Annotated in this window: 53 protein-coding genes and 2 pseudogenes (2 of these 55 cut by a window edge); 6 read left to right on the forward strand and 49 right to left on the reverse strand. The window is 39.5% G+C overall.

Going from position 1 to position 57,671, the window contains the following annotated elements:
* The 24 genes and pseudogenes from G8761_RS27880 to G8761_RS17170 form a co-directional block, all read right to left on the reverse strand.
* Positions 1–1,750, reverse strand: a pseudogene (locus tag G8761_RS27880) (S9 family peptidase); it reaches 176 nt to the left of the window's first position.
* A gap of 87 nt (positions 1,751–1,837) precedes the next feature.
* Positions 1,838–2,743, reverse strand: a complete 906-nt coding sequence (locus G8761_RS17065) for a nuclease-related domain-containing protein (protein WP_166028833.1) — start codon at positions 2,741–2,743, stop codon at positions 1,838–1,840.
* A 202-nt stretch (positions 2,744–2,945) separates the two neighbouring features.
* Positions 2,946–3,572 carry a mechanosensitive ion channel domain-containing protein gene (locus G8761_RS17070; protein ID WP_207789260.1) on the reverse strand — a complete coding sequence of 209 codons (627 nt, stop codon included), beginning with the start codon at positions 3,570–3,572 and terminating at the stop codon, positions 2,946–2,948.
* A gap of 260 nt (positions 3,573–3,832) precedes the next feature.
* On the reverse strand, positions 3,833–5,545 hold the full coding sequence (locus tag G8761_RS17075; protein ID WP_166028837.1) for a glycerol-3-phosphate dehydrogenase/oxidase: 1,713 nt from the start codon (positions 5,543–5,545) through the stop codon (positions 3,833–3,835).
* Between the two features lie 166 nt (positions 5,546–5,711).
* The gene (glpK, locus tag G8761_RS17080) at positions 5,712–7,202 is read right to left on the reverse strand and encodes a glycerol kinase GlpK (RefSeq protein ID WP_166028839.1); all 1,491 of its coding nucleotides are present in this window, start codon (positions 7,200–7,202) and stop codon (positions 5,712–5,714) included.
* A 15-nt stretch (positions 7,203–7,217) separates the two neighbouring features.
* Positions 7,218–7,778, reverse strand: a complete 561-nt coding sequence (locus tag G8761_RS17085) for a glycerol-3-phosphate responsive antiterminator (protein ID WP_166028841.1) — start codon at positions 7,776–7,778, stop codon at positions 7,218–7,220.
* A gap of 66 nt (positions 7,779–7,844) precedes the next feature.
* Positions 7,845–8,681, reverse strand: coding sequence for a sugar phosphate isomerase/epimerase family protein (locus G8761_RS17090; protein WP_166028843.1), 837 nt, complete (start codon positions 8,679–8,681; stop codon positions 7,845–7,847).
* Between the two features lie 77 nt (positions 8,682–8,758).
* On the reverse strand, positions 8,759–9,535 hold the full coding sequence (gene kduD, locus G8761_RS17095) for a 2-dehydro-3-deoxy-D-gluconate 5-dehydrogenase KduD (RefSeq protein WP_338000984.1): 777 nt from the start codon (positions 9,533–9,535) through the stop codon (positions 8,759–8,761).
* Between the two features lie 39 nt (positions 9,536–9,574).
* Positions 9,575–10,405: a 5-dehydro-4-deoxy-D-glucuronate isomerase gene (gene kduI / locus G8761_RS17100; protein ID WP_166028947.1), complete on the reverse strand. Its 831-nt coding sequence runs from the start codon at positions 10,403–10,405 to the stop codon at positions 9,575–9,577.
* Positions 10,406–10,441: 36 nt separating this feature from the next.
* On the reverse strand, positions 10,442–11,455 hold the full coding sequence (locus G8761_RS17105; RefSeq protein WP_166028848.1) for a sugar kinase: 1,014 nt from the start codon (positions 11,453–11,455) through the stop codon (positions 10,442–10,444).
* Positions 11,452–12,102, reverse strand: coding sequence for a bifunctional 4-hydroxy-2-oxoglutarate aldolase/2-dehydro-3-deoxy-phosphogluconate aldolase (locus tag G8761_RS17110; RefSeq protein ID WP_166028850.1), 651 nt, complete (start codon positions 12,100–12,102; stop codon positions 11,452–11,454). The genes G8761_RS17105 and G8761_RS17110 overlap by 4 nt, the downstream gene beginning before the upstream one ends.
* Positions 12,099–14,525 (reverse strand): glycoside hydrolase family 31 protein, encoded by a 2,427-nt coding sequence (locus G8761_RS17115; RefSeq protein ID WP_166028852.1) that lies wholly within the window; start codon positions 14,523–14,525, stop codon positions 12,099–12,101. The genes G8761_RS17110 and G8761_RS17115 overlap by 4 nt, the downstream gene beginning before the upstream one ends.
* A 74-nt stretch (positions 14,526–14,599) precedes the next feature.
* Positions 14,600–15,418, reverse strand: a complete 819-nt coding sequence (locus tag G8761_RS17120; protein WP_243450062.1) for a carbohydrate ABC transporter permease — start codon at positions 15,416–15,418, stop codon at positions 14,600–14,602.
* Positions 15,415–16,314, reverse strand: a complete 900-nt coding sequence (locus G8761_RS17125) for a carbohydrate ABC transporter permease (RefSeq protein WP_166028949.1) — start codon at positions 16,312–16,314, stop codon at positions 15,415–15,417. Before G8761_RS17125 ends, G8761_RS17120 begins: the two co-directional genes overlap by 4 nt.
* Before the next feature lie 105 nt (positions 16,315–16,419).
* Positions 16,420–17,706: an ABC transporter substrate-binding protein gene (locus G8761_RS17130; RefSeq protein WP_166028856.1), complete on the reverse strand. Its 1,287-nt coding sequence runs from the start codon at positions 17,704–17,706 to the stop codon at positions 16,420–16,422.
* A 27-nt stretch (positions 17,707–17,733) separates the two neighbouring features.
* On the reverse strand, positions 17,734–18,822 hold the full coding sequence (bglB, locus tag G8761_RS17135) for a beta-galactosidase BglB (protein WP_166028858.1): 1,089 nt from the start codon (positions 18,820–18,822) through the stop codon (positions 17,734–17,736).
* Positions 18,801–21,302: a hypothetical protein gene (locus tag G8761_RS17140; RefSeq protein ID WP_166028860.1), complete on the reverse strand. Its 2,502-nt coding sequence runs from the start codon at positions 21,300–21,302 to the stop codon at positions 18,801–18,803. The genes bglB and G8761_RS17140 overlap by 22 nt, the downstream gene beginning before the upstream one ends.
* Positions 21,303–21,484: 182 nt before the next feature.
* The gene (locus tag G8761_RS17145) at positions 21,485–23,047 is read right to left on the reverse strand and encodes a response regulator (protein ID WP_166028862.1); all 1,563 of its coding nucleotides are present in this window, start codon (positions 23,045–23,047) and stop codon (positions 21,485–21,487) included.
* Positions 23,040–24,806, reverse strand: a complete 1,767-nt coding sequence (locus tag G8761_RS17150; RefSeq protein WP_166028864.1) for a cache domain-containing sensor histidine kinase — start codon at positions 24,804–24,806, stop codon at positions 23,040–23,042. The genes G8761_RS17145 and G8761_RS17150 overlap by 8 nt, the downstream gene beginning before the upstream one ends.
* 5 nt (positions 24,807–24,811) lie before the next feature.
* Positions 24,812–25,441 (reverse strand): YesL family protein, encoded by a 630-nt coding sequence (locus G8761_RS17155; protein WP_166028866.1) that lies wholly within the window; start codon positions 25,439–25,441, stop codon positions 24,812–24,814.
* 476 nt (positions 25,442–25,917) lie between these two features.
* Positions 25,918–27,280, reverse strand: a pseudogene (locus tag G8761_RS28120) (efflux RND transporter permease subunit).
* Complete coding sequence (locus G8761_RS27330; protein WP_243450063.1) at positions 27,253–27,513, reverse strand: efflux RND transporter permease subunit; 261 nt, start codon at positions 27,511–27,513, stop codon at positions 27,253–27,255. Before G8761_RS27330 ends, G8761_RS28120 begins: the two are co-directional and overlap by 28 nt.
* Positions 27,514–27,879: 366 nt before the next feature.
* On the reverse strand, positions 27,880–31,011 hold the full coding sequence (locus G8761_RS17165; protein WP_166028867.1) for an AAA family ATPase: 3,132 nt from the start codon (positions 31,009–31,011) through the stop codon (positions 27,880–27,882).
* Entirely contained in the window at positions 31,008–32,153 is a 1,146-nt protein-coding gene (locus G8761_RS17170) for an exonuclease SbcCD subunit D (protein WP_166028869.1), read from the reverse strand. The genes G8761_RS17165 and G8761_RS17170 overlap by 4 nt, the downstream gene beginning before the upstream one ends.
* A gap of 349 nt (positions 32,154–32,502) precedes the next feature.
* On the opposite strand from G8761_RS17170, the gene G8761_RS17175 reads away from it, so the two are divergent.
* Positions 32,503–33,840: an arsenic transporter gene (locus G8761_RS17175; RefSeq protein WP_338000986.1), complete on the forward strand. Its 1,338-nt coding sequence runs from the start codon at positions 32,503–32,505 to the stop codon at positions 33,838–33,840.
* A 93-nt stretch (positions 33,841–33,933) separates the two neighbouring features.
* Here the strand turns inward: G8761_RS17175 and G8761_RS17180 are convergent, their stop codons facing one another.
* The 9 genes from G8761_RS17180 to G8761_RS17220 all read right to left on the reverse strand — a co-directional run bounded on the left by G8761_RS17180 (position 33,934) and on the right by G8761_RS17220 (position 39,546).
* Positions 33,934–34,602: a DUF2642 domain-containing protein gene (locus G8761_RS17180; protein WP_166028873.1), complete on the reverse strand. Its 669-nt coding sequence runs from the start codon at positions 34,600–34,602 to the stop codon at positions 33,934–33,936.
* 122 nt (positions 34,603–34,724) lie between these two features.
* Entirely contained in the window at positions 34,725–35,990 is a 1,266-nt protein-coding gene (locus G8761_RS17185) for a spore coat protein (protein WP_166028875.1), read from the reverse strand.
* 122 nt (positions 35,991–36,112) lie between these two features.
* Positions 36,113–37,204, reverse strand: a complete 1,092-nt coding sequence (locus tag G8761_RS17190) for a CotH kinase family protein (RefSeq protein ID WP_166028877.1) — start codon at positions 37,202–37,204, stop codon at positions 36,113–36,115.
* A gap of 312 nt (positions 37,205–37,516) precedes the next feature.
* The gene (locus tag G8761_RS17195; protein ID WP_166028879.1) at positions 37,517–37,780 is read right to left on the reverse strand and encodes a hypothetical protein; all 264 of its coding nucleotides are present in this window, start codon (positions 37,778–37,780) and stop codon (positions 37,517–37,519) included.
* A 12-nt stretch (positions 37,781–37,792) separates the two neighbouring features.
* Positions 37,793–37,978, reverse strand: a complete 186-nt coding sequence (locus G8761_RS17200; protein WP_166028753.1) for a hypothetical protein — start codon at positions 37,976–37,978, stop codon at positions 37,793–37,795.
* 311 nt (positions 37,979–38,289) lie between these two features.
* A complete protein-coding gene (locus G8761_RS17205; RefSeq protein WP_027323943.1) occupies positions 38,290–38,490 on the reverse strand; it encodes a cold-shock protein in 201 nt (66 codons plus the stop codon).
* Between the two features lie 210 nt (positions 38,491–38,700).
* The gene (locus G8761_RS27335) at positions 38,701–38,844 is read right to left on the reverse strand and encodes a YvrJ family protein (protein ID WP_027323944.1); all 144 of its coding nucleotides are present in this window, start codon (positions 38,842–38,844) and stop codon (positions 38,701–38,703) included.
* 230 nt (positions 38,845–39,074) lie between these two features.
* Positions 39,075–39,293: a DUF2922 domain-containing protein gene (locus G8761_RS17215; protein WP_166028881.1), complete on the reverse strand. Its 219-nt coding sequence runs from the start codon at positions 39,291–39,293 to the stop codon at positions 39,075–39,077.
* Positions 39,294–39,327: 34 nt separating this feature from the next.
* Complete coding sequence (locus G8761_RS17220) at positions 39,328–39,546, reverse strand: DUF1659 domain-containing protein (RefSeq protein ID WP_166028883.1); 219 nt, start codon at positions 39,544–39,546, stop codon at positions 39,328–39,330.
* Between the two features lie 155 nt (positions 39,547–39,701).
* On the opposite strand from G8761_RS17220, the gene G8761_RS17225 reads away from it, so the two are divergent.
* A complete protein-coding gene (locus G8761_RS17225) occupies positions 39,702–40,067 on the forward strand; it encodes a DUF805 domain-containing protein (RefSeq protein WP_166028885.1) in 366 nt (121 codons plus the stop codon).
* Positions 40,068–40,276: 209 nt separating this feature from the next.
* On the opposite strand, the gene G8761_RS17230 is transcribed toward G8761_RS17225, so the two are convergent.
* The 3 genes from G8761_RS17230 to G8761_RS17240 form a co-directional block, all read right to left on the reverse strand.
* A complete protein-coding gene (locus G8761_RS17230) occupies positions 40,277–41,242 on the reverse strand; it encodes a quinone oxidoreductase family protein (protein WP_166028887.1) in 966 nt (321 codons plus the stop codon).
* Positions 41,243–41,317: 75 nt separating this feature from the next.
* Positions 41,318–41,998 (reverse strand): serine/threonine protein kinase, encoded by a 681-nt coding sequence (locus G8761_RS17235; protein WP_166028889.1) that lies wholly within the window; start codon positions 41,996–41,998, stop codon positions 41,318–41,320.
* Positions 41,999–42,055: 57 nt separating this feature from the next.
* Positions 42,056–42,433 (reverse strand): MerR family transcriptional regulator, encoded by a 378-nt coding sequence (locus tag G8761_RS17240; RefSeq protein WP_166028891.1) that lies wholly within the window; start codon positions 42,431–42,433, stop codon positions 42,056–42,058.
* A 106-nt stretch (positions 42,434–42,539) separates the two neighbouring features.
* Between G8761_RS17240 and G8761_RS17245 the strand changes: the two genes are divergently transcribed.
* Together G8761_RS17245 and G8761_RS17250 are read left to right on the forward strand one after the other, a co-directional pair.
* Positions 42,540–42,914, forward strand: coding sequence for a carboxymuconolactone decarboxylase family protein (locus G8761_RS17245; protein WP_166028893.1), 375 nt, complete (start codon positions 42,540–42,542; stop codon positions 42,912–42,914).
* Complete coding sequence (locus G8761_RS17250) at positions 42,914–43,624, forward strand: metal-dependent hydrolase (protein ID WP_243450064.1); 711 nt, start codon at positions 42,914–42,916, stop codon at positions 43,622–43,624. Before G8761_RS17245 ends, G8761_RS17250 begins: the two co-directional genes overlap by 1 nt.
* Before the next feature lie 16 nt (positions 43,625–43,640).
* Here the strand turns inward: G8761_RS17250 and G8761_RS17255 are convergent, their stop codons facing one another.
* From G8761_RS17255 to G8761_RS17265, 3 genes are all read right to left on the reverse strand, one after another.
* Entirely contained in the window at positions 43,641–44,093 is a 453-nt protein-coding gene (locus G8761_RS17255) for a hypothetical protein (protein ID WP_166028897.1), read from the reverse strand.
* Positions 44,094–44,236: 143 nt separating this feature from the next.
* Positions 44,237–45,586: an ABC transporter permease gene (locus tag G8761_RS17260; protein WP_166028899.1), complete on the reverse strand. Its 1,350-nt coding sequence runs from the start codon at positions 45,584–45,586 to the stop codon at positions 44,237–44,239.
* Positions 45,583–46,272 (reverse strand): ABC transporter ATP-binding protein, encoded by a 690-nt coding sequence (locus G8761_RS17265; protein ID WP_166028901.1) that lies wholly within the window; start codon positions 46,270–46,272, stop codon positions 45,583–45,585. The genes G8761_RS17260 and G8761_RS17265 overlap by 4 nt, the downstream gene beginning before the upstream one ends.
* Before the next feature lie 188 nt (positions 46,273–46,460).
* On the opposite strand from G8761_RS17265, the gene G8761_RS17270 reads away from it, so the two are divergent.
* The gene (locus G8761_RS17270; protein WP_166028903.1) at positions 46,461–47,246 is read left to right on the forward strand and encodes a TIGR00266 family protein; all 786 of its coding nucleotides are present in this window, start codon (positions 46,461–46,463) and stop codon (positions 47,244–47,246) included.
* A gap of 49 nt (positions 47,247–47,295) precedes the next feature.
* Here the strand turns inward: G8761_RS17270 and G8761_RS17275 are convergent, their stop codons facing one another.
* Positions 47,296–47,781 (reverse strand): DinB family protein, encoded by a 486-nt coding sequence (locus G8761_RS17275; RefSeq protein ID WP_166028905.1) that lies wholly within the window; start codon positions 47,779–47,781, stop codon positions 47,296–47,298.
* A gap of 348 nt (positions 47,782–48,129) precedes the next feature.
* On the opposite strand from G8761_RS17275, the gene G8761_RS17280 reads away from it, so the two are divergent.
* Positions 48,130–48,885, forward strand: a complete 756-nt coding sequence (locus G8761_RS17280) for a hypothetical protein (protein WP_166028907.1) — start codon at positions 48,130–48,132, stop codon at positions 48,883–48,885.
* A gap of 43 nt (positions 48,886–48,928) precedes the next feature.
* Here the strand turns inward: G8761_RS17280 and G8761_RS17285 are convergent, their stop codons facing one another.
* From G8761_RS17285 to hisD, 9 genes are all read right to left on the reverse strand, one after another.
* The gene (locus G8761_RS17285; RefSeq protein WP_166028909.1) at positions 48,929–49,993 is read right to left on the reverse strand and encodes a DUF3900 domain-containing protein; all 1,065 of its coding nucleotides are present in this window, start codon (positions 49,991–49,993) and stop codon (positions 48,929–48,931) included.
* Positions 49,994–50,545: 552 nt separating this feature from the next.
* On the reverse strand, positions 50,546–50,695 hold the full coding sequence (locus G8761_RS17290) for a hypothetical protein (RefSeq protein WP_166028911.1): 150 nt from the start codon (positions 50,693–50,695) through the stop codon (positions 50,546–50,548).
* Between the two features lie 107 nt (positions 50,696–50,802).
* Positions 50,803–50,973 carry a hypothetical protein gene (locus G8761_RS17295; protein WP_166028913.1) on the reverse strand — a complete coding sequence of 57 codons (171 nt, stop codon included), beginning with the start codon at positions 50,971–50,973 and terminating at the stop codon, positions 50,803–50,805.
* A gap of 54 nt (positions 50,974–51,027) precedes the next feature.
* On the reverse strand, positions 51,028–51,549 hold the full coding sequence (locus G8761_RS17300; RefSeq protein WP_166028915.1) for a hypothetical protein: 522 nt from the start codon (positions 51,547–51,549) through the stop codon (positions 51,028–51,030).
* 187 nt (positions 51,550–51,736) lie between these two features.
* A complete protein-coding gene (locus G8761_RS17305; RefSeq protein WP_166028917.1) occupies positions 51,737–52,222 on the reverse strand; it encodes a hypothetical protein in 486 nt (161 codons plus the stop codon).
* 898 nt (positions 52,223–53,120) lie between these two features.
* Positions 53,121–54,065 carry a 3-hydroxyacyl-CoA dehydrogenase family protein gene (locus tag G8761_RS17310; protein WP_338000983.1) on the reverse strand — a complete coding sequence of 315 codons (945 nt, stop codon included), beginning with the start codon at positions 54,063–54,065 and terminating at the stop codon, positions 53,121–53,123.
* Positions 54,066–54,083: 18 nt separating this feature from the next.
* Positions 54,084–54,845, reverse strand: a complete 762-nt coding sequence (locus G8761_RS17315; RefSeq protein ID WP_166028921.1) for an SDR family NAD(P)-dependent oxidoreductase — start codon at positions 54,843–54,845, stop codon at positions 54,084–54,086.
* Positions 54,846–54,989: 144 nt separating this feature from the next.
* On the reverse strand, positions 54,990–56,435 hold the full coding sequence (locus tag G8761_RS17320) for a GntP family permease (protein WP_166028923.1): 1,446 nt from the start codon (positions 56,433–56,435) through the stop codon (positions 54,990–54,992).
* 187 nt (positions 56,436–56,622) lie between these two features.
* Positions 56,623–57,671: the 3' portion of a histidinol dehydrogenase gene (hisD, locus tag G8761_RS17325; RefSeq protein WP_166028925.1), read on the reverse strand. 244 nt of this gene lie beyond the right edge of the window; 1,049 of the gene's 1,293 nt are visible here — the last part of the coding sequence; its start codon lies beyond the right edge, outside the window; its stop codon occupies positions 56,623–56,625.

The raw sequence follows: 57,671 nt of genomic DNA on the forward strand, positions 1-57,671 counted from the left end.
CTTCCACCATCAGCTCAGCCTGGTTTGGAGGGACAATTTTATCATCAAGTCCTTGAAAGAAAATAACCGGGCAGGACAATTGATTAGTAAAATTAATCGGTGAACGTTTGTAATAGACCTCCTTAGCCTCTGGATAAGAACCTAGTAAACCGTCCATATACCTTGATTCAAACTTATGAGTTTCACCAGCAAATACCTCAAGTTCGCTTAGTCCAAAGTGACTAGCTCCCGCCTTTTAAACATCAGTAAACACGAGCGATGCCAAAGTGGTATATCCACCTGCACTTCCTCCAGCGATGGCAACTCGATTTTGGTCGACTTCCCCTTTTTCGATGAGATAGCGAACGGCATTAGCGCTATCCTGCACATCTACTACTCCCCAATTGCCTTTTAATCTGTCTCGGTATTCCCGGCCGTATCCGGTTGAACCTCCATAGTTAATGTCAACCACTGCAAACCCACGGCTTGTCCAATATTGGGTTGACAGACTAAGAGTTGCTGAAGACGCTGAAGTAGGTCCCCCATGCACATGTACTAATAAAGGTGGTTTTTCATCAGCAGGGGCTGAAAAGTCTGGATTTTTCGGGCGATAGTATATTGCATATGCTGTCTTGTTTCCCTCAGTTGGATACTCAATGGATTCTGGAAGGGATAGGTATTGCTCATCCAAGGACAATTCGGATGACGCTTTGATCACTTCCGGATGGCAGGTCTCAGCGTTCATTCGAATCACACCTGGGAATTCTGTAGGTGAGGCAGCGATAAAGGCAACATCTGTTCCATTGGAATGAATGGAAGAAAATTGAGTAAATCCTATATTAAGCGGAGTTAGGACCCCATTTTCAACGTCAATTTTGGTAAGATGCCTTGCTCCGTTTTGAGTGTAAGCAGCTATAATGGTTGTGTCGTTAATAAAATCATAGTCAGAAATTCCAAATACCCAGCTCGGAGACCCAAACTCAGCTTCCATAGAATAAACCACTTCCACCTCATTACCTTTTAACCGCATAATGTTCCACCAGTTTGTCCGATCGGAAACAAAATACAGAACTCCACTTGGAGACCAGACCGGCTGAATGACAGATTCCCCAGCTCCGCCCGCTGCCATTTTGGGATTGGATAAAGTTCCGTCATCGTTTATTTCAGCAACCCAAAGTTCTGTTTCGTCCCATGGCATATTAGGATGATTCCATGTTAAATAAGCAAGCTGTCTGCCATCCGGGCTAATGCGTGGGTTTGAATAGAAATCATTTCCGGAGACAATAATTCGCTCATTACTTCCGTCCAGGTCCATGGCAATGATGGTTGTTTCAGCAAAAATGGCAGATTCGGAATGGTCTTCACGAATCCAGTACATACGATTTCGCAGCTTATCAACCGCTGCATCAGCATACCTATGATTAGAGTCAGATGTAATCGAACGAATCCTATCCTCTTGATAAAGATATAATAAATTGTCCTCGAAATTAGAGAAATATAGGTCTGCCCCGATAGAAATAAATGGAGCTCCTCCATATTCATGTACACGAGTCCGAACGTTATACGGTGCAGGTGTAAGTTCAGTTATCTTCCCATCGATTGATTGACGCATTACGGTGTTGCGCCCGGCTTCAGCAGGACGTGCCTCTGCCCAATAAAGATTCTGGCCCTCAAAGTTTACATTAACTAATGGAATAGTGTCTTGGACAATCAGATCAGAAGTAATGGGAGATTTCCAGCCTCCATATGGCGATGTTTTTGTTTGACTCATTTTTTATGTCCCTCCTACTCCAATTTGAATTCTTTCTTTATTTTATCATGATATTACTTAAATATTTAGACTTACGAAAAAATTCTTTTATTGGTAGAAAGCCCACCGATTAACCCCTGACATCTTAAATTCTTTATCTAAAATCCTCTTTATTCTCTTTTTTGAATTGACAATTTTACACCACTCATGAATTTCATTTGTATTAATTTTTCGATCAGAAAAAAGATACTTGAATTCCTTAACAGATCGAATTACAGCAGTTGCAACCATTTCAACATGTCCACATTCCGTGCAAAATACTTTTTTACCCTTGATAATTAGAGAAAATGAATTGCAATTGACACAAGTTATTCCTTTATGCAACTGTTCATAATCGTAAGGTGGCAACTGCCGATAAGGGAAATTTTCATTGTGCAAGGACACTAATTTGTCTGCCAGAATTTTATGTTTGTTATTTAGCTTTGAGGTTATATTATTTAGTTTTCTTAAATGTTGATTAAGCTGGCTATGGAATATAAAAGGAATGTTGAGAGGGGCTTGATATAAGGTGAATTCGGAGTTTATAAAAACTACTGAAGCATCTATCGGGACTTGAAATCCAAGATGGTGTAGTAATTGGCGTAACTGGGATTCACTTCTTCTCAATTGATTTAGTGGATTAATAATTTCAAATTTGGGTTTCTTGTACAATCTATCAGATTCGTAAAAATAATCTCCTTCATAGTTCTTGACTTCATAAAGAAAAATGGTTTCTGAGCTTATGATAAGTGAATCAAGCTGGAAAGTGGTGTTATTAAAATGAAGCAGTAAATCATTTAATATAAGGCATTCACATTTAAGATTCTCTATCAACGAATCAAATATTATCTCACCTTCAAAGCCCTTTTTAAGATTGGAAGAGTGTTGTCTGTCTTTATCAGATAAATTCATTCGTGTGTGTAAGATTTCTAAAACTTCTAATTCTTCGGGTTTCGTCCTGGGTTTATAAAGCATGTAAACTACATCCTTTCTTTATTTTCAAAAAAGTCTTCTATAATAAAATATACCTTCAGATTTAACTTAATAAAATTGTATATTTTGTTAACTTTGTTTGAAAATGCACCAGTTCATGCAGATAATACAAAAAAGGAAGAATAAGATAATCCGCCTTCAGGCAGTTTGAGGAGGATAAGATATTTGTCCCCGAGAAGCTGGTTCAAGGACAAATCTTTCTTGGGAGGGGTTCGATTTGTCCGATGATTATAATGTACTGCTTTCTCAAGTAATAAACGTGTGCTTTTTCTATCACGATGCCACCAATGAGATTCCCTACCGCTTCTTTGGCCGCTAAAGCAAAGGCCAGACCGCCCAATCCTAGACCCGCGACCAACCCATTGACGTCATAATCAAACTCCTGACCAATAATACTAATACTGATGGCAATCAGGATGACACGGATGGCTCTTGAAAAAAATGGAATCAGAATGGAATCGATCTTATTGTTTAATTTTTGATTCACACTTATTAAAATCCCAGAAGTAGGAGAGGACAAATTGAACAAGCCCCACGTAATTAAAACAATGACCATGGAACGCAATAATTTTAAAAATAACGTATTATGCTGGTCGATAAAAGGAAAATAATCCATCGCCAGGTACAAGCCAAAAATAATGAAAAACCATCCTAAAGGACGTTCAAAGCTTAAACATATTTGAGTAAAAAAATCAGTTGGTGTTTTTCTAGTCGATTTTAAAATCAACTGAAACACATACTTGGTAAATATGTTTCTAAATAGAATAAATAAAAGCAAAATCCCTATAGAAATCCCCAGATCTTTTAACATATCATAGTGGATTCCCGACGCTCCAAAAGCCAATACAAATGAATCAAAAGACATTTCTAATTTACCTTCCCTCTTTTTTAGCAATCAAAATGGATAGAAAAAAGACACCTGTTTTTCAAACCATTCCATCGTAATATCATAACTTTTTTAACAGGATATTTGAATGCAACAAAAGTCTTATCGTACAAACACAAACAAAACACAAAAACACAACAGGGACGGTTCTCATGGCATTTCTGCCATAAGAACCGTCCCCCTGGTCACGCTGATTCCTCTTTCCAAAACTCAGCGCCACTAGAACCGTCCCCCTGGTCTTCGTCAACGGCGGTTGTGGCTTGATGGATAAACATCTCTATTTCATTTTGGTAATTTTCTAATTGGTCATTGCTCCAATTTAGTTCATTCGCCATTAATTCTGCAACTTTGTGCTTCCATTGGTGGACCCAATCCATGTTAAACAGCAGTGCACCGGTTCTTCGAATAAAAAAGTCACTAGGTGTTACGGTCATTTCTTCATGGATGGCATACATGACTTGGGCGTAAACATCCAATGGCAGACCGAAAGTTAAGGCAGCCTCATTGTATTTATCAATTAACGCGAATAAGCTATCAACATTGGAACCGTAAAGCTTAACTAGTTTTTGAGATTGTTCATTTGTAAGTCCTAATTTTACTCCTTCTTTTGTCTTATCTTCTATGAAAGCAGGCAAATTTTTCGAACCACCAACATCTCCGCCAGAAATGGGCAAATATTTGGTTTGGCAGTTTCCAAAATCGCCAACGCCCTCTTGAATGAACTTTTGGTTTAATAAATCAACGACCATCTCAGCCATTTTTCGATAACCCGTTAATTTCCCGCCAGCGATCGTGATTAAGCCAGACTCAGATTCCCATATTTCATCCTTACGCGAAATTTCTGATGCGGATTTCCCGGTTTCATGGATAAGTGGTCTTAACCCCGACCAGCTGGATTCAATATCTTTCTCCGTTATCCCTACCCCTGGAAACATAAAGTTAATCGCTTTGATTACATACTCTTTATCCGCTTTCGTTAAGCGTGGATTGACCATATCCTCGTTGTATACCGTATCTGTCGTGCCAACATAGGTTTTACCATCTCTAGGAATGGCAAAGACCATTCTCTTATCTGGTGTATCAAAGTAAATCGCTTGTTTAAGTGGGAAAACACTTTGGTCAAAGACAAGGTGAATTCCTTTTGTTAATTGCAGAAGCTTTCCTTTTTTCGATTGATCCATCTCCCGAACCGAGTCGACCCAAGGACCCGCTGCATTGACTACCTTTTTCGCGAATATTTTATAGGCTTTGTTGGTCAACCGATCCACCACTTCTGCCCCTACAACTTTTCCATTTTCATAAAGTAACTTTTCCACTTTTGCGTAGTTTACAAGCATCGCCCCTTTAGAGACTGCTTGTTTGATGACTTCGATTGTCAATCTTGCGTCATCGGTACGGTATTCCACATAATAGCCTCCGCCTTTTAATCCTTCTTTTCTTAAAAGCGGTTCACGCTTCTGCGTTTCAGATGAACTAAGCATACTGCGTCGTTCACCTTTTTTAACATCTGCTAAAAAGTCATATACTTTCAGGCCAATGGAAGTGGAGAACCTACCGAACGTTCCACCCTCTTGGATGGGTAATAGCATCCACTCAGGCGTCGTGACGTGCGGGCCATTTTCATAGACAATCGCACGCTCTTTCCCCACTTCCGCCACCATTTTTACTTCGAATTGTTTTAAATAGCGCAAGCCGCCGTGAACGAGCTTCGTTGAACGACTAGAGGTACCTGCTGCGAAATCCTGCATTTCAACAAGACCCACTTTTATCCCCCGTGTGGCGGCATCCAAAGCAATGCCACTGCCAGTAATTCCTCCACCTATCACTAATATATCAAGGTTTTCTTTTGACATTATTGAAAGTTGTTCTAATCTTTTTTCACTAGAAAAAGTACCCATTTCAATCGCTCCTATTTTGAATTTTTTCCATATAGGTAAAAACAAAAAGAGACCAAAACAAACCTATACAAGTGTATTCTTGTATACGTTGTTTGGTCTCTCCTAATCTCCAACCAATATATTAACTTATTAAAAATATACCATATTCTTACTGATGATGCAATTATTATTTGAATAACATGGCCGCTTTTACTGCCTTTTGCCAGCCTTCATAAAGGGAATTTCGTTGGTTCTCATCCATTTCAGCTTCAAAGGTTTGATCAATTTGCCATTGCGTTGCAATCTCCTCTTTGCTGCTCCAGTAGCCGACTGCCAGTCCAGCCAAATACGCCGCACCCAAGGCTGTTGTCTCGTTCACAACTGGCCTTTCCACCGGCACATTTAAGAGATCACTTTGGAATTGTGTTAAGAAATTATTCTTCACCGCTCCCCCATCTACCCTTAGTGCTTTAAGGGAAATGCCGGAATCCTTTTCCATCGCTGCTAACACATCTTTTGTCTGGTAGGCCAGTGACTCCAATGTGGCCCGAATGAAATGTTCTTTAGACGTCCCTCTCGTTAAACCAAAGACAGCTCCCCTTACATCGCTGTCCCAATACGGCGTGCCTAGTCCAACGAAGGCCGGAACAACATAAACTCCTTCTGTTGATTGGACCTTGCTCGCATAACTTTCTGTATCTGCTGCATCTTTAATCATCCGCATTCCGTCTCGTAGCCATTGAATCGCTGAGCCTGCGACAAAAATACTGCCCTCTAAAGCATAAGTGACTTTACCATCCAACCCCCAAGCAATGGTTGTCAGCAGGCCTTGCGTAGACTTAATGCCGCTTTCGCCCGTATTCATGAGCATAAAACAGCCGGTGCCGTACGTATTTTTTGCCATTCCTTCTTCAAAACACGCCTGGCCGAATAGCGCTGCCTGCTGATCACCAGCCGCCCCGGCAAGAGGTACTTCTTTTCCAAAAAAGTGATAGTCGGCTGTATACCCATAAATTTCTGAGGACGGCTTTACTTCTGGAAGCATCGATTCCGGAATTCCCAAAGCTTCCAGGATCTCTTTATCCCATTTCAATTCATGAATGTTGTAAAGCAATGTGCGTGACGCGTTCGAATAGTCAGTCACATGCGCTTTCCCGCCAGATAATTTCCAAATCAGCCAAGTGTCAATCGTTCCGAATAAAAGTTCTCCTCTTTCTGCTTTTTCCCGAGCACCTTCGACATGATCGAGGATCCATTTTACTTTCGTTCCTGAAAAATAAGCATCGATAAGCAAGCCGGTTTTTTGACGAATTGTTTCTTCAAGTCCAGCTTGCTTCAGTTCCTCACAAATGGAAACTGTTTGTCTTGATTGCCAAACAATGGCATGGTAAACAGGCTTTCCTGTTTGTTTATCCCAAACGACCGTTGTTTCGCGCTGGTTGGCAATCCCGATCCCCGCAATTTGCCCCGCACTAATGTCGGATTCCGATAAACAAGAAGCAATCACCGATAAGATACTTCCCCAAATTTCATTGGCATCGTGCTCGACCCAGCCTGGTTTTGGAAAATACTGAGTGAATTCCTTTTGGGATGAATACACCACTTCGCCTTTTTTATTAAAAATAATCGCTCGTGAACTCGTTGTTCCTTGATCAAGTGATAAAATATATTTTTCCATGCGAATTCCCCCAAACTATTTTTCTGAATAGTAATCCCAAAGTTCCACTTTAGAAGTCGTCACAGCAATGGCCCCCGCTTCAATCGCCTCGTTAACATCATTGACCGTCCGGATTAATCCACCTGCGAACACAGGGATACCTGTACTCTCTTTGATTTCTCGAATCATACTTGGGATAATCCCTGGCAATACCTCGATAAAATCAGGCTGTACTTTCTTGATGACGTCACACGTTTTTTCAACTGCATTGGAATCAAGCAAGAATAATCGTTGAATCGCATAGATCCCTTTTTGTTTGGCTTTAGCGATGACAGCAGCTCTTGTAGAAATTAAGCCAGCCGGTTTTACTAGTTGGCATAAAAATTCAGCTGCATGTTCGTCATTCTTTAATCCTTGGATTAAATCAACATGAATAAACAGCTTTTTGTTTACCCGATTTGCTGCTTTTACAAAACTAGGGATTTGGGCAATCTGACTATCCAGCACAACCCCATATTCGTACGTACTCTCCAAAAACCGGTCAAGCCCTTTGCCATTCTTTATCGATGGCAGTATCGTTTGATGTTGGAAGGTCATAAAATACCTCTTTTCTTACTATCTTATCGCTTTTTTCGACTAAAAAAAGAAAAATATAATGAGACCTTATGCCCGATTATATTTTTCCCTGAGAAAGGAGATACTTCTATCAATATATGGTTCCTTTGTTTCTTCTAGTAATATATTAATGAACGGTTTTTTCTCTTTTATAAATTTGAACACTGTATCGTAATTCAGCAGTCCTTCTCCGACGGTTGTTGTCTTTATACTATTATCTTCTATTATAAAATCCTTGGCGTGCAGGATCACGATTCGGTCTCCAAATAGTTCAAACGCTTCTGCGATCACAGATTCTTGGTTTTGGTAGTTGTCAATCGTTAAATAATTGACTGGATCAAAGATAACTTGAAGATTGTTAGAATTGACACTCTCGAGGAGTCTTTTCATCATTCTAGGTGAGTATACAGGATGATTAACTCCACCCTCTATCCCAACGATTACTCCGAATTTCTCTGCCTCCCCCACAAGCTCCCGAACACTTTTAACCACTTCAAGAAACGGTTCTTCTTTAAAATTCTCTTCAGTATAGACAATATCCGGGTTAACATTTCCCGTTTCAGTTCCAACAATACTGCATCCAAAATCTCTGGCAAAGCGAAGATGCTCCTTGAATCGGTCCAAAGCTTTTCTTCTTTCATTCAAATCTGGATGGATCATATTGATGTAACATCCTAAGACGGCAATTTGAATATTTTGCTGGCGGAACGCTTTTCCGATATGATAGGTCATTCCAGGGCTTAGCCCTCCTAAGCCGGTGTTTATATCGGGAAAAGATTTGCTTAACGCTAACTGAACAGATGTTAACCCTTTAGAAGAAATTTCCCTTACTAATTCCTCCAATGATAAATTTTCAAGATCATGTGCCCTGATACCAATATTCATGCTTCAACCACCTCGAATATGCTTATGATAAAAAAAGTAAGCCGTATCGTGAAGTGATTAGGGCTTACTTTTTAAATTTATCTTGCCAGCCATCCGCCATCTACAACAAGCGTATGTCCATTCATATAATCAGACGCTTTGCTTGCTAAGAAAACGACGGCACCCATTAAATCGGCAGGGGCAGCCCACCTTGCTGCCGGAATACGTGATAGAATTTCTGCATTTCGTTTCTCATCTTCACGGATAGGCGCCGTATTTTTCGTGGCAACATATCCTGGCGCAATAGCATTTGTTTGAATTCCATATTCGGCTAATTCATTGGCAAATGATTTAGTCAAACCTGCAACTGCATGTTTACTTGCCGTATAGGGAGGAACAAATTTTCCGCCTTGGAAGGACAGCATCGATGCGATATTGATAATCTTTCCACTCTTTTGTTCCATCATCACTTTTGCAGCTTCTTGGCTTAGAAAATAAACAGCATTCAGATTAAGATCCATCACCGCATCCCAATCCTCTTGTTGATACTCTACCAACGGAGCACGACGAATGGTGCCTGCATTGTTCACAAGAATATCAATTCTACCGAATTCCTTTAGACACTCAGAAACGACTTCCTTAATGATTTCCCTATTCGCTAAATCGGCCTGGAAAAATTCTACCCGGCCACCCTCTTTTTCAATAAGTTCCTTCGTTTCATCCCAATTAGTTCCATGGGTGACAACAAATAAATCGGCACCTGCCTTAGCAAGTGCTACCGCATAGGCTTGACCAAGTCCGGTGTTACCACCTGTTACAATCGCAACCTGACCAGCCAATGAGAAAAAATCCAATGAGAATTCGTTCAATTGAATTGTCATCTTTAAACCCCCTTCTTGTTAAAACTAAATCTACTACCTTAGTTGTTCCATTTTGACATGGTCCATGTCATCATAGGTAATGTTTTCTCCGCACATACCCCAAATAAAGGTATAGTTACTAGTAGCGGTCCCTGTATGTATCGACCAGCTAGGTGAAATAGCTGCTTGTTCGTTTTTCATGACTAAGTGTCTTGTTTCATCCGGTTTCCCCATGAAATGAAAGACGCGTGTATCTGGCTCCATATCAAAGTACAAATAGACTTCCATGCGACGCTCGTGAGTATGGCAAGGCATGGTATTCCAAACACTTCCCGGAGATAGCATGGTTAGTCCCATTTGAAGCTGACAGCTTTCACATACTTTTGGGTGGACATATTGATAGATTTTCCGTTCATTTAAGGTTCCCGGAGCTCCAGCCTCTAAAGGTTTAATTTCATTAATATCTATTTTTACTGTTGGATAGGTATGATGGGCTGGCGTTGAATTAATATAGAATTTCGCAGGGTTCATTGGATCCTTTGATCGGAATAATACTTCCTTCGTTCCTCTACCAACATACAGGCCATCACGACGTTGCATGTTATATTCCTCGCCATCAAGAATGACAAGACCGTCTCCGCCAATATTAATAATTCCCAGCTCACGGCGTTCAAGAAAGTAACTGACACCTAATTCTTTATCGAGCTTAATTGTCAATTCTTCTTCTGCCGGTGTCACTCCACCAAAAATCATGCGATCGGCATGGGTGTAAGTTAAACGTACTTTTCCTGGTGCAAAAATGGTTTCAACTAAAAAATTTTCTCTTAATTCATCCGTATTAAATCTTTTAATTTCTTCCGGGTGGTTTGCATAACGCGTTTCCATTTCCATGATCCATGTCCTCCTATAAAGCTTCTATTTTTAACGAACAATTTTACCAGGTTCACTTTCAGCAAATGCCATAATTTCATCCTTCGAAAAGGTGCTGCAATCCCCATTTACCGTATGCTTTAAGACAGAGGCTGCTGTAGCAAATGTGATAACCTGTTGCGGCGGCATTTTTTCGATAATCCCGTATAAAATACCAGCTGCAAAAGCATCACCCCCGCCCACACGGTCAACAATATGATCAATATTGTGCTCTTTTGACTGATACAACGTCCCATTTAAAAATAAATTCCCTTGCAATGTATTGTTCGAGGCAGAAATAACGTTTCGAAAAGTCGAATATAAGTATTTGATATTCGGATACATTTCTGCTATTTTTTCATAGTAATACATAAGCTGCTGCTCTTTATTAAATGTATGGTCTGCTTTTTGGATGTTTAATAGATAAAGAGCATCTAATCCACCGCATGAACAGATATCAACATAGGGAAGAAACGGGGTAATCGCTTCCGCCGCCTCCTTTTGGTTCCATAGCTTTGAACGATAATTAAAGTCAAAACTTGTTGTGACACCTAGCTCTTTAGCTTTCATCAATGCCAGCAATGTTACTTCTTTTAACGGATTAGATAACGCTGGTGTTATACCTGTAACGTGAAAGAGTTCAGCACCTTGAAAAATCTCAGCAAAGCTAACCTCATCAACGGTAAGCTGAGAAAAGCTTGAATGCTTCCGGTCGTAAGTGACTTGCGCACTTCTGGCACCCGCTCCTGTTTCCAAGTAATAGGTACCTAAGCGCTCTCCGCCCTTCAACAAGTAGCCCGTATTTACACCAAACGACCGTAAATGTCGTTCCGCTGCCAACCCAAGGGGATTATTCGGCACTTTACCAACAAAGTAAGCTTCATATCCAAAATTGGCCAGCGCAACGGCAACATTGGCTTCCGCACCACCATAATGCAAGGAAAGCTGATCGGATTGAAAAAGTCGTTCTCCATGATTGGTAGATAGCCGAAGCATTATTTCTCCTAAGGTGACAATCTTTTTCATAGGTTTTTCCTTCTCGCTTCTTTAACTTTTTCTACATACTGAACGGCAAAGTCAGTGATTTTTTCATAGTCTCCCGTTTTGGCAGGAGCAATCAAATTACCGCCAACGCCAACGGCTACACAGCCATTTTGAATCCACTGATGGACATTTTCGAGGCTGACTCCCCCTGTCGGCATCAAATTCACCTGTGGAAGCGGCGCTTTTACTGCTTTGACAATGTCTGGTCCAAATGCATTTCCAGGAAAAAGCTTGATAATATCCACACCGGCTTCTAGGGCACATTTCATTTCTGTAATGGTCATACACCCTGCCATATAGGGAATTTGATATAGATTACACAATTTGGCCGTTTCTTCGTCAAAGCAAGGACTTACAACGAACTGAGCCCCTGCCAAAATAGCAATCCTTGCCGTGGCCGCATCAAGAACGGTTCCTGCTCCAATGACAACATCACTATCTTGATAGGTTGCAGCCAATCCTTTGATAACCTCAACAGCACTATCAACCGTAAAGGTTACTTCAATACCTAAAATGCCTCCCTTTACACAGGCTGCTGATATCTTAATCGCTTCCTCCTTAGAGTCAGCTCTTACAACCGCTACCACTCCACAATCAGTTATTCTGGAAAGAACATTTAATTTGTTCATCGCTGCCTCCAGTTGTCTCTATTCAGACTGTATTGTTCAAGTTGTACACGAACTGGCCGACCTGTACTTATTACCTCACCATTAACATAAAGGTTCCGTTTTTCCGTCTTTGGCAAATAGATACTTACAGAATCATAAGGAAGTCGATAATTCCCTTCCATAGATATATTGATTTCTACACTTTCTTTAGTAGTCTTCATATCTACTAATAGGAATGAAGACTCCCCTTTTGTATAGTTTAATGAAATCCCGTCATCTTCATAGAATCGTTCACTTACCTGCTCTTCCCTAAAGGAAGGATATAGACGTATTCCTCTTGCATCCTCCGATTTATTTTTAAACGTGATTTCCCCATCACGAATCGGGAAAGCGGAACCCGCCTGTGCAAAAAGCGGAATGACGTCAAGTGGTGAGTCTACGATAATGGTTTGACCGCCTTCATACCATTGATCAGAATTCATATCGTACCAGCCCTTATCATTTTCCGGCAGATACACACTTCGTTGAACCGCTCCTTTTTCTACTACACTGCAAACCAACAAATTTTCTCCAACCATAAAGTCATCATTTTCTTCGAAAGTTTTTGAATCATGTTCAAAATAATAAAAGGCAGGCGTAAGAATTGGTTTATATTCTTGATTTGCTTTATGTAACAAATGGTAAAAATACGGAATCCACTTCACACGTTCTTTCATAAATGTCCGAATAATCCCGATTTGTTCCGGATACATCCAGGGAACATTGACGGATTGGTCTTCATTCCAGGAATGAATGGTGAATCTTGGATGGAAGATGCCATTTTGAATCCATCTGATAAATAATTCTGGTTCTGGTGCTAAACCGCTAAAACCGCCAACATCATGGCCAAAATTATAGATACCGGACAAACTCATGCTTAACCCCATCTTGATATTAAATCGCAGTGTTTTCCATTCCGTTAAATTATCTCCCGACCATGTTTGCACATAACGCTGCATGCCAGGCATGCCTGATCTTGAGATTAAATAGGGTCTACTATTAGGAGCAAATTCTTTTTGAGCTTCATAAGACGACTTGAGCATTAACAGCGTTTGAATGGGTTTAATATACTCGACAGGAATGCTCTTGCCAAAACCAGTGGCACGTGCCTGTTTATTCCAGACTTCAAATTCATTGTTATCATTCCAAGTGGAGTCAATCCCAAAGGATAAGAGTTGCTCCTTGACATTTTCCTTCCACCATTGGATAGTCTCCGGATTCGTAAAATCAAGATAGGATCCATCATCATCCCAAAATTGGACTAATTCAGGGTCTTGGTTATTCTCCGATTTTATAAACATTCCCTTTTCAGCTAGTTCAGGGTATTGCGGATGGTCCTGAAGTAAACATGGTTTAATATTGGCACAAACATGTAACCCATTCTCATGGAAATGATGGTTCATCGCATGCGGGTCAGGTATTTTATCGTAATCCCAATTAAATACATACCTCTTGTCGCCAATAGTGGTATATCCAGAGGACAACTGGAAGGAATCACAAGGAATATCATATTCCACACAAGAATCAACAAATTTCTTTAATTGTTCTTGTGCATCTGGCGCATCCGTATAAGTCATCGTCGACCCAGAATAACCAAGACTCCATTTTGGAGGAAAAATTGTCCTGCCAGTAAGCTTAGAATATTTTTCAACGACGTTATGAATATTCGGGCCCAAAATGAAATAATAATCCAGGTCGCCTTTTACTGCGTAATAATACCTGTAAAAGCCATGATAATTGTCAAGCTCAGCACCAAGATCAAAAATAGAGTCGGAGTAATTATCATAAAAGAGTCCATAAGATAGTTTCGTTTTTTGATTATGGGTAAGATAAAATGGGATGTGCTTATAAAGCGGATCAGTAAACTCAGCATCATAACCCATGGCGTCAATGGTTTTCATGATATAACGCTTCCTGGTCTTATTTAGTGTTCCACTTTTCTCCCCTAGACCGTAATAGCTATCCTCTTTGTACCGTTCAAGATAATGATAGACCCCGTCTCCAAGCTTGTTATTATAGTTATAACTCTGCGTTTTACGATCATTCGCTACTAAAATTTCTCCGCCATTTATTTTTGCATACCAAGAGATCTTAAAGCCCTCTAATTGAATGACTGCCTTTAAAAAATGTGTTTCAATGATTACTCGCTCACTACCCACTTCTTTTTGAAAGGCAGGTAACGAGAAAGGAGTTAAATCAAAACGGTCTCTTCCTTCAAAAGGAATGTCTTCAGCATCCGGGGCAATTGACCAAGTTGTCATTAGGGCTGGTTCACGATCAGACGACATAAATACTCTGCATAAATCTTCTTCTAAAACCATAAAGATGATTTTCTTATCATTACATTCAAAGAAAAGCTGATTATTTTCTTCCTTAATAAAATCAAACTTCCAAGCCAAGCTCATGATTTTCACCTATTCGCATTTTTTTAAAACAGAGATAAACCGCTTGGATTATCTCTGTAAATTTGATCCATCTATTAATCTTTCATACCAGAAGTGGCCATCCCCTGAATAAACTGCTTTTGGAATATCAAAAACACAATTAAGACAGGGATCATAGTTACGACTGACATCGCCAGCAGGCTTCCCCAGTCCACATTATATTCACCAATGAAATTGGATAACGCTAATTGGACGGTATATTTCGTCGGATCACTAATAACAATCAATGGCCAAATAAAGTCGTCCCATCTCCACATGAATGAAAAGATGGCGAGGACAGAAATAATTGGTTTAGCAATTGGAACAATCAGTTTCCAGAAAATCTTCCACTCGCCAGCACCATCTATTCTAGCCGCTTCAATAAGCTCATTAGGTACGGTCAACAAATACTGTCTAATCAGAAATACCCCAGTCGGTGTTGCGGCTGGAGGAATAATAATTCCCCAAAGAGAATTGTACAATCCTAGTTTGCTAATGACCGTAAAAATGGGGGTCATAATGACTTCAAGGGGAATCATTAAGGTTGAGATAAATCCGATTAACAACCATGTATCCCCTTTAAAGCGATACTTGGCAAGAGCATAGCCAGCCATTGTGTTAACTAATAAGGTCAGGATCGTAGCCGTTACCGTCACAAACGTACTATTTAGAAAATAGCTACCGAAATTCCCTTTTTCAAAGGCTGTAATAAAGTTTTTTAAAGTTGGATGATCCGGAATAAACTTTGGAGGCCAACTATATAATTCGGTAGAATCTTTTATCGAGGATAGAACTACCCAGATTACTGGAAAAATAAAGATACAAACTAGAACAATTAAAGCTAAATATACGAGAATATTAGACTTCTTTTTCAATCGATTGTACCTCCTTTTGTCCATTTAAATTGAATGACCGTAAAGATGACAATGACCACAAACAGAACAACTGACATGGCACTTGCGTAACCCAATTCTCCCTTTTTGAAACCAAATTCATAAATATACTGAACAAGGAAGGTGGTTTCTTTTGCAGGCCCTCCCCCAGTCAAAGCCAAGACGAGCGGATACTGCTTAAAGGATTCAATCAGTAATAAAATTAACACTAAGAAACTAGTTGGTTTTAATAATGGTAAGGTAATGCTCCAAAACATTTTAAACTTTGAAGCGCCATCCATTTGGGCTGCTTCATAATAGGAGGTAGGGATACTTTGTAACCCAGCCATAAAGATGACCATAAAGAAGCCGATTCTTGCCCAAATCGTTCCTACAACAACCGTAATGTTGGCAAACACCGGGTCAGATAACCACTTGATTGGTGTGAAGCCCAATGATTCGATCAAATAATTCAAGACACCGAAGCTATCGCCAAAGATCCATTTCCATGCCACACCAACAATAATCGCTGAAATCATCGTTGGCCAATAAAATATGGCACGAAAGAAGCCTTTTGCTTTAATTTCCTTGATCAACAAAATGGCAATTCCAAGGGAACAGATAAAAATGAGAGGCACTACTGCAAAGGCATATTTAAATGTATTGGCAAATATATTCCAATATTCAGAGCTATGAAACACTTCTTTGTAGTTTTCAATTCCAACGAAATTCATTTCAGATAATCCATCGTAGTCTGTGAAAGAATAATAGAGTCCTACAAAGGCAGGAACGACAATGAAAGTAAAAAAGATGACGAAATTTGGAAGTACAAATAAATAGGGAACCATTTGTCGCTTTCGTTTATCTGTTTGAAAGGATAATTGTTTAGCCGTTTTCATTTTTGATTGCTGTTTGATTACTCGTTCCACCGTATTCACCTGCCCAAAATTATTTATATTAATAGTAGTGACCACCCCAAAATTGGGGCAGTCACCAATGAAAAGTTATTTAGAATCTGCAATAGCTGCCTTTAGTTTCTCCGCAACTTTGTCCATTGCTTCTTTGGAAGATTCCCCTCCACTAAGAACTTCTACTACTGCGTCTCTTATATCAGTAGTAACCTTGGAGATGACCACTTGATTACCCCAGTCAGTCGCTGCAACCTCTGGTGTATTTTCTAATTCATTGGAGAATACTTTAAACATTTCTTTTCCAAATGAATAATTTAATTCATTATTATCTTTTCTTGCACTTAGGAATAGTGAATCCTGATTAAATTTCGCATTAACCTCTTTCGTCGCTAAGTATTTAATAAAATCAGCCGTCTCTTTTTCTACTCCTGTTTTTTGGAAGCCCATTACGTATTTTCCACCAGGTACGGAAGAACGAATTTCTCCTTTTGGAAGATACGTTACACCCCACTCAAAGTTGTTAATATCTTTGTAGTTACTTAACATCCAGTTTCCAGCTAAGTGAGCAGCTGCTGTACCAGAACGGAATAAGTTATTAGGATTTTCTCCACCCAGCCAAACTGATTCAGGAATGATTCCATCTTTATGGAGCTTTTTAAAATAATCTAATGCGACAACACCATTCTTATTATTAATCGCAGGTGCAGAACCATCTTTTGTAAAAATACTTCCGCCAAATTCATAAAGTAAAGTGGAATATCTATGTGGAGTGAAATCAACTAATAATCCGTATTTCGCTCCGCCTTTTTCCTTTACTTGCTTAATCGCGTTTTCAAATTCATCCCATGTCCAAACATCATCTGGTGATTGTGGAACATCTACTCCTGCTTTTTTAAACAAGGTTTTGTTATAAATGATACCGTTCGCAGTAACATCCATTGGTGTAGCAATGATTTTATCCTTCTTTACATAGTAAGGTTTAATCGAAGGAAGAAATTGAGATGTAAATTTATCGACTCCCCCTACATATGGAGCAAGATCCAACGCTTGATTGGCAAAATCTCCAGTATCAGTGACACGTGCTAACGCAGGTGGTTTTCCCCCAGCAATCATGGTCTTTAATTTTGTCGTGTAATCTTGATAGGCCACTTCAATTAACTTAACTTCTACGTTTTTATTTGATGCTTGATAATCTTTAATGATGTCTCTCATGACATCGCCTTCTACCCCATCAGTAAACCAGAGAAAGTCCAATGTAACTTTTTTACCGTCTGATTTGCCGGTACCACTTGATTTCGAGCTATCAGAACAGGCTACAACACCAATTAATAAAACAGCCGCAAGCAATGACATCGTAAGCATTCTCAGCATTTTTTTCATAAAAAACATCTCCTCTTTTTGGAATATTTAATTTCTTACCGTCTCACTATTTACAAACTCTATTGATTCGACCAACAATAGGATGGCTAAGGCTTGCCCATAGGTCATCGGACTGATCGGGATGTTTTTATAAAAATCGGCATCCAGCCCAACTGGCGTCCCATATGATACTTTTTGAACCACGCCCTGTTCATCGATTACATCCATCACTGCTTCTAAAGCCTTTAACCCAATTGATAAATACTCCTTATCAAGGTACCCTTTTCTAACACCTTTGATGATTCCATAACCAAAAGCGGCAGTGGCAGAGGTTTCTTCATAGGAACTTGGATCGTCTAAAACGGTATGCCATAAACCACTATCAGCTTGTAGTTTTGACAATGCCTTCACTTGACTGTGCCATGTAGCTAATAAATAATCTTTCATACTTTTCTCTAATTCTACTATTTCAAAAAACTCTAACAACCCGCATGTATACCAGCCATTGCCTCTTCCCCAGCGGACAGCACCATAGTTGTGATTCTCGTTAAAATCCCAACCGTGATAAAATAACCCTGTTTCTTTGTCATATAAATATTTAATATGAATAAGGAACTGGTTTTTCGCTTCCTCAATATAATCTGGCCGATTAAAATAAGTACCTGCTTTAGCCAAAAATAGGACGGTCATAAATAAGGTATCGATTAAAATCTGACCATCATTTGGGTCACCGGTAATCATATGCTGCAAGGCTCCGTCACCGGTACGAATCATCTCTTCCATGATCCAAGTACTCCATTCATCACATACAGCAATGTACTTGGAATCATTGGTTTCCTCAGCTAGATGGATGAGTGTAAGCAGCGGTGCCATCGTATTGACATTTTTTTCAGGAAGGCCATCGGCAATTCTTTGATCAAACCAATTTAGCAAAAACTGAAGGGTCTCTTGGTCATTTGTTAATTTAAAGTATTTATATAGGCCATAAATCCCTACACCTTGCGGCCATTCCCACAAATTAATATCTATCAAACCAATCGGAAATTCTTCGACAAACCCATCATCATTTTTCAATGATTTCAGCGCATTCTTAACAAGATGAACTTTTGATTCGATTAATTTTGAATGAACGACCATTTTTCTAGAACTCCTTCTGTTTGTTGATCCGAATTTAATTGAATTTTACTATTTACCGTAAATGGTCCATGCCATGAGCTTTGAATTTCACCATGAATAGGATCTTGAAAACTGAATTCTTCCATTTCTGCATTCTTCATACTATTTTTAAATTGTGAGAAGGAAGCAAACTGTTGAACATGGCTATTTCGTAAGATCCACGTATTTTCTCTTCCTATCGATATCAGTTCCCGATTTTTGTTCTGACCCTCATTTTGTAAGCTCAATCCATTTTTTGCATAGAGCGCAATATAGGCATCTCCTATTTTTCCAAAGCACCAATTTTCGACGATTTCCACTTGTTCGAAAGCAGTAATTGGAAAATAAGCATGAGTATAATCAATTTCATTTTCCGGCTCAATCTTATAGTGGATTATAGCGATATCTTGATATTGGTCGACCTTTGGCAATTGACCATTTCCAGCCCAAAAACTTGGTCGTCCTGTACCTAGTTCCGTTTCCTCTCCAGGATGATTAATCCAGACAATCGCTTCTGGGCTAAGCGTAGAATGGATGACGTGCTCCGAGTAACCGCTTCCACTAGGTCGATACTCGACGGCACTTGATAGTAATCCATAGCTGTTTTTGTAAGTATAAAGATCGACAAAGCCCGTTGTTCCCTGATGATGTTTAAACACAACATTCTCTTCTGGGGTTAAATTAATCAATGACCTGTAATCAGGTGGTTCATATTCTGACACAGATAATGCTGCTGCGGCAAAGGTTGAGTTATTTAAAGTTCCTTTACCATAGGCGATCCAAAGTAAAGAAGTAGTCGCATTATTATAATTTCCCTTTAATTCTTTCTCGTAAATACGTCCGTGTGAACAGGATAAATAGCCATCATGACAATTTATGGCCATTAAGCGGAAGGTTGTATCCAATGCTTGCTTGGCTGCATTTTTCAATTCCAGGTCATTGACCAAATCATATACCTGCAAGAATCCCATCACGTTAATCGGAATATAAGCACTTGAATTCCACTCTGCCAAGCCTTCATCATTAAATTTTTCAAACCAATTTTTCAGCCTGACTTTTGCCCTTTCAACATGGACAGAACCAAGGATGTTCGCGTTAGGGAATATTTCGTCCGGGAATAATTGTCCCGCTAAATATTCACAAGTGTGGAATAGCAAGGCGTGATTCTCACTAAAGAACCACATGACATCATCCCCAGGTTCATCAAACCAATAGCGATAATTGAGAATGGCCTGCTTACATTCCTCCCACAAGCTTTCTTCAAATAATCTAGTATCATGAAAATCTGCCCAAAAACGGAACAGTTGGTTAAAATAAAAGTCACTGCAATCAAACCTGGCATTAATCACTTGCAGTGTATCTCTAACAATCGATTCAACTAACTTTAAGTCATCGCCTGCTTTAGCTAAAATGTAAGCTCGATGGATATCCTTTTTTCCATATTTGGCAATAAAGGACGAAGCCTGTTGCTTTCTTATATGAAGATAATCTGATACATCTTGTGGTACTAGGTTTTCTGGATAGAGTTGAAGAAACATATTTTTTTGAAGCACAACCGATTGGTATCGGATGTTGATAGATAATAGCACATTGCCCATTCCAAGTTCTTTCACTTCTCCAAGTGCTACTTTTTCGCAGTTTGGCGGAACAATCCTGTTCAGCTCTTTCTTTTCGCCCCACCACTCTGTTTTAAACTCACATTCCAATTGGACTTGCCCCGCTAGTGGGTTTTCAAAATAAAGGCTAACTTCACCAGATGTGAGGACATCGCTAGGAAAGTAGGCAATTTTTAATGCTTCTTCTAACAAATGAATGTCGTCGGAATTCGTATCACCTATTGGGAGCACCATTTCTAAATCTTCAATCCCGAGATAATCCATCCTAAAGTAAAACAGTGTATCCCTCTCTGCCAGATCCTCGAAAAGAACTAAAAATTCATTATCGCCTTCACGAAGCATAACTTCGAAATGAATATTCTTTTCTTCATTTCTTGTATAAGGGGAAAATTGTAATACTTTTTCACCATTTACCCAAAGGTTCACACTTCCGCATGTAAAAAGTTTAAAAGAGGCTTTTTGGGCTTTATTTGAACGAATGTTGGTTATGGCCCATGATTGTAGATGGGTGGGTTGCTGCCAAAATCCTGACTGTTCAATTTTTTTGTTCTTCCATGGAAAATAGAGCTGCCATGTCTTTGTTGACGATTGATAGGTTAGCGATTTCCCAGGGGAAACTTCTTCTGATCGTTCAATTTTTTCCTTAATAACCTTCAATTCAGAATCGATGAATTCTTTTCGGTTGGGATTTTCAAATACAGCAAATCCCTCAGTAAGCCAGCGATTCAAATCCCCTGTAAAATCCATGGTAATCTTTTTAAAAGATTTTTCCTCTTCAAAAGTCCCTGCAACCAACCAACGATTAATAGGCTTATGATGATTTAATGGGTATATAATCTGATTCATATATTCCCCTCTCCCTATTTGATAACGCTTGCATTATTCTTAATTTTTATTTTATTTGATAACCCAAGAAGAGAGAGGTTGAAATATTTGTATTAGTTGTTGAAAATTTTGATATTTACTTTTTCGACCGAAAAAAGAAAAAACCCGATGGAATTCCATCTAGGCTAATGTGTGTCAATGAATCATGGGAGTTTCTTATAGTCTGAAGGTGTGGTTCTCATAATTTTTTTAAAGACTTGACCAAAATATCTCGCATCTAAAAACCCCACTCTTTTGGCAACCTCATTGGTTTTTAAATCAGTTGTCGCTAATAGCCTTTGGGCAATCAGCATCCTTTTTTCTGTAATAAAATTACTTAGATTTTCACCTGTCTCCTTTTTAAAGGAGCGACTTAAATAGCTAACACTGACATCAAGCTGGTCAGCAATAAACTGGGTGCTTAAATCTGGATTGGCATATTCCTTTTCAACCATTCTTTTTGCCAGCTCTACGACGCCTACATTATTTTGATTCATCATTCCATAAAGATGATTTTTTATCGACACACACGTTTGTTTCATGAAATCTTTGAGCTCATCGAAGGTTTTACACTGTTCAAGTTGCTCATAGCCAACAACCATTTTAAATTTCCGATCCCATTTCGCCACTACCAACCCAAGTTTGATTAATAACTCTAAGCAATGGTTTAATACTAACCGTTTATCATACGAATACTTAATCTCCTTGAAGATGGTCTCTAATTCATGAAGAATTTCCTCCTGTTTCCATTCTTCAAACATTTCGATAAACCTGGCTGATTTTGTTGAGAAATCGTAAATCGTCATTCCCTCGTTGATCTCATCATAAAAATGTACTTTTCCACTGCCGATAAAAAAGCTCTTCGTTAACGCCTTTAAAGATTGTAAATAAGAGGTATGGATGGAATGGATAGAAGTATAAATGCCGCCAATCCCGATCAACGCTTTTATTCTATTACCCTGTATAGAATAGTTAAAAATACTATCAGACAGATCTTTTAAATGAGTTTTGATTTCTTTATTATTGTTGCGAAATGGAAAAGCAGGAAAGACAAGGAGCTGCTGATTATGATTCACAAACCGTACTGTAAGGTTTTTGCTTATACATAACTCCTCAATTGAGGTTCGTAGAGCTTCAAGGGCCTGTTTACTCTGTGAATCACCATAAACTTCGATGGTAATAACGGCACCTTTTCCAATCGTAATATTAAAGTGATCAATTCGTTGGCTTATGTTTTGAGTATTCACGATCCCTTTAACGGAGACATCGTGTAATAATGATTGCTCGATGATGGGAATGCTCTCCTGAAAGGCAGACTCCAAATATTCGTATTTTTTCTCTTGATTTCTTTTTTGCTCAAGAGCCTTTACAGCCTTTTTGATAACAATCATGACCTCATCAATCACCGTTGGTTTAAGTAAATAATCAAATACACCGTATTTTAGTGCCTCTTTAGCAAACGTAAATTCATCGTACCCTGATAAAAGTATGATAATCATATCTTTATAGTTTTGATGAACATAATCAGCCAATTCTAATCCTGTTTGACCAGGCATAACTATATCCGACACTACGATATCTGGTTTAAGCAAATCTATTTGTTCTTTTCCCTCGTATCCATTCGAAGCAATTCCACATATCATGCAGCCTAAACTAGCCCAATCGATTTTTTCAGATAAACCCATACTGATAAATGGTTCATCGTCAATAATAAGCACTCTATACATTTCTGAATCCCTCCCTTTGAACAGGTAAAATCAGCTCAAATAAGGTGCCAACATTGATATTACTTTCAATCTTTAGCCCATTTTCTTCCCCAAACAATAACCTGATCCGGTTCTGTACATTTAACACACCATTTCCAGTTCCTTGCTTTTCATCAAGATGAACATAGCTTCCTTCGGAAAGGGCGCGGATGGTATGTTCATCCATACCTACTCCATTATCGATTATTTGTATGTGTAATTTGTTATCTTTTATATTTCCATTGATAAATAGATACCCGTTGTCTATCTTCTTTTCAAGACCATGAATCATTGCATTTTCAACGATTGGTTGCAAAATAAGCTTTGGCACCAAACAATCGTTAGCCTTTGGATCTATATTTATCGAAAAATGAATTTTGTCTTGAAACCTAATTTTTTGAATCGTCATATAATCTTCAATATAATTCATTTCTTCTTCAAGCCGGATAAACTCTTGATTATTTTTAATACTCGTTTTTAACAGTCTACTTAAAGAAACCGTCATTTTACTGACTTCATCCGTTTTTCCAAACTGCGCCATCCAATTAATCGCATCTAATGTATTATAAAGAAAATGGGGATTAATCTGGGCTCGAAGCGCTCTCAGCTGGGCGTCCTTTTCATTTATATCCTTTTGGTAGATATCTGAAATTAAGGTGTTAATTTTATTCATCATTCTATTAAAGCTTTCTCCAACTCTACCAAGCTCATCTACGCGGTCGATTTCTACCTGAGCATTGAAGTTATCTTTTTCAACTTCATCCATCACCAAACTTAATTTAGTTAATGGTTTGACAAAATAATTTGTACTTATCCAAATAAAGATAATACCGATTATGATGGCCAGTATTCCAATTAAAAAGACAGACTTCCCAATAAGAGCAGGGCCTTCTGAAATCTCATCCAAGCTTACTAAAGAAATAATCTTCCACCCTGTTAAATTAGATTTGTACGTACTCACAAGCATTTTCCCGTACTTCGGAATCTCAACAAATGAATCTTCATCATTTGAAATATTTTTTGAGTTGGAAAGCCACGATCTGACTCTTTTCAGTTCTTCATCATTCGAATTCGATAAAACCACATTATTCCGACGGTCTAGGATGATTAGATGTCTCTCTTCCGTTGGATCAAATTTCTGAATTCGTTCCTGCAAATAGGATTTATCCATCGACATGGTTAAATAGCCGATTTTTTTCATTTTATAAGAGTTGATATCGAAGATCATCCGATTAGCTGTAATGACAGACTGCTCTGCGCTCCAAGTCACTTTTCCACTATCATCATACAATTCTGGACGTAATGTTTTAAAAAACGGATAGTCATTGTTATTGACGCTTCTTCTTAAATTCACTCTTAGGCTTTCCATGTCATAAAGATAGATAAGGTCTACTTCATTGAACATCATCGTTTCATCCGTAACTTTAGAAGATAAGTATCTATTTAAGAGATTCTTTGCCTTATCATTTTCATATTTGCTTTGTAAGAGACTTTGTACATCATTATTAAACGATACTCCATCCATAACACGATTAAAGGAATCCACCATATTATCGATACTTTTACTAATTTGCGTAACCATAATGGTATTGTATCTGACTGCATCCTTAATCTGGATTTGGATGGCGATCGTATAGGTGACCATCGCTGTTAACCCGATAATGAAACTAATTCCTAAAGCATGCTGGAACAGCAATTGATTCTTTAAATGACGAAACTTGGGAAAACGTATAAATCTCATTTGCCCTACACCGTTTCTTCGGTTGAATATTTATTTTTTATTTTAAAAAACGTGCTTCTTGACAACCACATCATCATTATACTTGTCAGGCTGCCTCCAAAGAAGACGAGAAAGGGCGTGAAAGTGGAAAATAGGAAATAAAGTAAGATACTTCCTAATAAAATTCCAATTGTACTAAGCGGTCGATATACTCCTAGTAAACAGGCGAATTTAATAGCGTGAAATATACTAATTTCGTATGAGACAAAAACAGGAAATACATAAATTAATAGGAAACAATAGACAATAGATACTAAGACGACTAAAGCAGTAAACACCTTAAAAGCTAAACTTTCAAAGCTTGAAAAAAAACTAAAATCAACATATAAAAAGATTCCTATTAATACGACTAAAATCCCCATCAAATTTGCTTTGACAAAATACTTCTTATAAGCAGCCCAGAAATGCCTAAAAATCGGTATATCCAGCTCTCCTTTTAGCCACTTTCGGGTTATTTCGAACATTGCAGTTGTGGAAGGGAAGAAGCCTAGTGCAATAGCTCCCAGTAAAGAAAATAGCACCCATAGAACATTTAAAATGGCTAAACGCATAATCCATTCACATAGTGTATATAAGCCTTGAATTAAGCCTTTCATCCTTATTCTCCTCTCTAAGATAGCGACCACGGAAACGATTCCATTACTATTAATATAACAAAATTTAAGATAAGAAGCCTAAACTTTCTGTATATTGCTAAAAAGTGTCGGACTATATGTCGCAAGTACCTAAAAAATGAAATATGTAGCTAGGTGATCTCGAAAAACAACAATTCCATACTCAAATTGCACTTTTATTGGACTTTAGTGTAATATTACCCTTTGTTTTGGGTAAGTAATAAGTGTTTTATCCTTTTTTAGAAGTTTTGTCTATTTTTTCAGGTGTTTTGTCTATTTTTTTAGCAGTTTTGTCTATTTTTGTTGGGTCTTTGTCTACTTTTTTAATAGTTTTGTCCATTTAGACAAAAAGTGGAAAAACACCCACTCCTCCCCCCTAAAATAGGATGCCAATTAAAACAAAAAACCAAGAGAATATCCCTTGGCTTTTTGCCTATCAATTCACAGGCACCTTACCCTTAAGCAGTTTCCTTCTCCGCAACTCCTGCACTACCTTTTTTAGAAAATTTCCCCTTAATAGATTTCATAATATGATAAGTAGTCGGTACAATCACCAATGTTAATAGAGTAGAAGTCAGTAACCCCGAAATAACAACAATCGCCAACGACCGTGAAATTAATCCACCTTCACTAGATAATGCTAATGGCAATAGCGCACCAATTGTCGCGAGAGCAGTCATCAGAATCGGACGCAGTCGCGTCTTACCTGCTTCAAGTAGGGCTGCCTTTACCTCCATGCCCTTCTTCTCATTCTGCTTCACTCGCTCCATCAACACAATCGCATTCGTAACTACAATTCCGATTAACATCAAGAACCCAACCAGAGCCGGCATTCCAAGCGCTTGATGAGTAACATATAATCCTAGCAATCCACCAGAAAACAAGAATGGTAAAGAAGATAGAATCGCCAGCGGCATTAACATATTCCCAAACGCCACCAGCATAAGGATAAATACAAGCACAACAGCAACGGCCATCGCAATCGTCATATTCGTAAACCCTTCATTCATCGCTTGCGCTTGACCTTCTGAATGATAGCTGACACCTTTCGGCAGGTCTAGCGCTTTAAGTCGCTTATCGACTTCTTCCTGCACACCGGAGGAATTATCGGTCGTGATTCTTCCAGTAACCTCCACATATGGCTGCTGATTTAAGCGGTACAACGCGGAAGGAGGGTACTTTTTCAAGTGTGGCCACTTCAGAAAGGGTTACTTGCTGCCCCAGCGGATTGGTCATTTTTTGGCTCATAATATCATCAATAGAATCCGCAGAAGTGCCCGCTAATGACAATTGAACATCCGTGGTTTTCCCTTCCACTTCCATTTCTACTACACTGTCACCCTCAATCAGCTCCCTCACGTAGCCTGCAACCATGATCGGGCTTAACCCTTTATCAGCCGCTTTTTGATCGTCAATTTCCAATTGAAGCTGTTCCTTCACTCCAGAGAGGTTGGATTCCACGTTTTCCAAACCGTCAATATTCTTAATTTTATCCGTGATCATTTTTCCGGCAGTCTCTACATCTTTGGCATTTCCGCCCTCGACAATTAACGCTAACCCGCTTGTTCCGGCAATCCCCACTGGAGTAAGCGCCACTTGCATGTCAGCATCCAGTTTTTCAGCTTTTGCTTTTACCCTTTTTTCAAAATCAACAGTTTGTTCCTTTGTGACATGATCTTTTAAATCAATCGAAAAGCGAATATGTTCGCCATTTACAATCGTTTGCAAATGCTTAATATCTTTTTCGCTTTTTAAAATATCTTCGACCTTAACAGCAATGCCGTTCGCTTTATCTAGTGAAGTTCCATCCGGCAGCTGGATGTATCATATAACTTCGTTAATTTATAGCCAGCTGGTAGGTCTAATTCATCCAGCTTTTCCTTTGCCTGATTCACCACTTCGACTGTATTGGAGCCTGGCTGTGCCTTCATCTCTACTAAAACAGCCGGCTTTTCATTTAATCTTGTATAGACCGTTTCCTTTTTATTACTATATGAAACTGTAGCAATATCCGCCAAGCTCACCTTTTGGATGCCAGTAGGTCCTTGCGCCAAAATTTGAATATCCCGTACTTCCTTAACAGAACCCGGCTTGAAAGCAGCCTAAACATTTAAGGTTTTATCGTCGACATTGACTTGACCAGTAGAAAACGAAAAATGTTTGCTTGACCGTTTCATAGGAAATGCCGTGACTAAACTGTTTCAAAGACAAAACTTTCTTCTTCCCGATGAGATTTGTCCCCGTGAGGCTGATTCAAGGACAAATCTTTCTTGGGAGGGGTTCGATTTGTCCCCGAGAAGCTGGTTCAAGGACAAATCTTTCTTGGGACGGATGAGATTTGTCCCTGAGAGACTGTTTTTAAGGCTTTGAGCGTTATAGAAAAAAGGTTCCCCCTCTCCGAGGAAACCTCTTTTATCTATTTAAAAAACAAATTGTGTTTTACTCCCGGTTTGAGAGGCCGTAACTTCAAGGCGCGCTCCAATCCGCTCCTTCAACTCAGGTACGTGGGAGATGATTCCAACCAAGCGGCCGGTTCCCTGTATTTCGATCAGGGCTTCAATCGCCTGGTCGAGAGACTCCGGATCGAGCGTGCCAAAGCCTTCATCCACAAACATGGTTTCGAGAGAAACACCGCCGGCATAGTTTTGTACGACATCAGCTAGACCAAGAGCAAGTGACAATGCCGCCTTGAAGCTTTCTCCTCCGGAAAGAGTTTTTACATGTCTTTCCTGGCCAGTGTATTGGTCATATACGAGAAGCTCCAGACCGCTTTGCGCATTTCCTTTAGATTTATCTGTCTTCCGCAGCATCCGGTACCTGCCGCTTGTCATTTTTAACAGGCGAGTATTAGCCTCATGGAGAATATCATCCAAAAAGGATGCCAAAACGAATCTTTCAAAAGTAATTCTGAATCGGTTCTGTCCTTTTGAGATTTCATATAAGTGGCCAATGGTCTTATATCTTTCTTCATTTTCCTTCATCTCACTATTGATACGAAGGACCTTCGTAAGGATTTCCTCATTATTTCGTTTTGCCAGGTACAGGTCGCGCTGCCTGTTTTCAAGTTCGCTTAGTTCCGAAGTAATGCTCATAATTTGGTTTTCAATTTCCTGAAGGTTCGGTATTTGAACATCCTTTAGCAAAATGTAAAGCTGGCTGAATTGATCGGAAATGGAACGAAGCTCCTCCCAATACGAGCGGATAGCCGTTTCCATTCGATTTAGCTCATTCTCCGGTTTTTTTGCATCCTCGTATAGACGATAGGTTTCGAAGCCCTGTTGGATCATTTGCTGTTTGAAATCCTCGCGTTCTTTTTCAAGGCTGCTCTTACGATTATCAATGAGTTTTTCCGCTGCATCTAATCTGGCTGCTGACGTACTGTGACTTTCCTTAGCATTTAAAAAGGCCTGCTGCGCATTTTCCAGTCTCTTTTTCAAAAGCTCATTTTTTGCCTGAGCCTCACGAACTGCCTGCTCGTAAAGAGATTCAGTCCGTAGGTTTTCAGGAATTGTTTTAATCATCCTTTCAAGCTGTGTAGTCTGCTGTGTATATTTCACGGTAAGGCCCGTTATCTCTGCTGAAAGGTCGGTAATCTGTGTACGCCTTTTTTCTTTTTCGCCGCTAAGACTGTCAAGCTCTTCTACAACCCTTGATAAGCTTTTAATCCTACTGGAGAGCATTTCTTGTTCCTGGTTAAGCTTTTCTTTATCGCTCTTGAGTTTTCCCTTTGCTTCAGAAATCTCTTCTTTCCTAAAGTCAGCACGAACGGAAAAAATATCTTCCAGTTTTGAATTTACTTCTCTTTCCAGGCTGTCCTTGTCCGACTCGGCTTTTAAATAAGCAGATTCAGCCTTGCGCTTTTGCTGCTCTATTTTGTCAGCCTGTGCTTTGGCAGCTTTTATTTCTCTTTCATCCGGAATGGAGGCTGCATGTGCGTGAGCTGGTGCAGGATGATGCTTCGAACCACAAACCGGGCATGCATCTCCGCTTTTTAAACTCTCTGCAAGAACCGCTGCCTGCCCGTTTCTCCATTGCTGCTCTAGTTCTTCCACCGTTACCCTAGCGTCGGCCAGACTGGCTGCTTCTTTCTCAAACATGCCCTTCTTCAGTGCATAATCTGTTTCTGCCGCATTCAATTGATTCACTGAAGTTTCATATTTATTTAAAAGGTTCCAATCGTTTATAAGCCTGTCCGATTTTCTTTGATTTTCCGAAAAAAGAACCTGCGCCTTATCAATGTTTTCCTTTTCGGTTTGCAGTACTTTCATCCGTTCTTCTGCCGCCGCTAAGGATTTCTCTGCCATTTCGTGATTCCGTTTCTTATTGCCCAAATCCTTTTGCAGCTGATCTGCTGTTTTTTTCATTTCAGCAAAGGAATAAACATCGTCCTTTATTGTTTGAAGCCTGCTGCATTCTTCGGCTGCATCGATTCGTTCCTGTTCGCGAGCCGTCTCCTGCTCAAGCTCAGCCTTACTCTTTTCAAGCCTTTCAGCCAGAAGTTGAATCATTTCCCGTGCCTGTTCCCCATCGTTTTCAGCTTCCGTCAGCTCACGTTTTAACCGGTGACAAAGCTCTTCTTTAGCCGCTAAAAGATTAGCCTTATGTCCAAGGGAAACAGAGGCTTCCATTTGTTTGAATTCTTCCTTCTTCCCTTCGAGCGTTTCCTTCTGTACTTTTAGACCCTCAAGCCGGATAAATTGATCTGAAAGGTTTTTAGCCTCCTGATGCTTGCGGAGCAGTTCGTCTCTTTCCGCTTTTTTCTTATCGCCGCCTTTGGCAAGTTCTTCATACATTCCAGCCATTAAGGATATTTCCTCTTCAAGCAAAGGCAGAATAATGACATCATTTGTGCTTCCTGCTTCAAGATACTCCTTTAGCGGCTCATTGGCCCTTGCATCGATTCGGCGTATTGCCTCATTACGTTCCTTCTCCTGCTCTTCGATATCCTTTTTGAGAGCTCCAGCCTCAATCTTTAATTTTTCTTCGACCATTTTATAAATCTCGGTATGAAAAAGGCGCTGAAGAATGACTTCTTTGTCTTTGCTGTCCGAGGTTAAAAGCTTTCTGAACTCACCTTGGGGAATCATCAGGATTTGCCTGAACTGGTTGCTGTCAATCAGCATAATTTCCTTGATTTTTTCTTCCACATCATTAATCTTCGAAGCAATCAAATTTTTTTCACCATTATCATTCCAGGCATACAATTCCGCTCTTGCTCCAATGGTTGTTACTCCTTCACCAGACTTCTTTTTCCGTTCCTGCTGAGGTGCACGGGTTATATGATAAAGCTTGTTCCTTAAGGAAAAAACAAGTGAAACCTCTGTTTCAAGCTCCTCACTAGCAAACTGGCTTCGCAATTCGGGGCCGTTCCGGTCCTCACCGCTCGCTTTACCGTAAATCGCATATGTAATCGCATCAAAGATCGTTGTTTTACCAGCGCCTGTTTTTCCCGATATAACAAACATCGTCCTGTTTTCAAGCTCGGCAAAATCAATGACCTCTTCATCCGCATACGGCCCGAAAGCCTTCATAGTCAGCTTTATTGGTTTCATCTCCGTACCTCCTCTTTCAACACCCGGTTAATGATGTCTGCCATGACATCCCTTTTTTCTTCTATAAATTCGGACGTTGTCATTTCCTCATAAAACTGCTCAAAAAGTTCAAGGTCTGTTTTCTTTTCACGCTGGGCGGAAGAAAAGGCCGTTTTTTTCTTAATATCGATTAAATCAACCTTCCGATCAAGATGGAGAACGTTTGGATAGATTTGTCTTAATTTATTTATTGGATCAATGAGTGCCCCTTCATCAAGCAAAGTGACCTTAAGATAATCGTCGAGCTTTTGCTTTTCATAAAAAGAAGGATCAAGCAACTCTTCGAGATGGCCCTCAAGCTCTCTCATATCCTGTTTAGGAGTGAGACTGCGGGTGCGATGTGTAAAACTGCCATTATCACTCATTTCAATGATGGAAATGGATTTTGTGTGCTTCGCCTCCGAAAAAGAATACTTAAGAAGAGATCCCGAGTATTTTATTGTGTCGTGGCGAATCGCTTCTGGGCTGTGCAGATGGCCCAGTGCAGTATAGGAAAAAGGGGCAAACAGGTCAGAATGCACGCAGCCGGATGTACCAACTGATAAGGTTCTTTCCGAATCGCTGACTGCTCCGCCCAATACGAATGCATGCCCTACAAGAACGTTGGGTTCATTGGGATTAAGATTTTCTTCAATTTTTCCAATAACTGCTTTCATGGCATCTTGATGCGAATGGATGGTATCATCCCCGAAAAGTTCTCTGACATGTCCAGGTTCCGCGAAAGGAACAAGATAAAAATTAACACCGTTAATATGTACTGGCTTTAAATCCGCTCTCAGCTTGCCTTCCAAATAAAACTGGCTGTGCTTGTACCATGAGCTTCCAAAGGAAAGTCGTTCAGCACTGTCATGGTTTCCTGAGATGGCAACAATTGGCGTTTTCAGATCAACATTGAGTTTAAACAAAATCTCATCAAGAAGTTCAACTGCATCGGTAGGCGGTACCGATCTGTCATAAAGGTCTCCAGCAATCACAATGGCATCAGGCTTTTCCTCAGCTACAACATCTGCGAACTGAAGCAGAACTTCCCGCTGGTCGTTCGTCATGTAAACTCCATGAACCAGCTTGCCCAGGTGCCAATCCGCTGTATGTATAAACTTCATTCCTCTGCACCCCTTTTTTTATAAATTCTATTTTTTTATGATTCTTTCATTATAGCAAAGTTGCCTATGTATCTTCCTATGTAAAAACAGGAAACTGGAACATCTGTTCTTTTTCATCATAACAAAATTTACTAGAGGTTTGTACCTATATTTGTTTTCTTGACCGTGATTTTTCCCTCAGAAAATAGGTAAACATGGATTTTTCTAAAATTAATGTATTTGTTTAGTACAACTACCCTTTGCGGCACGTATACATACAGTACAAATATATATAACAGACAAACTATCAGGAGGGTCAATTACCTAAAAAGATATGAGGTGAAAATTATATGAATCATTTCGCTGCAGGATTTACAATCTTCTCTTTTTTTTAACAATGGTTCTTGTGCTATGGCGTCCGAGAGGATTAAACGAAGCAATACCAACAACCCTGGGTGCACTCTTAGTTATTCTTAGCGGAACTGTAACCGCTGCTGATTTGGGAGATATAGGATCTAAAGTAACCGGTGCTGCTATTACAATAATAGCAACCATGGTTATGGCTATTTCTCTTGAAAGCTTCGGCTTCTTCCATTGGATGGCTGCGGTTGTTTACAAAAAATCTAAAGGGTCGGGCAAAAGGCTTTTTTGGCTAACCAATCTCCTTTGCTTTTTGATGACCATCTTTTTTAATAACGATGGAAGCATTCTTATTACTACACCCATTTTGCTTCTGTTATTAAACAAGCTAAGATTTAAACACAAACAAAAGCTGCCCTATTTAATCAGTGGCGCCTTAATTGCAACAGCTTCAAGTGCACCAATTGGAGTCAGCAATATCGTCAATTTAATTGCTCTCGAAATCATACACATGGACCTTTACCTGCATACTTTAATGATGTTTGTTCCAGGCATAGCTGGACTGTTGGTTCTCTCTCTTCTCCTCTATGCTGTTTTTTATAAGGATCTCCCCAAAAATCTTCCGAAAATTTCAAGCACCTCCTTTCAGGAGACAGGAATCGCTCATCCGCTTCAATCAATACCTGAAGTAAAAAGTTTAAGAAAAAAAGGCCGGATCATGTTACTAGTTTTAGGGTTTGTATGCCTGGTCCGTGCAGGACTTTTTCTTGCATCCTATTACAACATTCCTGTTTCTCTAGTAGCGGTTGCGGGATCTGTCGTATTACTGGCATGGAGATGGTTTTATCTAAAAATAAATCCGTTTGATGTCATTCCGAAAACTCCTTGGCATATTTTCATCTTCGCCTTTAATATGTACGTGATAATCTATGGCTTGCATAATATAGGGCTTACCCAAAAACTTGTTCATTATCTGGAGCCTTTGGTTTCTGGAAGCTTGTTCCAAGCGAGTTTTATTATGGGTGGGCTGCTATCGTTACTATCCAATATTTTCAATAACCATCCTGCTTTGATGGTGGGTACGATCACTTTGACAGAGATGCATCTCTCTCCTATTATGCTAAAAACCATCTACCTTTCTAATATTATTGGAAGCGACATCGGTTCCCTTTTATTGCCTATCGGAACACTCGCCACCCTCATATGGATGCATATATTAAAACGGGATCGTTTCAAAATTACCTGGAACCAATATTTAAAAGTCACATTTATTGTTATTCCTCCGACTGTTGTCTTTACCCTCCTCTGTCTCTATTTCTGGATTAAACTTGTTTTTAATACCATTTAAAATGATTTAGGCTGCCAGGATGAGCAGCCTTTTTCTTGTTTAAAAAAGAAATAGGTGCTCCGATTTCCGGAACACCTTTGGATTTGTATTTAATTAAGGAATATGAACTGTTTTAAGATGATAGAGTTTCCAAATAACAAGATTTCCATCAGCTGTAATTAAAGACACAATATTGTTATGAATTTCCTTTAATAATCCCACTTTGTCAGGATTATCCCCCATATCAAAAACGACCAGTTGGCCTACATATTTTTGGAGCTGTTCATCAAAGGTCCTTAATACAGGAATTCCTGATGGGACTACAGGGAGGTTTTCTTTACTCAATGTGTAGGGAGTCAACTGTGTATTGTAGGGAGTGAGCCATTTTAAATGCTGCATAGAAATAAACATGGTTTTATATACCGGAGAATAAAACACAACATAATCAGTCATTACATTTGTAATATAACCATGAATGGAGCGATTTCCTGTGACAAATATCTCAAGAAATTGTCCTTTAGCATTATTGAGAGTTTTTCGATAAGACAAATTGGTTTCAGCAGATTTTTGTATTGGAAGTTTATCAGGCGGATCTTCAAAAATTTCAGGCTCTGCCTTCTCTCTCATATTATGCACATGGACTAAAGGAATATAAAGAAATTTAACTCCATTGAAAATCACGATAATATCCAGGCCATAGTCTATCAATATCCCATTAAAAATGAGTCCGCCTGAAATCTCCAGGTCAACTTCTTTTCCTAAGAGTGTTTTTAATACGTTCATCAATTAACCTCCTTCCCAGTTTTTTTTACCACTTAGACAAAAATGGTGCACCAGTAAAAGATACTAATGCACCTGCCAAAGAATCGGATTTATTTGAAAAGAACAGTGAGCACCTGTGACTATTAAGGTTTCCAAAAATAATCTATAACTTTAACAATACTGCCCACATCATTGCGTCTTCTCGAAGTATTTCTTCGGTTGCCGCTTCTTCGGTTGCCGCTTCTTCGGTTATCACTTCTTCGGTTGCCGCTTCTTCGGTTATCACTTCTTCGGTTGCCGCTTCTTCGGTTGTCGCTTCTGCGGTTTGAAGTTCTTCTGCGGTTTGAAGTTCTTCTGCGACCTGATGATCTTCTGCGTCCTGATGAGCTTCTGCGGTCTGATGAGCTTCTGCGGCTTGATGAGCTTCTGCGGCTTGATGAGCTTCTGCGGCTTGATGAGCTACTGCGGCTTGATGAGCTTTCTTCACTAGAACTTTCCTCATTTTGGTTTTGATTTTGATTCTGATTCTGATTATCTTCCTCACTTTTTTGATTATTTTGGTTATTTTGCTTAAACGCTCCTTTAGGTCCTAAACAAATGCTCTTAATGTGATAAGGATGAATCCTCATGACCTCTTGATTGTTTACCAGTGTATAATGTCCGCCAGTATTTTCAACCAGCACTCCCTCTACAGCTTCCGGTCCATGGCCGTTAATTGAAACCCATTGATGGGAGAAATGACTGAATACATCATGGAATTTCATTGGATTGTGCCACCTTGGAATAACCATCTCTTGCTGTTGTTCTGTCTCTTGCTGTTGTTCTGTCTCTTGTTCTCCTTCTTGCTGGCCGCCGTTGTTCGCATTTTGATATTTTGAAACACTCTTGATATGCTGAGAGTTTAAATAAAGGATGCCATCATCCTCGGTAAATATAACGATATAGTCATCATAGACCCCCACCAATAATCCTGTTTTAGAATCTGGTGCGGAAAGATTTATTTGGATCGTTTCGTCGACCAATTCTTCAAAGAGTAAGCTGAAATTCTCAGCATCGATGAAATCAAGTTCTTCCTCATCTGATGCTATCATCTGGGTTGAATTAGATTTTGAATCTTCAATAATACTTTTTACATGGGCTGAGTTGTAATAAACAATAGTCGGTTCTTGCTGGTTTTGCTGATTTCCATTTTGATTGGTATTTTGGTTGCCGTTTTGGTTGCCGTTCTGATTGCCGTTATTGTTGTTTTGTACACAAAGTGTAATAAAATCTGACTTAACATCCAGCAATTTCCCTGTTTTCGATAATGGCCCGCCTTTGAAAATTTTTACATCCTTTCCTTTTAGGGCCCTCAGAAAGGAATGAAATGATCGCTGATCGTCATCTCGATTCATTTTTTCTTTCTCCATGTTTATCCTCCTATGCTCCTAAGCTTTAATAGTGATTTATAATCCATATATACGTATCATGCAGGGACATGGAACCTATTAATAGCCCAAATTAGGAAAATTCAGCTTTTGCCTATTAGTTATTAATCTAATTTTCCTAATTGGTTTTTGATATAGGCACTTCTTTTTTCAATAAAAGAAAAAATAAATTCCGGTTCCCGGTCAAAATGATCAATTTTATCTTTTCTATAAGGATCCAAAAGGACTGCTGGACGGATATGATTATACAAAGCTTCGACTTTCGGCTTCAAATTATCAATGGTAAATTGGTTTTCCAGTGCACTTCCCAGAATGTTTTTATATTTTTTTCTAAAATTATCCACGTACAGAAGTCGCGCGGTAAGGGTGTTAAACCCCTCAATTCTTACATATTCGGCAGACATATACTTTCCGTTTACATCCCTTCCCCATGTGGCATCATAATCCCAGGGAAGGACCTCAAAGAGGCCAGTCTCACCGCTCTTGTACAAAGAATAATTATGAACAAAACCATCATAATTCTGAGTTAAAATTACCCCAGCCATCCATTTCAAATATTTATCTACGTTTACCAGTTGACTAATTTCACGTTCAAATTCATTATTTGGAATCGTGTTGAGCTTATAAATCATCTGCTCCAGTGGAAAATTGTCCTGGTCATTGCCCACTTTACGTTCATAGCCCAGAAAGAGAGATTTTTTAGTCTCCTTATCCAAATCACTCATCAATGAGAAATTCGCATCTCCATCTACCGCATAAAATATGGCACCCTCTGGCAGGCCCCTTTTTTTCAAAAAGTTTTCATCTACCGATTCTATTTCCAAATATACCCCTTCAGCTTTTCCATTTATTTTTAAAAAGATATGTCTTGATCTGGGAGCAAGGCAGCCTAGTTCAGTAAAGAAATCAAAAGATAATTTATTTCTAATCATTGAGGGATCTTTATATTCAGCATTTAAATGAATGTCTTTTGATCCTTTAAAGACCGGTGGTTTATAAAAGGTGGCCTGATATGATTTTTTCTTAAAATCACGTATATGGGACCCACGATAGCGAATGTCAATCTCCAGTCTTTTTCCTTCAGCTTTTAGTTGTGCCGGCAGAGGATCTTCACACCAAATATCCCTCTTTAGTTCTTTCAGATCCATTGGATGTATGAAAACCTGATACACAGGAATTTCTGCACTTATGTCCATTGGTTATTCCTCCTTCCCTTATAAATATGAAGAAGAGATAAACGTTGGCACATTGGGCCTCGCCTTTTTGCATAAATACGCTAATGACCCAATCCATTTACTGGTTAAAAGCGTAGATTATTAACAAAGAAAGGAATAAATATTGTCTTAATAACCTTTCTTAATAAATTCAAGGAGGTTTTGATAGATGGATCAAAACATTACTTCGCAGGAAATCCAAAAGGCAGCAAATCAGGCAAGAAGATTTGGTGACTTCATGTTTTCTGACCCGCGTGGGAGGACTTCCAGGCAGAGAAGAACAACCAGAAGGACTCAAAGCACTGCAAGACAAACAACCAGAAGAACCGTAAGGCAAACAACGAGAAGAGCCGTAAACCAAAAAACAATAATTCGTAATTTAAGAAACACAACCAGACGCTCCTCTTCCAGACGTTCTTCCAGCAGTTCTTCCAGACGGAGACGTTCTTCAAGCAGAAATTCAAGACGTAGACGTTCTTCCAGACGTAGACGTTCTTCTAGGCGGATACGTTCTTCTTGGGGTTCTTTAGGGGGAATTTCAGACATACTTTCTTCCATGCTAAGACGTTCTTATGGGCGTTCCTCCAGACGTTCTTCCAGCAGTTCTTCCAGACGTTCTTCCAGCAGTTCTTCCAGGCGTTCCTCCAGTAGTTCCTCCAGGCGTTCTTCCAGGCGTTCCTCCAGTAGTTCCTCCAGGCGTTCTTCCAGGCGTTCTTCGAGGCGTTCTTCCAGGCGTTCTTCACACAGAAGACACACTTCAAGCACAAGGAGAACCAGCGCAGAGCATTTTAACCGCAGAGAAAGGTACTGGAAGGACGGAAACATGTGGCAAGAAAGGCTTTATAACGAATAACCTGTAATCTCAATTGCCGTTGGAATTATCTCCAGCGGCTTATATTTTGACTTTAAAGTGTTCTTAATAAAACAACAGGCTGAAGCCCCCTTGGAAAAGACTACATTTGTTACGTCTCTAAACCATTTAATGAATAAGCACTCCACAAAGAATATTATAAAACAAAAAAAACAGTCCGCCCTCTTCCGGGCGGACAGTCTGAATTAGTCAATTATTATTTTTTTGTTACGTTAGCTGCTTGTGGTCCCCGAGCTCCTTCAACAACTTCAAAAGAAACTTCTTGACCTTCTTCAAGTGATTTGAAACCTTCAGATTGGATTGCAGAATAGTGAACGAAAACGTCGTTGCCGTCTTCCGCTTCGATAAATCCAAATCCTTTTTCTGCATTAAACCATTTAACTTTACCGTTTTTCATGTAAAAAAATCCTCCTATTGGCTCGCACTAAAGCCATGTGTAAATTCACCAAATTACAGCGCTGATAGATTTTTGGATCTCTCACCCTAATGTTTACAAACACTTTGAAAAAGTGTGAAACATAAAGCTAGCACATGTAACGGCTTCTTTTATTTTACCATTTTTACATCAATACTGTCAAGGTTTGGAATGCTCTCCAGCTCCTATAATTTATGTCCTTTCTGTCAATTTTTCAGTAAGGCTTTGGATGGATTGCACCACCATATCAAGCTTGGCTTCTATTCGATACAAGAGATACAGCGTAACAATAATCGGAAAACCTACATCACTGATGAAAGGAATAATTTTATCCACGATACACCCTCCTTTCTGAGAAAAGCTAAAGCGTCTCTTTACGACGGATAGCACTTTTGATGATAGGTTAAGTTCACCACATCCTCGAAAAAGCAGGTGCTTGTCCTTTGTGCGAGGATATAGTTTACGAAGCCTTCCATGTCCTGTCCGTCCTGCATTTATAATTTATGAATATAAATTCATTAACTTAAAGAAGAGGGCCGGTAAATAACCAGCCCTCCATGTTAGGATTATGCCAATGGATAATCAGTAACATTGCGTTCGATCAGCCTTGAGCCTTTTGCAGAGGATAAAACTCCGCTTGTAGTAACAAATATCCCAGCAGCGATTACTTCTTCCATTCTTTGTTTTACTGCTGCCTGATCAACTGGTTCCTTCGGATTGTCAATCACAATCCTGGAGGGTTTGCCTCCTTCAGTAACAAATTCAAGCTCCAGAGTCTTTGCCATTCTATTCACCTCCTATCCTTTATTTTTTCTTTGATTAACCAATAATTTCCGAACTATCAATTCTTTCAACTGTACTTAGCGGTTCATTGCTTAGGGCAGCTAAAGCTCGTGCTGTTTGCAGCAGCTGGTCAGCTGTTGCATCCTTTTTAACATTGTTAAAGGTTTTTGTTTTGTATAGCGGTTTTCCATTGTCATCCATTCCGGCGTCATAAACCATTTTGAGTCTTGTGATTGCAAGCATTGCCTGTGCCATTGTCCATCACCTCCTTTCACCTTCTATATACAAAAAAAAGGAGAAAAAGGTCAGGGTATATTCCATATTTTTAAAAATGCATAGCAAGTTTTTTATAAATATCTCAAGAAAAAATTCATATATTTAAAAGAAACTATTACAGGGGAGGAAGCAGAATGGATTGGTATCTCAGGGTTTTAAAAAATTATGTTGGGTTTCAGGGGAGAGCGAGGAGAAAAGAATATTGGATGTTTTATCTTTTTAATGCCATCATTTCGCTCATTTTGTATATCGTTCAGTCTGTAGCTGATTTAAGCTCACTTCTTACAACTCTGTATTCCATTGCCGTTTTTCTTCCGTCTCTTGCTGTTACTGTCCGCAGATTGCATGATACGGGCAGAAGCGGATGGTGGATATTAATTGGACTCGTCCCTTTTGCGGGAGCTATCGTGTTGCTTGTATTTGCCTGCCTGGACAGCTACCCCAATGAAAATCAATATGGGCAAAACCCTAAACTGAATGAACCTATTGAATATAAATGAAAAAACCGCCATTCCCTAATGGGGTGGCGGTTCTATAATTTTCTTGGAATCTATATTAAATTAATTCTGAATTAGATTTATCTTAATCTAGATCCTGCACCTTAGCTCATTAGAGGAAGCTGCTGTTCAGCTCGTCTCCAAAGCTCACGCTTCAAATCAAAGTAGTCAATTGCACATGTTTCTGAACGGGCACTTTGGCCTTTTTATATTTATGGAATTAAAAGAATTTTGCCGGTGCTTTTTCGGCTTTCTAAATATGCATGCGCCTTGCCTCCATCTTTTAATGGAAATTGTTTTGGGGTTTCTATCTTTAATTTACCCTCTTCTATCCAGCTGAAAAGCTGTCTTGAACGCTGATAACGTTCTTCGCAGGATGTCAGTACATTCCATAGATCTCCTCCGGTCAGTGTTTTTGACGTGTCCATCAGCATTCTGGGATCTACTGGCTCAGGATCTCCACCTGCCATGCCATAAAACACCACTGTTCCTCCAATCCGGACTGCTTTAAAACTATCCATTAAGGTAGAGCCGACTGAATCATAGGCTGCATCAGCCCCTTTTCCCCTTGTTGCTAATTTCACTTCTTCAGCCCAATCCTGTCCATATAAAAACATTTCATGTGCCCCTGCTTTACGTGCAATTTCGGCTTTTTCCGGTGTAGAAGTTAGGCCAATCACCTTTCCACCAAAAATTACTGCTATTTGAGTAAGAAGCTGTCCCACTCCTCCTGCTGCTGCATGGACAAGTACAACGTCTCCTTCTTTTACCTGGAAGCTGTCCTGTGCAAGATATTGAGCAGTAAGCCCCTGTAACAAAACGGAGGAGGCAATTTCAAAAGATATGGAATCCGGAAGAGGAATGACCTTATCCCTCGGCACTGCGACTAATTCAGCATTTGCATAAGGAACATCTGCAAAGGCGACTCTGTCTCCGGGCTTTATACCATCGACCTCTGCTCCCACTTCTTCCACAACCCCGGCTCCTTCATACCCCAAGATAAAAGGCGGGTTCCCGGCAAGATGATAATTACCTTTCCTCCGGTATATATCTGCGAAATTCAGCCCAATTGCCTTCATACTGACAAGGACTTCCGTTTGCTTACACTCCGGATTATTAATATCACTATAGTGCAGGACCTCTGGCCCGCCAAATTCATTAAAAACGAGTGCTTTCATTTGTTTACCTCATTAATCGTAGTTTACCTTCAAGGTTTATTATATACAGTTATGAGTTAATTTTAAAATACCAAGCTAAAAATCCTGCTTGATCTTATTTAAAAAAATACTGCTTTTCCTTTTTGTTCTTTTATAAATTCTGTAGCCTTTTCGTACACTGTCCACCACAGCAAACGGAATCGGAGGGTGAAATTTATAAATAAAAGGCTTATAGATTCGGTAATAAGCTTTTTTTAAATCATTCCATTTGCTGCAGTACCCTTCTTTATAGAAGTCGGAAATATCCACAATATATCCTCGGCCATTATCCATCACCACATTTTTCCCATGGATATCAAATGGATTAAGCCCTTTTTTCCGTGCAAAGTCAAGACCATGATCGATATCGTTAATGACACTTTCAGGGATGCGTACTCCTTTAACAAGAGCATTGAATAGGGTAATCCCTGACAGTTTTTTTAATACCAAATAGTTATCGCTATAGGCATAAAGCGTGGAGTACGCTTCATGTTTCCCCAAGCGTTCGTATACTTGTTTTTCCTTCTTTATCTCTTCAACGTTCCTTCCATACACCTTTACAACTAAGTCCGGATTAGCATCGTGAACAAACACGGCAGCATAATTTCCATTTCCGATCAATTTCCAGGACTTTGATTGATTTCTTACCAGAATGGGATCAAAAGGACTTTCAGTTGTTAACTGAATATATGGTAATAGTTCCTCTTCTATTAATCTGATATAATGGTTCAATTCCATTCTGGCACCTTCTATACAAAAATTAATTTTTGTTCCCGTCATATCTATTACTTGGTTTCAAATTAACATAGATTTATAGATTTCCAGCTTTTTTTCAGTAACACCAATCACGGATTCAATTTCATGCTTTTGGTGCTGCAGTTTTTGCAGATGCTTCTCCAGAATGGTTTTACGAATGAGAATAATAGCTGAGATTTCTGGTACATCCTTTTCGAGAACACAGCCTTCTTTCACAATTTCTTTAATATCCTGTAAACTCATCCCGGTGCTCTTTAGGCTGCAAATGAACTGAATAAATTGCACATCTTGTGCAGTGTACACCCTGTCCTTCCCATTTACTCGTTTTGGAAAGGGCAGAATTCCTTCTTTTTCATAGAAACGCAATGTATGTGCCGACAATCCCGTTTTTGCAGATGCCTCTCCGATTGTAAACATAATATTCCTCCGAAATATTTTCTTCCTTTAATCATATTTGCTTGTTGACTTAGATTCCACTCTAAGCATTATCCTTTAATCATTAAATGTAAAGGATGTGGTTTTTATGCAAGAAAAACGGTATATTCGCGGCAAAAGACTCCTGAAAGAAATCGTAGGGGACCCTGCTCGTGAAACAATAAAAAAATTAAATATGGTTGCGCCTGATGCAGGAATCTTGCTCGCCGCACATTTTGGGGACTTTTACTCAAGAGAGTGCCTCGATTTAAAAACGAGAGAGATGGTTACTTTATCATCACTCGCTTCCACAGGTAAAACAGCACAGTTAAAGGTACATTTGAATGCAGCTGTTACATTAGGGTGCACACGCGAGGAAATTTGTGAGATTATGATTCAATTAATCCCTTATAATGGGTTCCCCACAGCTCTTAATGCACTTGAAATAGTTCGTGAATTTTTTCTAGAGAAGGAGGAACTATGATGGACTCGAAACTTCAGATGAGCTGGCTGGGCTTTGGTGCCTTTTATTTTATCACACCGGGGGGAAAGAAAATTTTAATAGACCCTTGGGTTCATAATAATCCGCTTTTTCCAACTGCCTTTCGTAAAACTATTTTTGATTCGGACTATATTTTTTTAACCCATGGACATCGGGACCATGCAGAAGACGCCGTGGAACTTGCAAAGGCAACTGGTGCAAAGGTTCTCGCCGGGTGGGAATTGTCACAGCTGCTGATGAAGAGGGGTGTGGAAAATGTCCTTCCAATCAATAAAGGAGGCACACGGGCTATTGCAGATTTACGTGTAACCGCTGTTCATGCTGATCATTCAGGAGCTTTTGTAGAAAACGGAAGACTCATTTACGGTGGCGAGCCAATGGGATTTGTTATCAGGTTCGAGAACGGCTTTACGATTTACCACGCTGGTGATACCAATGTATTTGGTGATATGGCTCTTATTTCAGAGCTTTACCATCCTAAGGCAGCCATCCTGCCAATTGGCGATGTTTTTACCATGGGTCCAAGAGAGGCCGCCAAAGCAATCCAACTCCTTAAAATTAAGGAAGTGATCCCCATGCATTTTGGCTATGATTTCTTAACTGGCACACCTGAAAAACTTCGGGATATGGTCAAGGACCCTTCTGTTAAAATCTATGATATTTTATCAGGAGATACATTCTTTATAGAATAAAAATGCCCCACGTGGATTATTTTGAACTAGGGCGTATTCCTCCAATTTCAATATCTGCTTCCATGTAGTTTTCATATGGAACAGGGGCATTGGCTAATCTGCGCAGCATCATTAATTGCCCGACATGTGTCATTGCGTCAGCAAAAGGACCCTGCAACAGTTGTTCCACCGAACGATTTAGTGGCAATACTCCCTCACGAAGAATTCCATCTAACTCTTCTAAAGTATCATAAAATCGTACAGTTTCAGTTTCCCAGCTATGAATATTTCGGTATTCAGCAAGATTGTAGTCTTTATAACAGCTGATGGTATAAGCCATAAGAAAGGTAATATGATTTAGGATTTTTAACGGAGAGCGTCCATTTTCGCCCACTTCAAGAACGATGTAATGGGAAGGAGCCTCCTTAATAGCTAGTGTAGTTCGATAAGAAAGTGTAGCCAGAAAGTGCCTTAATAGATTATTATCCATGTAATAAATGTACCTCCGCAATTTGATTCCAATTGAAGTAACTATATAATGAATGTTTTAATTATAGCATGTTTATTGAGAAGCAATAAGTATCTTTAAAAGGATAAAGCCAGCTCCGCTTTAAGGGCTGGCTCAATTTTTTATTACATCTCTCTCCTCATAGCCTTCAGTACATCTACCCTTGTTGCGCGCTGTGCAGGCCTTAATCCCGAAATAATCGTTACGACATAACATATCACGATGCAGATTAGCGGAAGGCTGACCGGAATATCACTAAAGGTAAAGTTACTTGGTGCGTTTTCACCAAATGCATTTTTTATAATAAGAGGAAGGGCTAAGTTTACCGTATAGCTGATGATATAGGAAACAACAGTTCCAATCAGGGCACCAATCAAACCGATGTAACTGCTTTCGAGCAGGAAAATACGCTTGATGGTCTTTGGGTTTGCGCCAATCGCTTTCATTATACCTATATCAGGTGCCCTCTCAGTGACGGCCATCGTCATCGTATTATAAATTCCAATTGAGGCAATCAAAATCGCAATCGTTCCAATAAAAATCAAGCCTGCCTTAACAACTAAAAACACAAGATTGACTTCCTTCAACTCATTAAGTACGGAATAGGTTTCATAATTTTTATCTTTAAGCTGCTGATCAATGTTTTTTACAGCTTCCATATTCGTCGCATAAACCTTTACTTCATCGTAAACAACACCTTCCACCTTAGGTCCCGGCGGTTCTGGATTGTTCTGTTCTTTTAACATTCCCTTAGGGGTGCCAGTGAAGGCTTCGATTTCCTTTAAACGATCATTGGAAATATAGGCATTCCGGTCCTCGAGCCACTTCTTGGTGGGTTTTACTCCAATTCCAGTTATGGTAAAAGTAAAAACTTTTTCTATTTGCTTTCCATTTTCATTCTGTTTCACTGGAAGCTCTACTTTTTGGCCTACTAGCTCTCCCGTATATCGGTACTGATCCTTTAGTACTCCTCTTTTATCATAAAGTTCCTCGGGCTTTGCATTCTTGGAAGCCAAGTTAGTCGCAAAATCGTATCCAACCACGATTTCATCTGGTTTTTTAGGAAGATGACCTGAAGAGAGTTTGAAACCAGCCTTCATTTCAGATGGAAAATCAGCCACAATAGTTTGAGTATCAATCTGGTGATCCTTAAGATAGTACTTAGTGTTTTGCTGGAGCATCATTCTTCTGGTCACAGCTTTTACATTCTTCATTTTTTCAAAAGCCTCTATGTCTTTATCTGTAACAGGTGTAAATCCTTGTTTCATGCTTTGCTTGCCATGAACATCAATGGCAGTTACAACCTGTCTTTCTGTAATGTCCTTAACTATCGATTTCTGAAAGCCAAAACCGACTGAGGAAAGAACAATCAGAAAGGCACACCCCATTGCCGTTGCTAAAATGGTCATGGACACCCTTGTGCGATTTTTTTTCATGTTTTGCCGTACAAAGCGGAATTGATCTTTAAGTTTCATACCAGCTCCCCCTCCGTAATTCTGCCATCACTCAGTTCAATTGTTCGATGACCAATTCGGGCAACTTTATCATCATGAGTAATAATCAGAAAAGTAATGCCCAAATCCTGATTTAATTGCTTAATAAATGTTAAAAGATCTTCTTCTGTCTCGCTGTCCAGACTTCCGGTCGGTTCATCTGCGAGTATAATCGGAGGATTAACAATCAATGCCCTTGCGATGCTGACACGCTGCTGCTGGCCGCCCGACAATTCACCAGGATAGTGGTCCTGATATTCAGATAAGCCCACTTTTTTAAGCATCTCTTCTGTCTTATCCCTTCGTTCCTTTTCTGCCATTCCTTTTATAATCAATGGAAGTTCTATATTTTGGAAAGCAGTCATGCTAGGAATCAGCTGAAAGCTTTGAAAAATAAAACCAAGATTTTTAATTCTAAAATCAGCAAACTGAGCTTCATTTAACTTTGATACCTGCTCCTCATTTATCCAGATTCCGCCTTCCCTTGGGCGGATAAATCCGCTTATTAAATTTAAAAGAGTTGATTTTCCTGACCCACTTCGGCCTACAATAGTAAGGATTTCTCCCCTATTTACCGAAAAATTAATATCTCTTAGGACCGGAATAATGGTTGCCCGGCCTTTTTTTCCTATTTCAAAGTCATGGCTTACATTTTTAACCGTAATCAATGATATCCTCCCATTTCCCTCTCAAATATATTTCCATAAATAAGACGAAGAAAATTGGAAAACGCCTTCAAGATATGTAAAAATTTTTATAAAAGGAAATCCCGCTCGTACTTATTTGGATAATATTAGCATTTAATTAAGCAATCTATTAAAATATAATTGATATCTTTTTTAAGGGGGTTTTTAGAATGAACAGCCATCAAATAGAATACAAAATCTACGGCGATGACATGCAATTTGTTGAAGTAGAACTCGACCCACAGGAAACAGTTGTAGCTGAAGCCGGCAGTTTAATGATGATGGAAGATGGAATTGGAATGGAAACCATCTTTGGCGATGGATCCGGCGGCGGCGGACTTATGGGTAAGCTTTTTAACGCCGGCAAGCGGGTCCTTACTGGCGAAAGCCTATTTATGACCACTTTTACGAATCAGGCTTACGGTAAAAAGCATGTATCCTTCGCCTCTCCTTATCCAGGGAAAATTATCCCCATGGATCTTAGCCAGCTGGGCGGAAAAATAATCTGCCAAAAGGATGCGTTCCTGGCAGCAGCTAAAGGAGTAACCGTGGGAATCGAATTCCAGCGCAAAATCGGAACAGGCTTTTTTGGCGGTGAAGGCTTTATTATGCAGAAACTTGAAGGCGATGGACTCACGTTTGTTCATGCCGGCGGGACTATACATAAAAAAGAACTGCTCCCTGGCGAGGTACTGCGTGTCGATACTGGCTGTCTTGTAGCCATGACAAGCAGTGTTAATTATGATATCGAAATGGTAAAAGGCATTAAAACCGCTTTGTTTGGAGGAGAAGGCTTATTCTTTGCCACATTGCGCGGGCCAGGAACCGTTTGGGTTCAGTCACTGCCATTCAGCAGGCTGGCAAGCCGAGTATTTGCGGCCATGCCATCCCGAGGCGGACATAGTGATGAAGGAAGTATAGCAAGAGGAATTTTCAACCTTTTGGACGGGGATTGAGATTATAAAAAACGGCAGCTTCGATATTGGAAGCTGCCGTTTTGTTTTGTTAAGAGACTCCGTATTTAGGGTCCCAGTTTCCCATTATTTTTCTAGTCGTGACAATCTGTCCGATATGATGGGCATTATGGAGTACCAAATTAGTTAGCTTAACCCTCCATGGTTCTGAGCGATCTTCTTCATTTGGAAGATCAAGCTTCGCTTCTTCACATTCCGTTAGGGCTGCAATCCATTTTTCCATTATCCTCTGAAAATTGGCCGCTGAGTCATTCCAGGTTTCTTCGTTTTTAAAGGTTACATTATTATCTTCCACTCGATCATTGTTGGGCTGACCAAGAAAGCGTTCAAGATACCTTTTATTCCAAAAATTTAAATGGACTACAATTTCATGAATGGAATTCGCAGATTCACCTGGCTTCTTGTAAGCATCCTCACTTGATAACCCTTTTATTGCGTTTTCAAAGGTGACAAACCAGCCGCCATTAACATGGCTGCAATAAGCAAATTGATTACTTAAAACATCCTTTGTGCTCATATAAACACCTCCTTTAAATCAGTTACCTTACAAATTCTGAATTTATATGAAAAAACCTTTAAATAAATATCCATCTCTTCCCACTTGTTTCCTCCTAGGGATAATGGTATATTAAATAAGCGATGAGCTGAGTTGTGTAAGCCGGGAAACATTCCTTTTTGGAGCACACTATGTGGAGTGTGGTTTTCCGCCTCAATACGCAAAAAGACACCTGCTATGCAGGTGTCTTTTTTACTGTCTTTCTATTATTCAACATTCTGAATTGTGTTATCTTATTAACTTGTATATACTTTTATCATACAAACAGTAAAGGAGAGGTTCGCCATATCGATCAACTTTTTAAAAAAGATGGACACTCTGCAGCTGCTCGATAAGATAAGCGAAAATATTTTAATTGCCGATATTGATTATAATATTGTGTGGCTGAACCAATCTGCTAAAGAACTCCTTAAAATAATTGGCCCCTATGTTCAAATTGAAAGTCCAGAGGGTTTTATCGGTCAAAGCCTATCACGTTTTCACAGCCGAAACTCACAAGAATACATAAAAAATGGGCAGTTTCCTCATTCAGCAACCATCACATTATTTCAAAAATTCAAATCAAATATTGTAGTTGATGTTTTAACATCTGAGAAAGGAGAAAAAGCTGGGTATGTCCTTACTTGGAAGGACCTCACAGAATTTGACAATATCTTAAAGGAACGAGATGAGCAATTAAAAGAAATCGATACACCCATCATCCCTCTTGCTAATGATATTTCTATTCTTGTACCTATTTTAGGAAAACTGACCGATGAACGTATTAACCACATTGAAGAAAAAGTACTTATCTTTTGTTCTGAGAATCAAATATCGGACATTCTTTTTGATTTTTCCGGAGTTTTTAATGAGCTCGACCCTCAAACCGCCTGCCGACTCCAGCAAATGCAGGGTGCACTCAGATTAATGGGAGCAGAACCTATTTATGTAGGGATAAGGCCCGATATGGCGCGTTCTATGGTGAGGGACCAAATTTTTTTCGGTGCCAAAACCTTTCAAGCGTTTAAACAGGGAATCTTTTATATTTGGAATAAATCGGGATTAACCCTTTCCAGCCCGAAATAATAAACAATAAAAACGCACGCAGTTTCCACTGCTGTGCGTTTTTTTAGCTTTGTTTTCTTTGAATTTTTCCAATTACATCTTCTATACTGTCTGGCTTCAAAAATTCAACCGGGGAAAAGCCTTTTTCAAAAACCACCGAATCAGCTTCAATAAGAAGGACATACTTATCTCCTACTTTTGCTAAGTGAATCATATCTCCAAAATCGGCAAGGAGACCTCTTACTGAAATATGATCCATCTTCATTTTCAATTCGAGTTCTGGAGTTTGCTCAACAATTTGAGCTGCCGCCTCTATTACCTGTTCAGTATCAAACCGTTCCTGAAGCTCCCTTTTTTCACTGGCTGCCCAAATCTCCATTGCTGTTTCAAGCTGCTCAAGTTCCTCACTTTCAGGTTCAAAAACTTCTTCCATATGCCCTCTTACCATTTCGATGACCTGAGACTTAACAATCTCCGGCATTGACTCCCCGTATTCCACATATTTAAGAAAGTCCTCAAAATAACGGGCATGTGAGGCCTGATTTATTTTCAGCTCATGCTCCTCGAGCATACCTTCCTCTTCCATATATGGATACTGGATAGACTTCATATTTTTAGTCGTAATGGCCATTTCTACTTGCCGAATGAGTGTTTTTTCATCAGAAATAGACGCCACTTTCGGTTCAAAATCACATTTTAAAATAAATACAAACGGGTCATCGAAATAACGGTTTAATTTAGCGGAAACAACAATAAAGACACCTCCACGAACTGCGCTTGTATCTAAATAAGCTGAGACAAACTGCTCACTTTGCTGCATAAATACTTCCTTTTCATCCGCAAATCGCACCCGGTTAAATAAATTATAATTTGGGTTGGAGGTCAGGTCATGGCCTTCCTCGACAACAAAATAACCAATTTTCGTAGGTACTTCCTCCGTTTTCGGATGACGATCAACCTTTCGCTTCACAATCTTTGCCAATTCACCGTCAAGGAAATCCTTTAAGGGGCTATCGTCATAATCCTCACCATCAAGCGTCTGATAATGTTTATAGCGTTTATCAGCCTGTTCTCCCTTACCCTCAACCTGTATAACAAAAAAAGATAAGAAATTAATATCAAAGTCCATTTGCTCACCCTGCCCTTTACATTTACCTTCATCAGTATAGGATGGAGCGCTGTTTTCGTCAATTCAAAAAGTACTCCAGGGTGTGGCTTTGTAACCTGGGGGAATGCTGATGGGTTTGAGCCAATTTGACTCCTGATTACTAAATTAAAATGTGATGATATCAAGCTTAGGAGATGTTTATGCGGACCGTTTGTTAGTATTTACCAACAGTTCGATAGCGATATAGTGTCATGTTTGGCATTCGTTTCGGTGAATTCGTGCATTTCATTGATGGAATCGTGCATTTCTTTGTTGGAATCGTGCATTTCCTTTTAAAAATCGTGCATTTCTTTGTTTGAGAGGGGGGTATAACAGTAAAAATAACGGACTTTTTATTTGTTTTAAAACTGTTAGAACAAAAAAATCCATTATTTTTTGATTTTCTTATTTAAATAATGAAAAATCTGCATCTTTTTTTGGTGGAATTATTCAAAAGTGTATGAAAAAATTTTTAGATACCTATCTAGGTATACCATAAACAAGGCTGTCCAGTTTCGGACAGCCTCTTCAAATTTATTTTCTCATATTTTCCTGGTCTTTCATATGGTTTTGCTGATCAGGAAGCCGTCCTTCCACAGTCGTATCCTTCTTGGGGTTTTGATTCTCCTGCATTCTTTTTTCCACTTCAAGTAGGTTTTCTTTTTCAAACTTTTCGTTTGCCATATTGAATCCCTCCTATAAGTTGTCCTTATCCTTTTCCCTAAAAATAACTTGTTTATACATGTTTCTCCCATAAAAAAAGCAGTGCGTTTTCCGCAACTGCTTCTTTCCTATTCATTCATTTCAAGAATTTGTTTTTGGATAATGCGGTCCCGCTCCCCGCCGTCCGATAATTCTTCAGAAAATTCATGTTCAGTATTTTTGCCAACAAGCTTAGATGTTGCAATTGTCTTAGGAGCCAGGTTATTATTAGGTGCCCCTTGTTCGTTCCATTTTCCCATACATACAGTCCCTTCTTTTGGTAGTTATTTTTAGTATGGGACTTTTTTAAAAGTTTATTTATCGGCGACAAGAGAATTTCCAAGCTGCTTGAGCTGATTCCCGTAAACCGCTTCAAATACTTCTCTTATCCTTTGGTTTTGGACATATGAAAATTTGTGGTTCTCATAAGAAAGTTTTGTATTTAATAAAGCTATTTCATCAGTATTTTCATTCCTTTGTACATCATACAGCTGTATGTCCAGTCTTTTTCCTATGATGGCGGCCTGTTGAAAGTCTTTAATATCGTCGAGTTTTGAAGCTGCTTTTTCTAAACTCCCTGTCATATTCTTTTCAAATCCACGTGGTACCTTATCCAAAGCCACAACTGCTTTTTTATACTGATTACTTGCTTTTTTTATTTTCTCCTGATTCAACTTTGCAAGAGTACCGTTTTCCTGTACAAATTGAAGGTTTTCTTCCATTTCTTTATAAAGAGAAGATGTCTCTTGATTCGCTTTTTTTACATATTCTTCAGCTTTTTTGGCATTACCCTCTGTGTAAAAAAGAGTTCCAAGACCTCCAAGGACCATTATCAACGATAAAACAACACCAAATACAACTTTGATTTCATGGCCTGCCTCCCATAAATCTATGCTTATAAAAATTATAACACCCAGTGAAAAGTTGGAATAAAAGCCATTTCAAACAATTTGTGAAAAAGCAATAGTTTTAAATGCAACCGTTCGATTTGCATCAAAAAAAATGAACCGGTGAGGGTTCATTTTAAGGAATGTATTGTTCAGTTATTTTAACAACTAATCCATTTTTTACTTGAATGTGGAAAGGGATTTGGCCATCCTTATTTCTTTTTTTGAGGAAATCAAGGAACTGGGCTTTGGTAACCTTCTCATTCCATTTTATATCATCCCCTCGTGTTTGAAGGATGTACGTTGCATATTTTGAAATAGTGAAGGTGCGGATTCGCGGATTCACATTACGGATCCAATAGCCATCCGGAGCATGCTGCATATCCTTACTGCACTTACAGTCCTTTAAAAACTCCCGATCTGCCGCCTTGCCAAAATACCATTGAATATAGTCAAATTTGCCAACAAGTTGGCCGTTCACACTTTTCAAGCTTGTAATATATGTAGAGGAGTTTTCTGTGACCGGCTTTGGATGCGAGGACGTTGTACTGGCCTCCGATACAGAAACCGTTCCAAAAAGCATAACAGCAATTGCAAAACCGGAAAACAATTTTTTTAACATCTCTTCCATCCTCTTCCTCTCATTTGTTCTTGGCTAAGTATACGAAGCAACAGGCATGAATATTCTATCTTTCTCCCTTCTTTTACCCCTTTTCAGAATCTTTAGTCATAGAAAAACGCTAGATTTCCAAAAAAATAAATGTAATAATTTCCATTATATTTATTTGACGCAGATGAAGATCGATTAGTTTCGCTGTTAAAAAATTTATTTTTTATTGGTCTCTATTGTTTTTATTTATCACTTTTAGAAAAATACTTTTGCTCCACTAAGCAAATCTTCCTTGAAGAAACATCGCTAGGACAGTGGACTTTTTTCCTGTAACGCTTCCCATTGCCGTTTGAGGCTCTCCGCTACAATAAACAAAGATTAAATCTGTATAAAGCTCCTTCGATTTTGCAGAACGCACCTTCAAAAATGTAGAACACAACTTCATTTTTGTAGAATAGGTCTACTTTTTTGTAGAACAAACTTAAACTCGTAGAAAGCTCCTTCAATTTTGCAGAATGGTCCTCTAAAAATGTAGATCGCAACATCATTTTTGTAGAATAGATCTACTTTTTTGTTGAAAAAACTTAAATCCGTAGAAAGCTCCTTCGATTTTCAAGAACGGACATTCAAAAATGTAGATTACAACTTCATTTTTGTAGAATAGATCTACACTTTTGTTGAAAAAACTTAAATTCGTTGAAAGCTCCTTCGATTTTGCAGAACTGCCATTCAAAAATGTAGAACACAACTTCATTTTTGTAGAATAGATCTACTTTATTGTAGATAGCTCCTTCGATTTTGTAGATTAGAACTCTTATAAATACTTTTCGTATCTCATAACCTTTTTAAAAATCAAAAAGAGACTATAGTTTCTGCTATTTATAGCAGGAATCCATAGCCCCCTCTTAAATCAAAGTTCCTCTAAATCTTTTTTAAGCCACGAGATAAGCTCCTGTTCCCGCTCATCATTCATCTGGTCAGTAAAGGATGATGGCCAGTCGTAAAATCCTTTTCCGTTTTTCTGTCCAAAGTTTCCTTCTTCAACAAGGTCACGCATGGCTGCCGATGATCCCTCCTCCGTGCTCAGATCCGGAAACAGATAGCTGGAGATGGAATGAAAAACATCCAGGCCTCCCATATCCGCTGTCATAAAAGGTCCTGTTACCGGCAGGCGACGGCCAATACTATAGCGGACAGCCGCATCGATATCTTCTATTGTCGCTACTCCCTGTTCAAGTATGTACTGGGCTTCCCTAAAGAGGGCGTATTGCATTCGGTTTCCAACAGAACCGAGAATGTCCTTCTGAACCACAATTGGCTTTTTCTTCATTAATCGCATTAGATCAAGTGACCTTGTTACCGTTTCATCAGAGGTATTCTTTCCCCTCACAATTTCAACAAGAGGGATAAGGTGCCCCGGATTCCAGAAGTGAGTTACAACCGTTCGTTCCGGATTTTTTGTATGTAAGGCTATTTCTGTCGGACTCAATCCTGAAGTATTGCTGGCTAAAATAACATCTGGTCCGCAAAGTCCATCTAGTTTTTCATACCATTCCTGTTTAAGGTCCAGTTTTTCAGGGATCGCTTCTATAATAAAAGTTGCGTCCCTAATACATTCCTCTAGAGAGTCTGTAAAAGTGACACTATTTCTGACAGTATCAAATTCATCCGAATCTATTACTTCATAACGGATTAATACTTGAATTTTATCCTCAAGCCCCTTTTGCCCTCTTTCCAGGTCCTCCTGGCTATTTCCCCAAATTTTTATTTCTAATCCGGCCATGGCGGCAGATAGGGCAATAGAATGACCCATGGTACCCGATCCGATTATCGCTACTTTTTCATTAATAGGCATTCTCATTCTCCCTTTCTATTAAATAGCGGTCCATCCGCCATCCACTTTAATTGTTTCACCGGTAATAAAGTTTCCCATATTTGAAGCCAGGAACAAGACCGCACCTGTAATATCAGCAGGACGGGCAAGTTCACCGAGAGGAATGCGATTCATTACATCCTCATAAAAATCCCGATTCTCAAACATTGTTTTTGTCATCTCTGTTTCTACAAAGGTTGGTGCTACTGCATTTACTTTAATATGGTGTTTTGCCCATTCAACGGCAAGCGCTTTTGTTAATTGAACAGCCCCGCCTTTACTAGAGCAGTATGCTGTTCTGTTGTAGTAACCAACAAAAGCCATTTGAGAAACGATATTGATAATTTTCCCGCTTTTATTCGGGATCATATATTTGCCCGCCTGCTGCGAGCAAAAGAAAAGACCTTTTAAATTGGTATCTATAATTTGGTCCCAGTCTTCTTCCGTAACTTCTTCAGCTGGCTTCGGAATATTTACTCCAGCGTTATTAACCAGAATGTCCAGACCGCCCATTCGTTCGGCGGCTTCATCTACCATTTTTCGGACACTCGCAACATCCTTCATATCAGCAGTGATATAAGAACTATCACTCTGTAATTCTTTTAAACGGCTGACGGCCTCCTCGAGAGCGAATTGCTGCCGTCCCGTAATGACAACCTTTGCTCCAAGATCAGCAAAAGCAAGGGCAATATCCAAGCCAAGCCCTTTACTCCCCCCTGTAACTAAAACCTTTTTGCCACTAAGCTCTGAAAAATAATCCATGTAATACTCCTCCTTAAAAAAACTCGGCATTCGCCAAGTTGTTTAGGTGAATGCCCTTGTTTTTCTTATACGTTCAGGACTTTTGTGATATAAATATGCTAAAACAGACAGGACACCAATTTATAGTGTCCTGTCCTCCTGTATTTAGATAAGGCCTGTTAATGAGTAAACTCCGATAACGAAGAATGTGGCCAATGTTTTAATAACAGTTACTGCAAAAATGTCCCTATAGGACTGCTTATGAGTCAATCCACAGACTGCAAGCAAGGTGATAACAGCACCGTTATGCGGAAGGGAATCCATACCGCCGGATGCCATGGCAATGATACGGTGCATGACTTCCATCGGAATACCAAACTGATTGGCGGCTTCCACGTACTTCTCACCCATTGCACTAAGTGCAATACCCATACCGCCTGAAGCAGAACCGGTAATACCGGCAAGAACGTTAGTTGTTACTGCACCGTTTACTAACGGATTTGTAAAAGTGTGAGAAATGCCGTCACGAACAACACCAAATCCCGGCAGTGAGGAAATAATTCCACCAAAACCATATTCAGAACCGGTATTCATAGCAGCAAGCAAGGCTCCGCCGATACCAGCATTTAGTGACGTTTTAAAATCAACTGTAACAGCTTTAAAATTGAATAAAAGTGTTGCTAAGATACCGATTACCAATGCTAGTTCAACAGACCATACGCCAAGAACTGTTGGCAGTTCAACCTTTCCAAATGCATCAAGGCCGATTTTTGAAAAATCAAATCCATTCGGATACCATTTTGGAATGGAAACGGTAAAGAACTTGTTCATGACCCCTACAAGAACAAGCGGTACAAAAGCAAGAACCTGGCGCCCAATACCTACTGTCTCAGTTGAAGTTAAGGAAGCAGGTGAAATTGCAGCCTGTTCAGCCGCAGCTGCCATTTGTTCTTTTGCAGTATCACCAATTCCGAAATAGCCTTCACCAGCTTTTGCAGCTTTCCTGCGGCGGGATTCAAGATAAAGCATTCCAATGACGAATACAAATATGGCACCAATAAAACCTAAAGTTGGAGCGGCATAGATGTCAGTTTTGAAAAACGTTGTTGGAATAACGTTTTGAATCTGCGGTGTACCTGGAAGAGCATCCATTGTGAAGGAAAGCGCTCCCAATGCAATCGTGCCTGGAATAAGGCGTTTTGGAATATTAGCCTCCTGGAATAACTTAGCTGCAAATGGATAAGCTGCAAATGCAACAACGAAAAGACTAACTCCGCTGTAAGTTAGGATGGCAGTCATCAATACGATCGCAAGAACTGCGCGTTTTGCTCCAACTGCTCTAACGATAGATTTAGCAATAGAAGCTGCAAGCCCGGTTGTTTCAACTACCTTACCAAAAATGGCCCCCAATAAGAATACGGGGAAATAAAGTTTAATAAATCCGACCATTTTTTCCATAAAGATGTTAGAAAAGAATGGCAGCACATGAGATGGATCTGTAAGCAATACGGCAAACAGAGCACATAGCGGGGCAAATAAAATAACAGAGAATCCTCTGTAGGCAATAAACATCAATAGCCCCAGTGCAAGTAGAATAACAATCAGTTCCATATAGTTCCTCCTAAGTTTTCGTGGTGATTTCTCCCTTATTAAAACAGCTGTATGACAGCCGGATTAACCCCTTTGCAAATCAAAAAATTAAAATATTTCAGTTAATTTTTACTAAATTTACCACTATGGAAATATGGTTTTTTTATAAGGGCGGCTTATCAAAGCATACCGCCCTTCTTTATCTCTATTAATTAGTAACTGATTCCTTTTTATAACGACGAACACGAAGGAGTGCTTGTTCGCGGTGTCCAGCGAAGTTCTCAAGATTGCAAAGACGCTCTGCATATTCACCAATCATCGCACTTGCTTCTGGTGTTCTGATTTCCTGATAGGTGCAGGTTTTTAGGAATTTACCAACCCATAAGCCGCCTGTATAGCGTGCAGCTCCTTTAGTTGGAAGGGTATGGTTTGTACCAATTACCTTATCACCATAAGCAACGTTTGTTTCAGGTCCGAGGAACAGCGCACCATAGTTGGTCATGTTCTCAAGGAAGTAGCGTGGATCCTCAGTCAGAACTTCCACATGCTCATAAGCAAGCTTGTCTGCCTCTACTACTGCTTCCTCAATGCTATCTACAACAATGATTTTGCCGTATTCCTGCCAAGCAGCACGCGCTACATCACCAGTTGCAAGAGTTTCAAGCTGACGCTCAATCTCTTTAACTGTTTCATTAGCAAGTTCTTCAGAAGTTGTGATTAAAGCAGCTGGTGAAGTAGGACCATGTTCAGCCTGTCCTAAAAGGTCGGTAGCCACAATCTCTGCATCAGAGGTTTCATCAGCAATGACCAGCACTTCGGTTGGTCCTGCAAGAAGGTCGATGCCTACGCGGCCAAACAGCTGGCGTTTTGCTTCCGCAACAAATGCGTTTCCTGGTCCAACCAGCATATCCACGCCCTCAATGGTTTCTGTTCCAATTGCCATTGCAGCCATTGCCTGAACCCCGCCAAGAAGATAAATGTCATCTGCACCAGCAAGTGCCATTGCTGCTACTGTTGCAGCAGGAACTTCTCCGTTAATAGGTGGAGTACAAGCGATTACTCGCTTAACGCCTGCTACTTTAGCAGTAAGAACACTCATATGTGCTGATGCAACCATTGGGTATCTTCCGCCGGGGATATAACAGCCTACACTGTTAACCGGAATATTTCTGTGTCCCAAAAATACACCTGGCAGCGTTTCTACTTCGATATCACGAAGAGCTGATTTTTGAGCTTCAGCGAAGCGACGGATCTGGG

Origin of the sequence: Neobacillus terrae (assembly GCF_011393025.1) — a bacterium.
In the GTDB taxonomy this organism is placed as follows: Bacteria; Bacillota; Bacilli; order Bacillales; family Cytobacillaceae; genus Neobacillus_A; species Neobacillus_A terrae.

Coding starts and splice junctions, on each gene's coding strand:
- G8761_RS17065 (WP_166028833.1), bottom strand. CDS start 2,743: ATGCTTTATAAACCCAGGACGAAACCCGAAGAATTAGAAGTTTTAGAA.
- G8761_RS17070 (WP_207789260.1), bottom strand. CDS start 3,572: ATGTTAAAAGATCTGGGGATTTCTATAGGGATTTTGCTTTTATTTATT.
- G8761_RS17075 (WP_166028837.1), bottom strand. CDS start 5,545: ATGGGTACTTTTTCTAGTGAAAAAAGATTAGAACAACTTTCAATAATG.
- glpK (WP_166028839.1), bottom strand. CDS start 7,202: ATGGAAAAATATATTTTATCACTTGATCAAGGAACAACGAGTTCACGA.
- G8761_RS17085 (WP_166028841.1), bottom strand. CDS start 7,778: ATGACCTTCCAACATCAAACGATACTGCCATCGATAAAGAATGGCAAA.
- G8761_RS17090 (WP_166028843.1), bottom strand. CDS start 8,681: ATGAATATTGGTATCAGGGCACATGATCTTGAAAATTTATCATTGGAG.
- kduI (WP_166028947.1), bottom strand. CDS start 10,405: ATGGAAACGCGTTATGCAAACCACCCGGAAGAAATTAAAAGATTTAAT.
- G8761_RS17105 (WP_166028848.1), bottom strand. CDS start 11,455: ATGAAAAAGATTGTCACCTTAGGAGAAATAATGCTTCGGCTATCTACC.
- G8761_RS17110 (WP_166028850.1), bottom strand. CDS start 12,102: ATGAACAAATTAAATGTTCTTTCCAGAATAACTGATTGTGGAGTGGTA.
- G8761_RS17115 (WP_166028852.1), bottom strand. CDS start 14,525: ATGAGCTTGGCTTGGAAGTTTGATTTTATTAAGGAAGAAAATAATCAG.
- G8761_RS17125 (WP_166028949.1), bottom strand. CDS start 16,314: ATGAAAACGGCTAAACAATTATCCTTTCAAACAGATAAACGAAAGCGA.
- G8761_RS17130 (WP_166028856.1), bottom strand. CDS start 17,706: ATGAAAAAAATGCTGAGAATGCTTACGATGTCATTGCTTGCGGCTGTT.
- bglB (WP_166028858.1), bottom strand. CDS start 18,822: ATGGTCGTTCATTCAAAATTAATCGAATCAAAAGTTCATCTTGTTAAG.
- G8761_RS17140 (WP_166028860.1), bottom strand. CDS start 21,302: ATGAATCAGATTATATACCCATTAAATCATCATAAGCCTATTAATCGT.
- G8761_RS17145 (WP_166028862.1), bottom strand. CDS start 23,047: ATGTATAGAGTGCTTATTATTGACGATGAACCATTTATCAGTATGGGT.
- G8761_RS17150 (WP_166028864.1), bottom strand. CDS start 24,806: ATGAGATTTATACGTTTTCCCAAGTTTCGTCATTTAAAGAATCAATTG.
- G8761_RS17155 (WP_166028866.1), bottom strand. CDS start 25,441: ATGAAAGGCTTAATTCAAGGCTTATATACACTATGTGAATGGATTATG.
- G8761_RS17165 (WP_166028867.1), bottom strand. CDS start 31,011: ATGAAACCAATAAAGCTGACTATGAAGGCTTTCGGGCCGTATGCGGAT.
- G8761_RS17170 (WP_166028869.1), bottom strand. CDS start 32,153: ATGAAGTTTATACATACAGCGGATTGGCACCTGGGCAAGCTGGTTCAT.
- G8761_RS17180 (WP_166028873.1), bottom strand. CDS start 34,602: ATGAACGTATTAAAAACACTCTTAGGAAAAGAAGTTGACCTGGAGATT.
- G8761_RS17185 (WP_166028875.1), bottom strand. CDS start 35,990: ATGGAGAAAGAAAAAATGAATCGAGATGACGATCAGCGATCATTTCAT.
- G8761_RS17190 (WP_166028877.1), bottom strand. CDS start 37,204: ATGGACATAAGTGCAGAAATTCCTGTGTATCAGGTTTTCATACATCCA.
- G8761_RS17195 (WP_166028879.1), bottom strand. CDS start 37,780: ATGGAAGAAAGTATGTCTGAAATTCCCCCTAAAGAACCCCAAGAAGAA.
- G8761_RS17205 (WP_027323943.1), bottom strand. CDS start 38,490: ATGAAAAACGGTAAAGTTAAATGGTTTAATGCAGAAAAAGGATTTGGA.
- G8761_RS17215 (WP_166028881.1), bottom strand. CDS start 39,293: ATGGCAAAGACTCTGGAGCTTGAATTTGTTACTGAAGGAGGCAAACCC.
- G8761_RS17220 (WP_166028883.1), bottom strand. CDS start 39,546: ATGGCACAGGCAATGCTTGCAATCACAAGACTCAAAATGGTTTATGAC.
- G8761_RS17225 (WP_166028885.1), top strand. CDS start 39,702: ATGGATTGGTATCTCAGGGTTTTAAAAAATTATGTTGGGTTTCAGGGG.
- G8761_RS17230 (WP_166028887.1), bottom strand. CDS start 41,242: ATGAAAGCACTCGTTTTTAATGAATTTGGCGGGCCAGAGGTCCTGCAC.
- G8761_RS17235 (WP_166028889.1), bottom strand. CDS start 41,998: ATGGAATTGAACCATTATATCAGATTAATAGAAGAGGAACTATTACCA.
- G8761_RS17240 (WP_166028891.1), bottom strand. CDS start 42,433: ATGTTTACAATCGGAGAGGCATCTGCAAAAACGGGATTGTCGGCACAT.
- G8761_RS17245 (WP_166028893.1), top strand. CDS start 42,540: ATGCAAGAAAAACGGTATATTCGCGGCAAAAGACTCCTGAAAGAAATC.
- G8761_RS17250 (WP_243450064.1), top strand. CDS start 42,914: ATGGACTCGAAACTTCAGATGAGCTGGCTGGGCTTTGGTGCCTTTTAT.
- G8761_RS17255 (WP_166028897.1), bottom strand. CDS start 44,093: ATGGATAATAATCTATTAAGGCACTTTCTGGCTACACTTTCTTATCGA.
- G8761_RS17260 (WP_166028899.1), bottom strand. CDS start 45,586: ATGAAACTTAAAGATCAATTCCGCTTTGTACGGCAAAACATGAAAAAA.
- G8761_RS17270 (WP_166028903.1), top strand. CDS start 46,461: ATGAACAGCCATCAAATAGAATACAAAATCTACGGCGATGACATGCAA.
- G8761_RS17275 (WP_166028905.1), bottom strand. CDS start 47,781: ATGAGCACAAAGGATGTTTTAAGTAATCAATTTGCTTATTGCAGCCAT.
- G8761_RS17280 (WP_166028907.1), top strand. CDS start 48,130: ATGGACACTCTGCAGCTGCTCGATAAGATAAGCGAAAATATTTTAATT.
- G8761_RS17285 (WP_166028909.1), bottom strand. CDS start 49,993: ATGGACTTTGATATTAATTTCTTATCTTTTTTTGTTATACAGGTTGAG.
- G8761_RS17290 (WP_166028911.1), bottom strand. CDS start 50,695: ATGGCAAACGAAAAGTTTGAAAAAGAAAACCTACTTGAAGTGGAAAAA.
- G8761_RS17295 (WP_166028913.1), bottom strand. CDS start 50,973: ATGGGAAAATGGAACGAACAAGGGGCACCTAATAATAACCTGGCTCCT.
- G8761_RS17305 (WP_166028917.1), bottom strand. CDS start 52,222: ATGTTAAAAAAATTGTTTTCCGGTTTTGCAATTGCTGTTATGCTTTTT.
- G8761_RS17310 (WP_338000983.1), bottom strand. CDS start 54,065: ATGCCTATTAATGAAAAAGTAGCGATAATCGGATCGGGTACCATGGGT.
- G8761_RS17315 (WP_166028921.1), bottom strand. CDS start 54,845: ATGGATTATTTTTCAGAGCTTAGTGGCAAAAAGGTTTTAGTTACAGGG.
- G8761_RS17320 (WP_166028923.1), bottom strand. CDS start 56,435: ATGGAACTGATTGTTATTCTACTTGCACTGGGGCTATTGATGTTTATT.